This is a genomic window from Pedobacter sp. ok626, from assembly GCF_900100435.1.
Lineage (GTDB): Bacteria > Bacteroidota > Bacteroidia > Sphingobacteriales > Sphingobacteriaceae > Pedobacter.
In genome coordinates, this window is the sequence record NZ_FNEX01000019.1 from 57,226 (window position 1) to 114,896 (window position 57,671).

Consider the following 57,671-nt stretch of genomic DNA (forward strand, 5'->3'; position numbering starts at 1 on the left):
TTACTACTTAATTAATTTTTGTACTTTTAAATTATGTTGGGTGGTGAAATTGGCAGACACGCCTTCTTGTCTCGGTGGTGGGGATAAATGGATAAACGCAGTTTATGGGTTGACCACAAATTAATTTTTGAACTGTAGCTAACTACCCCTTGAAGGTTCGACTCCTTCCCCAACAGCCAGTTTTTTTATGAATAATAAGTTAGTTAAAAACGAGTAATCTTGGATGAGATTACTCTTTTTTTTTACCCTGTTGTTATCTGATCCAAATCTCCAAGTTCTTCTTCAGTAAATAACCTCGATTGGATAATAAAGCCCATATCAAGCGTCGACTCTAGTGAAAAACTTGCGGCCCTGCCTGTTATTACATCCAGGGTGAGATGTGTATGTTTCCAGTATTCAAACTGATCAGCGGCCATATAAAATTTACAATCTTCTATTTCTCCAATACAAATATCGTTGCTACCTACAAGAAAACCGCCCTTTTCAAAGCAATGGGGGTAAGAACCCTCGCAGCAACCGCCGCTCTGATGAAACATTAGCTCACCGTACTCTTGCTTTAGCTGTTGGATGATTTTCCTGGCACTTTCTGTTACCGCTATTCTTTTGACCATCTTATTTCAGTTTAATAAATATTAAAAAGGATTGTTCGCCATGCAGATTGGATTCCACACAGCGATCATTCCCAATTCAGATTACTTGTGAGTATTAAAAGAAACCTAATTTATTTTTATCATACGAGATCAGCATGTTTTTAGTACTGCGATAATGATCAAGCATCATTTTGTGGTTCTCCCTACCGAAGCCTGATTTTTTGTATCCTCCAAACGGTGCATGAGCAGGATAGGCATGGTATTGATTTACCCATATTCGGCCCGCCTGAATCGCACGGGGAACTTGATACAGTTCATGTGCATCACGAGTCCACACACCTGCTCCTAAACCGTAAAGCGTGTCATTCGCAATTTCAATTGCCTCCTCAACAGTTTTGAAGGTTGTTACACAGGCCACGGGACCAAAAATCTCTTCCTGGAAAACACGCATTTTGTTGTGTCCCTTTAAGAGCGTTGGTTCGATGTAATAGCCGCTTTCTAAATCGCCTTCCAGCTTATTGGCCGATCCGCCGGTTAAAACTTCAGCACCTTCTTCTTTTCCGATTTTCAGGTAAGAAAGGATCTTCTGATATTGCTCATTAGAAGTTTGTGCACCCATCATGCCATTTTTATCCAGGGGATGCGCAATTTTTATAGATTTGGTACGCTCAATGACCTTTGCGATAAATTTATCATAAATGCTTTCCTGAATCAAGATTCTTGAAGGACAAGTACAGATCTCTCCCTGGTTTAATGCAAACATTACTGCACCTTCTACGGCCTTGTCAAAAAAGGCATCGTCTTCGGCAGCTACCGATTCGAAGAAAATATTCGGAGATTTACCACCCAGTTCCATCGTTGAAGGGATGATGTTCTCGGCTGCGTATTGCATAATCAATCTGCCCGAAGTTGTACTTCCTGTGAAAGCTACTTTAGAGATCCTGGTGGAGGTGGCCAGTGGCTTACCTACTTCAATCCCGTACCCATTCACTACGTTCAGCACCCCCGGAGGTAAAATATCGCCAATCAACTCCATCAACACCATGATAGAAACCGGAGTCTGCTCTGCAGGCTTAACTACTGTACAACATCCGGCAGCAAGTGCTGGAGCGATTTTCCAGGTGGCCATCAATAAGGGGAAGTTCCATGGAATGATTTGTGCAACTACACCAATAGGTTCATGAAGAACGATGCTTACTGTATTTTCATCATGTTCGGCGATGGAACCTTCGTCTCCCCGGATTACCCCTGCAAAATACCTGAAATGATCTACTACAAGCGGTAAGTCGGCAGCCAGGGTCTCCCGTATAGCTTTACCATTGTCAACCGTCTCAACCGTGGCCAGGAATTCTAAATTGTCTTCTATTCTTTGCGCTATTTTTAAAAGAATGTTACTCCTGTAAGTCGGCGAGCTTTTGCTCCATGTTTTAAATGCTTCGTGTGCAGCATCAAGCGCAAGTTCGACATCTTCTTTGCTGGATCGGGCCGCTTTGGCAAATACTTTTCCATCGATGGGAGAGATGTTGTCAAAATATACTCCCTTCACAGGCGGGACGAATTTGCCGCCGATAAAATTATCATACTGAGCCTTGAAAGTAGGTCTTTCAACTAAATTTTTCATGTTGCCGTTTTTAATTTATAAAACACATTGTTTATGATCTGGTCAATACAAACCTAGTTCTGAATGCAGGGCTTTAGATAGTATAATCGTTTCATTTAGTAGCATTATAGTTTCAGCCAGGGTAACCTTGTTGATATATAATTTATATTTAACTTGTCCGTTTATAACTAACCAAATCCTGTTAATGATGCATTACATTCCCAATGCTGTAGGTCTGAGTAAAAATGAAAGCCTGCAAACCCTTGTCGAGAATAGAACTTCATATACACTGGAGCGGTGCGAGCTGAATATTTTTGAAACCTATACCAAATCGTATCTGGTGCCACTCGCTTTTAATGACTTTGTGATTACCAGTATGCTCCGTGGGAAAAAGGTTATGCATTTGTATGATCAGGATGGGTTTGAATATTTACCTGGGCAGACAGTCATCGTCCCTCCGACTGTGACAATGAAAATTGATTTTCCTGAAGCAGCGGACAACAATCCTACGCAGTGTATTGCATTGGCCATTGATCAGGAACAGATAAAAAAGACCATTAATTACCTGAATGAATTTTTTCCTAAAGAAGGGCTAGGGAAATGGGCGTTAGATTATGATAAATATCATTTTGATAACAATCAGGAAATTGCATACCTGATTAATAAGGTTATCAGAATTTGTTCGGAACAGTCGACGGCGAAAGATGTGCTGGCTGATTTGACACTGAAAGAATTGTTGGTACGCATCATGCAAAGTCAGAATCTGAATGCTTTTGCGGCAGGAGATAACCATAGCAACCACAATCCACTGGCTTATGTTATTGATTATATCAAATCCAATCTAAACGAGAAAATCAGCATCAATGGACTAAGCGACAAAGCCTGTATGAGCAAAGCCACCTTTTACAGATTGTTTAAACGAGAGCTAGGCATTAGTCCGAATGATTTTATTTTGGCCGAAAAGATTGCCAAAGCCAAGCAATTGCTGAGCAATCCATCAGCTAAAGTGGCTGCGGTAAGTTATGAATTAGGTTTTAGTGATGCCAACTATTTTATCCGAACTTTTAAAAAACTGGTTGGGGTCACACCTGGAAATTATCAGTTGCAGTTCAGGCACTAGCTTTTATTGCTTTACCCTTGCGTTTTTTCTCTTCGGCAAGTTCTAAATTTTCCTTTAGCCTGAATTCGGTCATTTCCTTAATAAGTTTTAAAGGTAATTGTTTGTTGAGTGGCAATTGAATGGCAGACTTACTAACCTTGTAAGCGGATAATTCAGCTTTAAATACCTCGTATACCTTAGATGGGGGAATAGAAATCGTGATATGATTTTTATAGGCCGAATAAAAGATGAGCATGCCATGAAATTTAAATGCAGGGATATTATAGCTAATGACCTCTTCGGCATCAGGTGCACTTTCTTTAATGGTTTCCCTGATTACCTCGAGCAGAAACTGAATATTTTCAGGAAACGAATCGATGTATTTCTCAACAGTTGTAAATTTTGTTTTTTCAGCAGGCATGGTCTTTTGTTTTTAGGTTGGTAGCAAATATCGATGACATTTACTAAACCCATAGGGGGCGTTGACGACAATTTAAGGGTAGTATTACGGCAAAATATTTTTAACTTGTGACAACCAAATAAACCAGTTAACGATGAAGATACTAAAGTATAAGCCTTTATTTAAGGAGAGATGCATTGAGATTTTTAAAAGTAACATGCCTAAATTCTTTGCTGCAGAAGAACTGCAGCCCTTTATTGATTTTTTGGATCGTGATATTGAAGACAATTATTATGTGGTCGAAAAGGATGGGGTTATTGTTGCTTGTGGAGGTGTTTTTTTAGAGGAAGATGGTATGGAAGCAGGCCTGTCCTGGGGAATGGTGGATGTTAATCAGCATAAAGCCGGTATTGGCAAAATGCTTACAGAATATAGAATTGACCTGCTAAAGGAAGTTTATCCGGGTAAAATTTATAAAGTAGATACTTCCCAGCATACCGCTGGTTTTTACCTTAAAAGAGGTTTTGAAACCATTGAAGTTATTCCAGATGGTTTTGCAAAAGGAATTGATAAGTATGTCATGAAAATGGGGGCTATTGCGTAATTTATATTAATTCTAAAAAACATTTAGGCTCCGCCTTTTATCCCATTCAAAAAACTAATTAACTAAGTTTGAAAGAAAAAATATTATGTATCAGATTTTAAAAAGCGCACATTCAGGTTGGCGTTACCTGGTTTTAATTTTATTGGTAGTGGCAATTATTCAGGCATTGTCTGGATGGCTTGGCAAAAAACCATATACGGAAGGAAATAGAAAAGTAAACCTTTTCACTTTAATATCTGCACACATTCAACTTTTAATGGGCCTAATTCTGTATTTTATGAATGATTGGTATAAAATAGATAGTTCTGTAGCTGTAGGTCGTTATTGGAAAATGGAGCACATAGGAATGATGATTTTTGCTATTATTTTAATCACTGTTGGAAACGCAAGATCTAAGAAAGGAACCGATGCAACGGTAAAACACCGTTCAGTTGCACTTTATTTTGGCCTTGCCCTGGTCATCATTGTGGCAGCAATTATAGCAATGGTGAATGCAGATCCTTCACGCTCATTCTTTGGTGTTTCATAAAAATTACAATTTTAATTTTGCTTTGTAAGATTTATTTATATTTTTGTGACATATGATTAACAATATACATACTTGGCAATGGCGTAGCACTCTAAAAAAGAGTCTAGTCGTATCCTTGTGTACCTTATAGTTTATCAACCTAAACCAAACCACATTGAAACCCGACGTAGACCACACGTCGGGTTTTTTGTGTTTAAGGTTTTTTGTTCAAGTGTTTTTCGTTCTCCTGAATTCGTCATACCGGCGCAGGCAGGTATCAGGAGCTCAGAAGACAAGGGACAATAAATGCTGAAAATTAGAACGTTAAAAGAATATTAAAGAAAAAGTTAACATGAAGACTAATTATATAATTAACACAACTTCGAAGAAAAGACTTGCAGATACGACCACTCCGGTGAGTATTTATTTGCGGTTGAGAGATGTGTTCCCAAATACGATCTTGTTGGAAAGTTCGGACTATCACAGTCGTTCAAATTCAGTGAGTTATGTTTGTGCCGAGCCAGTAGCCGGTATTTCATTACAGAATGATTTGTTGTCCATTTATTTTCCGGACGGCCGTAAAGAAGAAAAGAAGGATTTTGTACTGGCCGAAGAAATTGATGCTTTTAAAGCAGAGTTTAAACCAGGAGTAGTTGAAGATAACAGATATATTTCAAGCGGATTGTTTGGATATTTCACTTGGAATGCCGTACAGCATTTTGAAGACATTAAGTTCAGTGCGAAAACGCCGAAAGATCAGGAAATTCCAGTAATGCAATACCACATTTACAGGTATATCATTGCTATTGATCACTTTAAAAATGAGATTACCTTGTTTAAGAATACTTTTAATGGGGATGATAACGACGATCTGGAAAAGATCGAATACATTATTCAGAACAAGAACTTCCCTGAGTATAGTTTCAAGATTGATGGCGAAGAACAGTCGAATTTGACTAACGAGGGCTTTATGGACATCGTGGAGAAAATGAAGAAACACATTTTGAGAGGCGATGTATTCCAGATTGTGCCTTCCAGAGCATATAATCAAGGTTTCTTGGGAGATGAATTCAACGTGTATCGTTGTTTGAGGTCGATTAATCCTTCACCTTATCTATTCTATTTTGATTATGGAAGCTTTAAACTATTTGGTTCGTCTCCTGAAGCGCAAATTACGATAAAGGACAATGTGGCTAATATTTTCCCTATTGCAGGTACTTTTAAACGTACTGGAAATGATGAGGAAGACGCTGAATTGGCCAAAAAGCTAGAGCAAGATCCCAAAGAAAGTGCTGAGCATGTAATGCTGGTAGATTTGGCAAGAAACGATTTGAGCAGACATTGTAATGGTGTCGAGGTGAAATCGTTCAAAGAAGTACAGTACTATTCTCACTTGATCCACCTGGTGTCTAAAGTGAGTGGCAACCTGCAGTCTGATGTTTCTGCATTTAAGGTTGTTGCAGATACTTATCCGGCAGGAACGCTAAGTGGAGCACCTAAATATAGGGCTATGCAATTGATTGATGAATACGAAGGTTTGGGCCGTAATTTTTATGCTGGAGCAATAGGTTATATGGGCTTTAACGATCAATTTAATCATGCCATCATGATCAGAACCTTTATGAGTAAGAATAACCAGTTGCATTACAGGGCAGGGGCAGGTATCGTGGCCGATTCTGTTGCCGTAAATGAACTAAATGAAGTAAATAATAAAATTGCCGCCCTGCGTAAAGCAATACAGATGGCTACAGATATTTAAGAAAATGGATAAGAGCATACAAAATAAGGTATTGGTTATCGATAACTACGACTCCTTTACCTATAATTTAGTCCACCTGGTGAATGAATTGGACAGAGAAGTGGTGGTATGGAGAAATGATAAATTTGATTTGGCGGATGTAGATCAATTCGATAAGATTATTTTATCACCAGGCCCCGGAATACCCGAAGAAGCTGGTTTGCTACTGGATGTAATTAAGACTTATGCAGCAACTAAAAGTATTTTTGGTGTTTGCTTAGGGCAGCAAGCTATTGCACAGGCTTTTGGAGGGACTTTGTTAAATCTAGGAAGGCCAATGCATGGAATTGCCACGCCGATTACGGTGTTGGATAAAACGGAATTGCTTTTTAAGGATTGTCCGGAGATTATAAATGTAGGTCGTTACCACTCTTGGGTAGTGAACAACGAGGGCTTGCCTGATTGTCTTACGGTAACAGCAACCGATGCTGATGCGGAGATTATGGCTTTGCGTCATAAGGAATTAGATGTGCGTGGCGTTCAATTTCACCCAGAAAGCGTGCTGACAGAGTATGGAAAACAAATGATGAAAAACTGGTTAGAATTTTAGATATGACTATTTTAGATAAAATTGTACTGCGTAAAAAAGAAGAAGTGGCTGCGGCAAAGCAAGCTGTTTCTGTTAAAAAGTTAGAAGCTAGCTTACATTTTAACCGCAATCCGTATGTGTTTAAGGATTTTTTACTAGATAAAAATCGGACCGGGATTATTGCCGAGTTTAAGCGGAGGTCGCCATCTAAAGGGATCATTAATGATCAGGTAAGGGTAGAAGACGTTACCCAGGCTTATGCTGCTGCGGGCGCTTCAGCGCTTTCAGTACTGACAGATATAGATTTCTTTGGTGGACATACCAATGATTTGCTGGCGGCAAGAGCTGCCAATGAAATCCCAGTTTTGAGAAAGGATTTTATGATTGATGAATACCAGATCCTGGAGGCAAAAGCTTTGGGTGCCGATCTCATTTTATTGATTGCCGCAATTTTGAACCCTTCAGAGATTAAAAATCTATCTGCATTGGCGAAGAGTCTGGGCTTAAATGTACTCCTTGAAGTGCACAATCAAGAAGAATTGCAGCGTAGTATTTGTAAAGATTTGGATGCGATTGGGGTGAATAACCGTAATCTGGCTGATTTTACAGTGAATATTCAAACTTCTTTTGATTTGGTAAATCAGATACCTAATGAGTTTATGAAGATCTCGGAGAGTGCCATCAGTGCCCCAGAAACCATTAAGGAGCTTAGGACCGCCGGGTTTCATGGTTTCCTGATAGGAGAGAACTTTATGAAAACAAGTAATCCAGGTTTGGCTATGCAAGACTTCGCGCGACAGCTGATCTCGGTATAACTTTTGTATCTTTGTACTTTAAGCATGGGAAAACAGAAATATTACGATACAGCACTTAAACAAGAACGAGCCGTACTTGTAGGAGTGATCAGGCCTGGTGAAAAGCCTGAGGAAACAAGAGAGTACCTGGATGAGCTGGCCTTTTTGGTAGATACAGCTGGTGGTGTGGTGGTGCATGAATTTACCCAAAAAATGCTGAAACCAGACCGCGCAACTTTTGTAGGTACGGGTAAGCTAGAGGAAATAGCGGCTTATGTAAAATCAGAAGAAATTGATATGGTTGTGTTTGACGACGAACTTTCGCCATCGCAACTTAAAAATATAGAAAGAGAGCTGCAGGTTAAAGTATTAGACCGAAGCAACCTTATTTTGGATATTTTTGCTGGTAGAGCACAAACTGCTCAGGCGAAAACGCAGGTAGAATTAGCGCAATTACAATATCTATTACCTCGTTTAACCCGGTTATGGACTCACCTTGAGCGCCAAAAGGGTGGTATTGGTATGCGTGGACCGGGTGAAACTCAGATTGAGAGTGACAGAAGGATGATTCTTGAAAAGATCGCCCTTTTGAAAAGTCGCCTGAAGTTGATCGATAAGCAGAACGAAACACAACGTAAAAACCGTACAGAATTGATTCGTGTTGCCTTGGTTGGTTATACCAATGTGGGTAAATCGACCATCATGAATATGCTGTCGAAATCAGAAGTGTTTGCAGAGAATAAGCTTTTTGCTACGCTGGATACAACAGTGCGTAAGGTGGTGATCGAAAACGTGCCATTCTTGTTGTCTGACACCGTTGGATTTATCCGGAAATTACCGCATCACCTTGTGGAGTGTTTTAAATCGACTCTGGATGAAGTTCGCGAAGCGGATATTTTAATTCATGTGGTGGATGTTTCGCATCCCAATTTCGAAGATCAGATCAATGTAGTGAATGAAACATTGAAAGATCTTGGTGCCAGGGATAAGGAAACCATTATGGTATTTAATAAAATTGATGCCTATGTGAGCCCTCAGCCCGATCATGAAGATGAAGAACCGCAGGTGCTTACACTGGAAGATTTTAAAAAGAGCTGGATGGGAGCTGAGAATACACCATCCCTATTTATTTCTGCCCTGCACAAAGAGAATTTAGAAGAATTTAGACAGTTATTGTATGATAAAGTTCGTGTTTTACACACAGAGCGCTATCCTTATGATAAGTTGTTATATTAATAGAAGAAAGGAACCATTATGGAAAGTAAACGTCAACAGAAATTTGCCGGGTTATTACAAGAAGAGTTAGCTGCAATTTTTCAGCGTGAAGGAGCGGCATATTTGCCAAATACATTGGTTACCATTACCAAGGTGCGGGTGTCTCCGGATCTTGCTGTTGCAAAGGTTTATTTAAGCTTTTTAAATACAAATAACACCAGTTTATCTGTCGCTGAAGTTAACTCCCATGCGGGAGAGATCAGGTATAAACTAGGGGGAAGGATTCGTCACCAGGCTCGTGTAATTCCAACGCTTACTTTCTTTGTAGATGATACAAATGAGTACGTTGAACATATGGATAAGTTGTTTGATAAAATCTCCAAAGAACGTAAAGAGAGCGGTAACGAAGAGGAATAATATAATCGTCCCGTTTTAATTTGCTTTGATTAAAAAAGCGTAAATTAGAATATGACAAGGATTCTTTTAGCATTTTTTGTTCTATCAGCGTTTACCTTAAAAGCCCAGCCTGTAATCAAAGGGGGGCTTGAAAAGTTTGTTACGGCCAACAACATCTATCCACGCTATTCCTTACACAACTGTATTCAGGGGACGGTAATCATTAGCTTTAAGGTAAATAAAGGTGGAGAAGTCTATGAATCAAAAGTGAGTTCTGGCATTGGTACTGATCTGGATGACGAAGCCTTAAGGCTGATCAGAATGAGCAGTGGTAAATGGATTGTACCTCAGGATCACGATACAACCGTATCTCTTATTGCACCGATAAAATTTAACCTTTCCGGTTACGATTGCGATCAAAAGAGACCAGAAGATATTAAAAGGGCAATTATTGCCTACAAAACAAGCGAAGATCTTACCAATAGCATCCAGAATTTTTATAAAAACAAAGAAAAGGGAACTTACAGGGAAGATGAAGAACCAAGGTTTGTTGCTTTAAAGGAGGAGCTAGGCTATGACGATGCGTATTTTAAGGAACGGATATCGGATGGACTTAAAAAGATAAAACAGAAAGATAAACAAGGAGCTTGTGAAGATTTTCTTTTTGTAAAGTATATGGGATCGAATCTGGCAAATGAAATGCTGGAAAAGTATTGTAAATGACCGTAATTCCTTTTGTTAGGTAATGATACTGATCGCGTCTTCAATAATATAGGCCTTAACGCCAGTTACTTTTCCAATATATTCTCCGTCTACTTGAAAATGAACCCTGCGTGTTGTTTTAATGGTCAGGCTTTGAGTCTGAAAAGATTCGATGTTTTTTGGATTGAAAGGCAGGTTGGTAAATCTGAGTTTTAAGATTTCCATGACTGAGTATTTCTTAACAAGAATGATTTCGAAAAGATCATCTTCTAGCTTTCCTTCTGGGTTAATTTTCACACCGGTCCCGTACATGGTTGCATTTGCAATTACCACCATTGCTGCTTGCGATCGAATAATTTGATCTCTTATCTTAAACTCCACATACATTTTGTTGTGTCTCCATAGAGCCGTCCAGGCGGCCTTTGCATATCCAAGCATGCCGCGATGCGATATATTGTCGAACTTTTTAACGAGGTATGCATTAAATCCAATATCTGCAAGGTGTATACACAGCTCCCCATTTACCATTGTCGCATGAATCTTTCTGGGCCTGCCGTTCACAGCAACGTTTAATGCTTCATTAATCTCTAATGGTATGCCAAGTTCTCTGGCCATGCCATTGGCAGATCCCGTAGGAATTATTCCAATAGGTGTATCTGTTTGAAGTAAACACTCTGAAACCATTTTCAGGGTCCCATCTCCACCAACAGCAATCACCCGGTCGGCTTTTGATTTATGAATGGCGACCTTAATTTTTTCCAACGAACAGTTTTTAGGCAATTCGTATAACTCAAAATGATGGGGGCTATCTGCAAAGTATGCTGTTACAAGGTCATTGAAATTTATTTCACCAACTCCGGAACCGGGATTTACAATAAATAGTAATTTTAGTTTCGAAGTTTTTTTATCCATCAGTTAAATACTTAATATAACAAACAACTGCTACTGTAACCTGTTTTTAATTAATAATGAATAAATCTGTTAATGTTATAGTATATCACGGTTATGGGCATACGCACAATTTGGTTGTGTACGGACATGTTTTTCGTTTCAAAGCTAAAAACAGGCAAGTTTATAGTGATAACCTATTTACAAACATCATTCATCTGATAAAGCTTTTTATACTTAAACCTTATCCTTTTATAAAAGTTAGGTTACAATTTTACGGCCAAACAGTTTACGGACATACAGAATATGATGGTTTCTTTAGATTTGAGTGGAAGGCGGATAACGAGGTAGCTGCCGGATGGCATGGTGTTAAGGTGGCCGCTCTAGATCAAAATGATGTGGTTCTTGCCGAAGACGATGGACTAGTTTATGTTCCTCATATTACTCAATTTGCCTTTATTTCGGATATCGATGATACAATAATGGTTTCTCATTCTGCTACACTTGGCCGCAGGCTCAGAGAATTGTTTATTAAAAATCCCAGAACCAGAAAAACATTTGCAGATACGCGAACACTTTATAATAAACTAGCTCTATCTCATACAGATCCGGGACACCCCAATCCTTTTTTTTATGTATCGAGTAGTGAATGGAACTTGTACGATTACCTTGTTGAGACTTTTAGATTTAACGGTTTGCCCGAAGGCACTTTTTTGCTAAATCAGATTAAAAGATGGAGAGATTTGGTAAAAACAGGCAAAACCGGACATGAGGGGAAGCTGATAAGGGTTATGCGTATTTTGGATGCTTTTCCCAATCAGAAGTTTGTTTTTTTTGGTGACAATAGCCAACAGGATCCGCACATCTACACTACTATTGCAAGTAAATACCCGGAAAAAATAGTAGCCATATATATTCGGAATATTCGTAAAGAGAAGGAAGTGGAGACTAGAAGTCTCCTGGATGAAATTGAGAAGGCTCAAGGGATTAAAACCTGCTTGTTCGACAATAGTCTTGACGCCATTGAATATGCAGTGAAGACCGGGCTTATTTCGACTTAGCGATTTAACTAATCGATTTGCCAAAAGGCGTAAAAGCAAGGTTCATCAATTTGAAATGTTGTCTGCCAAAAGGTATCCCAATAATTGTGATACAGAAGAGTAATCCGAAAACTAAATGGGTAAGTGCAATCCAGAAGCCACCAAAAACGATCCAGATCAGATTCATAATGGTAGACAGGCAGCCTGTATTTGAGGAGGTGTCGGTTATTTTAACGCCAAAAGGAGCAAGGCCTACAAATGCAAATTTGAAACACTGTATTCCAAAGGGGATACCGATAATCGTTAGACAAAGTATTAAGCCGCCAATTATGTATTCAAAGAATATAAATATGCCGCCAAAAACTATCCAGATAATATTGCCAATTAAGTTCATTTTATTTTTTAAATTAAGATGAAATAGGGTAAAGTTAGTTACAGCGCTTAATATTTTTTTGACTATTATAAATTGGGACTATAGACATCATGTTTTTAGTATGTAATATTGCGTATGGTTTTTAGGTTAGATGATAACGAAATTGTGTTCCCAAGGCCCGAATTGGCAGATCCAGATGGATTATTGGCAATAGGCGGTGATCTAAGGGTTGAAAGACTTGTGCTGGCCTACAAGAATGGGATTTTTCCCTGGTTTAGTGAGGGTGATCCAATTTGTTGGTATGCACCAATGGAGCGCTGTGTTATTTTTCCAGGAAATGTAGTAATTAGCAAAAGCATGTCCAAAGTGCTTAAATCCGATATATTTAAGATTACTTACAATCAATCCTTCAAAGAAGTGATAGAAAATTGTGCTAAAATTGGTAGAAAAGATCAGGATGGCACATGGATAACCCAGCAAATGCAGAAAGCCTATATCGAATTGCACAGACGTGGGCATGCCCATAGTGTAGAGGTATGGCAGAATGAGGTACTGGTAGGGGGCTTATATGGTGTTCAGGTGAATCAGATCTTCTGTGGAGAAAGTATGTTTAGCAAAGTTAGCAACGCCTCCAAATGTGCCCTGATCTGGCTTTGCCAGAGCAAGGATTTTAAGATGATAGATTGTCAGCTGCCCAATGATCATTTGATGAGCCTGGGCGCTGAAATGATTAGCAATGCCGCGTATGCCGATTGCTTAAAAGCTATTTAAGCAGCTCGCTAATGTCATCTTTAGTTAACGACTTGAAGAAGCTTTCTTCTGTGGTAATTAAGGAGCTGGCGAGCCTCTTTTTGCGATTCTGAAGCGCAAGGATCTTTTCTTCTACAGTGTCTTTTGCAATGAACTTATAGATAAATACTTTTTTGTCCTGCCCAATTCTATGTGTACGGTCAATGGCCTGTTGTTCAACCGCAGGATTCCACCAAGGGTCAAGGATAAATACATAATCAGCTTGAGTTAAGTTTAAACCAACCCCGCCTGCTTTTATGGAGATTAGAAATACTTTTAATTCTGTGTTCTGCTGAAATTCAGCTACAATTTCTCCGCGGTTTTTAGTTGCTCCATCAAGGTAAGCAAATGGGATTTTCTCATCCTCAAGGTATTGTTTGAAGATAACTAGGTGCTTTACAAACTGTGAGAAAATGAGGACCTTATGTCCACCTTTAAGCACATTGTCGAGGGTATGTACCACATTTTCGAATTTGCCGGAGTCGGAAGTGTAGTTGTGATCAATCATTACAGGATGATTGGCAAGCTGTCGCAAGGCCGTGAGTCCTTGTAAGAGTTGTACCTGTTTTTTTGCATACGTTCCGTCGTCCATGCTATTCAGCAGGTCGTTTCTATAGGCCGACTTGGTTTTCTCGTAATATGCGGCTTGATCCTCACTCATGTTACAGTAAAAGATCTGTTCGGTTTTTGAAGGCAGCTCGGCAGCCACTTGTTCCTTTGTTCTGCGCAATACAAAAGGCTTAATGATGGCCTGTAGTTTTCGGGCTTTATCCTCGTCTTTTCTCTTTTCAATGGCCTGTACATATTCTTCATTGAAGAAAGCCTGAGTGCCCAATAATCCGGGATTTAAAAATGTTAACTGTGTCCAGAGGTCGCTTACTGAGTTTTCGACAGGTGTACCGCTAAGGATTAATTTATGTCTTGACTTGAGTGCCCTTACCGCCTTGAAAGATTTAGAGGTGGGGTTTTTTATGTTCTGACTCTCATCCAATATGATATAACTGAAATAAAATTCTTTAAGTACGTCTATATCTACCCGCGTAATACCATAGGTGGTAATGATGATATCGAAATCGGAGAAGCGGCCAACATCTTTGTTCCTGGCGGTTCCTATATGCGCATGAATCTTCAGCTTAGGTGTAAATTTCTTTGCCTCATTAAGCCAGTTGTATATCAACGATGTTGGCATAACGATTAAGGAAGTGCTGTGTTTGGATTGCTCCTGATCTTCCTCCTTTAATTTTTGCAACATGGCCAAAGTTTGGATGGTTTTACCCAAACCCATATCGTCGGCCAAACATCCTCCAAAATTATACTCCCTTAAAAAGCTAAACCAATTGTAACCTGCTTTTTGGTAACCGCGCAAATCACCTTTAAAATGAACAGGCATCTGCGTATCAGTTATGTTTTCAAAATCATTTAGTTTTTGAAGCTTCCGACTTAAAGTGATATTCGCTAAACTGTCCTCGGCTAGTTCATTGATCAGGCCGATATGGTGCTTTTTAAGTTTAAGTGCTTTTCCTCCATCAGACAGGCTAAATAGACTGCCATACTGGGTAAACCACTTATCAGGTATGATGGCAATTGATCCATCAGGTAACAAGAACTCTCTTTTTTTATGAAGAATATGTTGTTTTAAGGCAATAAATGGAATGGGGTGACTGCCGAAATAAACAATCGCATTGATGTCAAACCAGTCATTATCCTCTTTGATGTCAAAACTGATCTTATTTGTGGCGAATAAAAAGCGTTTAGTCCCTTTATGCTGTTCTATTTCAAAACCCTCCTGACTGAGCTGCTCCATGTGCTCATTAACCCAATTGATTACGGCATAAGAGGGATCTTCTTCCTGGTCCACGGGAGCTTCCAGATGATGGAATAGTGCGCTTGTTTTCTTTAGACCAAGAGCAAGCAGGAAATTGAATTTTTGCTTTTCCCAGGTCACATCCCTTTTGATACGGGTGAAAATATAGTTGTCGCCATCTTTATGTAGGTGTACAGTTACTTTCTTTTCATTTCCCATGGCGAAGGTATGCTCACCATATTTAAAGTGCAATTGTAATTGAGAAACGCCTGCATCCACATAAATTACTTTAATGATGGGAGTAGGCTCGTATTTTTCTGTTTTAATATCAAAGCCTTCAGCATATACATGATACTTCTCTATTAATGGCGCTACAAATTTACCAAAATAGGCGTCTTCAGTAGATTTTGGAATAGTAATGAATCTTTTATTTAAAAAAGGCATTAATTTCTTGCCTTCAATATCCTGCTCAAAAAAATAAAGCATCTCGTTTAGCAGTAACCAGGAAGGCTGATTGCTAATTACCTGGGCCTCTTTAAACATAAAGTCAATGCGTAAGCCTTGATATTTTATGGTAGGGAAATAACGGGTCTCAACTTCATTTCTTCTGAAGTGAAATAAAACTGTTGCCGGTTCTGTGGCAATTTCGATTTTCCTTTCCGCTGGCCATCCATCTTTATCCATTAGGTATAACGAACCTTCGGACTTTAAGATCTCTAAGACCTCAGATAGCTTTTTTTCAATCTTAGGGCGTACACTCTCGTAAAACTTGTCGTTAAAAAACTTACTAAAGAATTCAACAGGCCTGATGGCTTTCTTGTGAAACTTCTTAATGATGGAGTCCTGTTCAGTTTCATCCAGTATTTTAATCAGCTTAAGGTCTGTATCGGTAAGGTGTTTGATGAATTCTTTCGCTGTGTGCGAAAAAACACGCTGATAGGTTAACGAAAAGTCCCCTTGTGGGTTTAATTGGACAATATGTGGCTCGATTAGATAGCCCAAATACGCATGTTTACATATAGAGTATACAATTTTGCAGGGTTTGGAGCTATCAACACGTAACATTGGCGAAAAATTAAAACAATCAGGAGGTAAGCATTTAAAAATCTCTAAACTTACATCAAATTGAAATGCTTTCAAATAAAAAGACGGAATTATTAGCTGTTTTTTATTTCAGTTCGTCGAAAAAAAAGGGCTGTTGGTCGGGTATTACATTGATGTTGCCTAAAAGCAAAAAAAAGGCTGTAACGTTTCTCCGTTTTGGGAGACTTATATGTAAACAAATTAAAAAAACTTAATAGCCAAAAAATATGAAAACTTTAGCAAAAACATTATTCGCCTCAGCTTTAACACTAATCGTTTTAGCCACATCAGCTTTCAGTTCATCAGCAACTGAAAATAGTATTAATCCTGCAGCATCGATAGACTTCAATAAAGTGATCGTTACCGGGAACGCAAGAGTTGTATTGATTCAGTCAGACAAGCCGCATGTAATGATGCCTGAAAACTACAATAAAGAAAATACCACTATCGTTCAAAAAGCCGACAAGTTGTATATTACTTCAACAGAAAAAGATATGATTGATATTGTAGTTTACGTAAAAGATCTACAACGGATTGATGCCTGCCAAAAAGCAATTGTAAACACCAGAGGTAAATTTACATCTAAGGTGCTTCAGGTATTTTTAAAAGATAAAGCCAGCGCCTATGTAAATGGTAATATCGCGAGCTTGTATACTTCAGTAAAAGATAATTCTTCACTCCGCTTAAAAGGAACATCAAAAAACCACACGCTAACTAAAGGAAACGTAGCTAAATTAAAAATGGATCAATTTGCAGCATTAAAAACTACAGTTACAACAGCGGATGGCGAGGTTTTAGCAACAGACTATTCAATCCAGATTCCAAGAGACACAGTACTTGCTGACAATAAAACGAAATAAAGCCAGACGTAAAAATCATACTATACACAAAACGGCCAGAGGATATATTCTTCTGGCCGTTTTGTGTATATGCCTGATTGTACTACAGATCAAATTTAATTCCCTGAGCCAAAGGCAAAGTATTGGAGTAATTTATGGTATTGGTTTGTCTGCGCATGTAAGCCTTCCATGCATCAGAACCACTTTCTCTACCGCCACCTGTTTCCTTCTCGCCACCAAATGCGCCACCAATTTCCGCTCCCGATGTTCCAATATTTACATTGGCGATTCCGCAATCAGAACCAGCTACAGATAGGAACTGTTCGGCTTCACGCAGGTTTAAGGTCATAATTGCAGACGATAATCCCTGGGGAACACCATTTTGCAAGGCAATGGCCTGATCTAGTGTTTTATATTTGATGAGATAGAGGATCGGCGCAAAGGTTTCTTCCTGAACAATCTCGTAATGGTTTTCTACTTCTGCTACGCAAGGTTTTACATAACAACCCGATTCATATGGGGTGCCAGTCAATACGCCACCTTCTACTATAAATTTAGCACCTTCTTTTTTGCCTTTTTCGATAGCATGGGTATACATGTCTACCGCTGCGGTATCAATTAGCGGCCCCACATGGTTGTGTTGATCTAACGGATCGCCAATGCGTAACTGCCCGTATGCTTTGGTTAGTTTATTTTTAAAGTCTGCATAAATATCCTCATGGATAATCAATCGTCTGGTAGATGTGCAGCGCTGTCCAGCTGTACCTACCGCTCCAAAAACAGCCCCAATGATGGACATGTCTATGTCCGCATCTTTAGAAATGATAATAGCATTGTTGCCACCCAATTCCAGAATACTTCTTCCAAATCTGCCAGCGACTGCTGATGAAACTACACGGCCGATACGGGTAGAGCCAGTAAAAGAAACGAGTGGAACACGTTTATCATTGTTGATCAAGTCTCCAATTGCATTTCCAATCAGCAAATTACTGATGCCTTCCGGCATATCGTTGTTTTTAAGTACAGTTGCGATAATATGTTGACAGGCAACTCCACATAGCGGCGTTTTTGACGAAGGTTTCCAAATGCAAACATTACCACATACCCATGCCAAAGCCGTATTCCAGCTCCATACAGCAACAGGGAAATTAAATGCAGATATAATCCCCACTATTCCCATAGGGTGCCATTGTTCATACATACGGTGGTTAGGTCGCTCGGAATGCATGGTTAAACCATAAAGCTGACGAGAAAGACCAACGGCAAAATCACAGATGTCAATCATTTCCTGAACCTCACCAAAGCCTTCCTGTAAACTTTTCCCCATTTCACAGGATACCAATGTGCCAAGGTCTTGCTTGTGCAAGCGCAATGCGTCACCAAACTGGCGTACAATGTCGCCTCTTTTTGGAGCTGGTAAACCTCGCCAGAAAAGAAATGCTTCCTCTGCCTTTTTTACTACAGTTTCATAATCTTCAGCAGTAGCCAATTGTACGCTGGCGATCTTTTTTCCATCAACAGGAGAAAGGCTATCTATCGTTTTTGCGCTTGCCGAGGCACCCCAGTTGCTGCCAGTGCTAAAGGCCGGATTTAAGTCAAGGACGCCTAAATTTTTTAAAACGGTACTGATATTATTTTGCATATCGTAAATGGTTAGGTATACAAATCAACAAAAAAATAATGGAAGGCTGGTAAGGGGAGCCCCTAAATGAGTTTCGTGACCTGAATTTTACCTGATTTCAGATAATGTTGCGTTCTTTTGTAAAATAATTCTGATCAGGGACCGCTCGCATTATTAATATAATCAGTCACTTAACCATTGGGTTGTGTGTATGTTGAAAATTATTTCGCTTATCCCAGCTATAATAGTTGTAAACTTATGATGTATTTAACAAAAAGGGATCTGTTCTTTAATTATTCAATACATGGAAGAGGAATTTTACTTTGATTTTAGTGATGATGCCCAACGATCAGTTGAGCGTTACGAGGAGATGATACGCAATCAGGATCAGTATTTTTTTGATGCCCAGGCTTTTGAGAATATTATTGATTACTATATTGAGAAGAGCGACCCTGTAAAAGCGTTGCAGGTTATAGAATACGCGGTGAATCAACACCCCTATGCTGCGGTTTTTCTGGTTAAACAAGCACAATTACTGTTTATAACGGATCAAACGGAACGCGCATTTTTATCCCTTCAAAAAGCAGAAATGCTGGAAGCTTCGGAAGCAGAGATCTACATTTTAAGAGGAAACATCTATAACAGCCTGGAAAGATATTCGGAAGCGCTGGAGAACTTTCAGATCGCATTGGGCTTTGCAGAAACAACCGATGAAATTCTTTTGCAGATTGCCTACGTGTATCAAAACATGTTGGACTATGAAAGTGCCATTGTATACATTAAACAAAGCTTAGAGCAAAATATGGAAAACAAGGACGGTTTGTATGAACTGGCTTTTTGTTACGATATTTTGGATAAGCAGGAAGAGAGCATCAAGTTTTATCAGGAATATATCGATAACGACCCATATTCTTATGCGGCATGGTATAACCTTGCTAACTCCTTTCATAAATTAGATTTGTTTGAGAAAGCTATTGATGCTTACGATTATGCCATCTTAATAAAAGATAACTTTGCCTCTGCCTACTACAATAAGGGCAATGCACTGGTTCAGTTGGACCGTTATACAGAAGCCATTGAAGTTTATATACAGACTTTTGAATATGAACCACCTAATGCGGATACGTATTGTGCGATTGGGGAATGCTACGAGAAGTTAGAAAAGATGGACGAAGCCAGGTCATACTATAAGAAATCTGTGAAAATGGATCCTAAGATGGCTGATGCATGGTTTGGAATAGGTGTTACGCTGAATTTTGAGGAACGTTATTTTGAGTCCTTACATTTTTATAGAAAAGCGCTTGAGCTGGATGGCGAAAACCCGGATTTTTGGTTTGCTATGGCTGATGCGCACTATAAACTTGGCCAGATAGATGAATCTGTTGCAGCTTATTACAAAGTACTTGAATATAATCCGGTAGATGTAGAGGCATGGTTGGATTTTTCGACCGTATTGTATGAGCAAGGGAAGTTATTGGAAGCATCTGAAACTATTTTAGATGCCATAAAAAACAATCCTGATGCTGCCGAACTATATTACCGCATGGTGGCCTATTTATTTGCCCTTGGGAAAAAGAATGAAGCGCTATCATACCTCGAAACAGCCTTGATTACCGATCCTGAAAAGCATTATATTTTATTTGAATACTTGCCGCAATTGCAGGATAACAGCTCAATTATCGAGGTTATCAATAGGTATATTAAATAGTACTGTGCCTTTTATTAGATAGTATTGATGAAAACTGTCTATTTTTTTTTCACCTTTGTGACCTATATGAATTACCAATTGAATAACATACCGGAGCGTCCTGTTAAACCACGTAATAAAGGAATTACAATGGTTATGGATAAAGGTTTAAGCTTAAGACAGACAGAAGATTTTATAGAGGTTGCTGGAACACATACTGATATTGTGAAGCTTGGATGGGCTACCTCCTTCGTTACCCCTAATTTAAAAGAGAAACTTCAAATTTATAAAGATGCGGGCATTCCAACCTATTTTGGAGGTACGCTTTTTGAAGCTTTTGTGATACGTGACCAGTTTGATGATTATCGTCGTGTGCTGGATCAATTTGGTATGGAGTACGCCGAGGTTTCGGACGGCTCTATTACGATTGAACATGATTTAAAATGCGAATTTATCCAAAAACTAGCTCAACAGGTTACTGTGATTTCTGAAGTAGGCTCTAAAGATGCAACCAAGATATTTGCTCCATATAAATGGATCAAATTGATGAATGCGGAGATTGAAGCTGGATCATGGAAAGTAATTGCTGAAGCAAGAGAAGGTGGCAACGTTGGCATTTACAGAGGCTCGGGAGAAGTTCGTGAAGGCTTGGTAGATGAGATTTTAACACAAATACCTGAAGAAACGATTATCTGGGAAGCGCCACAAAAAGAACAACAAGTTTGGTTTATCAAATTGCTGGGCGCCAATGTAAATATTGGTAATATTGCACCTGCAGAAGTTATTCCTTTGGAAACAATACGTCTTGGACTAAGAGGTGATACTTTTGATCATTTTTTGAACCTGGGAAAGTAGTTCCCTAAACTCCGCTACAATAATAAATGAGAAAATTTGGTTTAATAGGTTACCCTTTATCACACTCTTTTTCGAAGAAGTTTTTTGGGGATAAATTTAGGGAAGAACAAATCGCAGATTGTGAATATGAACTATACCCTATACCGGAAATCGGACTCTTTTCTAACCTGATCAATGGAGATCAGGCTATTTGTGGCATCAATGTAACCATACCTTATAAGGTCCAGGTATTGCCATTCTTAAATGAAATGGATGAGGCGTCAACCGAAATAGGAGCTGTAAACTGCATTTCAATTCAAAGAACTGAAGATGGGCAATGGCTTAAGGGCTATAATACCGATGCCTATGGTTTTGAAGAATCCCTAAAGCCTTTACTGGAGCCTCATCACCAAAAAGCATTAATCTTTGGCGATGGTGGAGCGGCGAAAGCAGTGAAGTATGTATTAAAAAAATTGAATATTTCCTTTTTGGTTGTGACCAGGAAGCCTGCGGAAGGCTGCATCCTATATGATGCAGTTGATGAAAAACTGCTTCAGGAATATACCGTACTGGTGAATACAACACCACTGGGGATGTCGCCAAATGCAGATACTTATCCGGATATTCCTTATGCTTGTCTAACTGATAAACATGTTGCATACGATCTGGTTTATAATCCTGAAGAAACCTTATTTTTAAAACAAGTAAGGGAACGAGGTGGAAAAACAAAAAACGGCCTTGAAATGTTGCATCTACAGGCGATACGCTCCTGGGAGATTTGGAATCCATAAAATGAAAAAGTATTGTTTTATACTTATGTTCGCTTGTTTAGTGGTGTTTTCTGCTTGTCATAACAACAGCTATACCCCTAAGCCAAGAGGATATTTTAAGATAGATTTTCCGGTTAAGGCTTACCAAAACTACAATAAGGATTGTCCCTTTTCATTTGACTACCCAAAATATGCCAATTTATTTGCGGATAGCAGTACCGATACTCAGCCATGCTGGTATAACCTTAGCTTCCCTCAATTTAATGGTCGGCTACATTTAACCTATTACGATATCTCCTCAAAAAAGGAGTACGAAAATTTAGTAGAAGATGCCCGTACATTTGCTTTTAAGCATACCGTGAAGGCTAATGCCATCGAGCAAAAATTGATTAATTACCCCGAAAGGAAGGTTTATGGCGTCTATTATGCTATAGACGGGAACACCGCTTCCTCGGTGCAGTTCTTTTTAACAGATAGTGTAAAGCACTATTTCAGGGGGGCGTTGTATTTTAATGAAAGACCTCAGTATGATTCAATTCAGCCAGTGGTTAACTTTATTAAAAAAGATATTGATCGGATGATCAGTACATTTAAATGGAAAAATTAATATTAAATAAGCAATAATGATAAGTATTAAACAATTCACCTTTAACCCTGTAAGGGAAAACACATACATCCTGTTTGATGAAACCGGTGAGTGTGCAATCATTGATCCGGGAATGTACGATGCAGAAGAGCAAAATGCAGTGGTGAACTTTATTAAGGAACAGAAACTTAAGCCTGTACTGTTACTAAATACACACTGTCATTATGATCATGTGTTTGGTAATAAGTTTGTTTACGACAACTGGGGTTTAAAGCCGCAATTTCATAGCGGCGAACTATATGTGTTGCATGCCATCCCAGGATATGTGCCTCAGATGGGCCTACATTACGAACTTTCGCCTGAGCCAGAAGTGTTTTTGGGAGAAAGTGGAAAGGTAAACTTTGGCAATAGCCAGCTGGAAATCATCTTTGCACCGGGACATTCTCCCGCGCATTTATGTTTTTATGCCGCTGCTGATAACTTTTTAATTGGTGGAGATGTGTTGTTTTATTCCAGTATTGGTCGAACAGACCTTCCTGGAGGTAACCATTCACAATTAATCAATAGTATCAAAAATAACTTGTTTATATTGCCAGATGATTGCGAGGTTTACCCAGGACATGGTCAATCTACAACTATAGGTTTTGAGAAACGACACAATCCATTTTTGCAATAAGTATTAGCCATTAAGTATTGAATACACCGTTTTACATAGCACGCAGGTATCTTTTTGCAAAAAAATCTACCAATGCCATAAACATCATCTCCGCAATTTCGGCGGTGGGTGTTTTTGTGGGTAGCGCAGCTTTGATCATTATATTGTCGGTGTTTAATGGCTTTGAGCAGGTGGTGTTAAAAATGTTCAATACCATTACGCCGGAGCTTGTTATCTCCCCCGTTCAAGGCAAAACATTTGATCCCAATACGGCGTATTTTAATGAGTTAAAAAAGGAAAAGGAGATTTATTCTTATACTGAAGTATTGTCGGAAAATGCCTTGCTAAGGTATAATGACAAGCAGTCAGTAGGCCTGGTTAAAGGTGTGAGCCCGGATTATTTAAAGAATAAGAGCCTGGACAGCATTACGATTGATGGAGTGTTTAAGTTAGAGAACAAGAGCTTGAATTATGCAGTTATTGGTTCAGCAATTCAGACTTACCTAATGGTAAATACCACTGATCCCTTTAATCCACTTCAGGTGTTTTCTCCCAAAAAGAAAAGCAATCAGAGCGGCTCCATTAATCCTGCTGATGACTTTACCATCCTTTCTATCCCCGTTTCCGGTGTTTTTGAAGTCCAGCAAGATTTCGATAATGTCGCTATTGTTCCCTTAAGGTTTGCAAGAAGGTTGCTTGAAGAGCCTGTGAAAATTTCCTCTATTGAAATTAATTTGCATCAAGGAATCAAGCCAGATGAATTCAAAGCTCACATTGAAGAGAAAATTGGAAAAGACTTTGAAGTAAAAAATAGAATACAACAAAATAAAGTGCTGTATAATATTTTAGGGAGCGAGAAATGGGCTGTTTACATTATCCTGACCTTTATATTGATCATTGCTATATTTAACATCATTGGCTCGTTAACCATGCTTGTTATAGATAAATTAAAGGATATTGCCATCCTGAGTAGTTTGGGAGCAGGAAAGAGCCTAATCAAACGTATTTTCCTTTTTGAAGGAATGATGATTACCATGGCTGGCTGCATCTCCGGCTTAATTGTAGGCTTAATCTTCTGCCTGCTGCAGCAAAAGTTGGGGTTAGTAAAAATGTCCCAAGACAATTTGATTATTACCAGTGCTTACCCAGTTGCTTTAAAATGGAAAGATTTTTTGCTAGTATTTATAACAGTAACTGTTTTTTCTTTTATGGCATCAGCTTTGTCATCTAACTTGAGTGTCAAGAAGGTAAACCATTTAAATCAAGATCTTTAAAATCATGAATATATTTAAACGTCCACTATTTTTATTATTAGCAATTGCCATTGCGATTGTTGCTTGTAATCCTAAGCCTGGCGAGGTTCAAGAGAATGTCACACGTACGATGAAAGGCTTGTATAGTTACGGGCCAGAAATAAAATCTTTCACAAACTGTGAAGACGGCAACGAATACTGGGTTGCCGATAGTTCTAAAACCCTTGAGTTGGCTTATAACAATCTTGGTTTTGAAAAACCTTATGAACCAGTTTATGTAGAAGTAGAGTGCCACGCCATTAAGTCAGACAGCCTGAATATGTCTGCTGATTATGATTCGACCTTGGTGGTGACCAAATTGCTAAAGATTACAAAAGAGATCCCTGACGGCCCTTGTAATTAAGGGATCAGGTAGATGTTTTGTTTGATGGGGGCAATTAAACCTCTGTCCTGAGCCATTGTAAACAATATATCAATGGCTTTACGTCCTTCTTTACCCAATTCAATGCTATATTGATTTACATAGAGCTCGATGTGTTTATACATCACCTCTTCGCTCATTTCTTGCGCGTGTTGCTTGATGAATTCAAGTCCGGATTTTGGATTGGCAAAAGCAAACTCTACCGATTTTTTAATCAATCTGTTTACCTTTTCTTTGGTTTCCTGATCCAGACTTCTGTTCACCACAATTCCGCCTAAAGGGATAGCGCATCCTGTGAGTTGCTCCCAATAGCTGCCCAGGTCGACGATTTTATGTAATCCTTTTTCAGTGTAGGTGAATCGGTTTTCGTGAATAATTAGTCCCAGATCAATCTTGTCTTCCAGCAAAGAAGTTTCTATGTCTGAGAAAACCATTTCCTGTTTATTTGTTAAATGGGGGAATGCAATACCCAATAAGAAATTCGCAGTGGTATATTTACCGGGGATGCCAACTTTATAATTGGGATTTAATTGCTCCTGCTGCGCGACCAGTTTTTCATCATGGCAAATCAGTAGTGGCCCCACACCGAAACCAAGTGCGCTACCCGAATCCAGCAGTGCATATTGCTCATGAACATAAGCAAAAGCATGAAAACTAAGTTTTGTGATATCCAGCTCGCTTTTAAGCGCTTTTTGATTCAATGTTTCCACATCATCAAAAAAGACTTCAAATTCTAAGCCTTCAGTATCAATTTTATGATGGATCAGGGCATCAAAAATAAAAGTATCATTAGGACAGGGGGAAAAGCCTAGACTTAGTTTCATCCTGTAAAGGTAAGGACTAACGGAAAATCATTGGTTATGTATTTGTCAAAAATCCTATAGCCCATTCGTTAAGGTTCTTTATGGCCAGGCCAATCTGCCATTTTTCCTTATTTCGTGGTTCAACATAGTTGGATATGCTGCGGACCTGAAGGCAGGGTAAAGATTCCTTTTCACAAGCATAAATCACAGCGGCACCTTCCATGCTTTCTACGGTAGCTGCGCTTTGCTTCGTCACCTTAAGAATGCTGTTCGCTTCGCCATGTACTTTGTTTACGGTTATGCCATGTACTTTTTGCAGTTTTTCTACACCATCATGCAGCAAATTGTTTATGGCGTTGTACCGGGATTTGCCAAAACCCAATTCGTCGATGCTCAAAAAATCGGCTCCATTTTCGGCGCCCAGTTCCGAAAACTCATCTGTGGTCACATTTACCACGGTTCCTAATGGGATGTTGCGGTCAAAAGCGCCCGCAATACCCAGGTTTACAACTAATTTGTAATGATTCGAAAGGTGCTTGCCCAGCGCAAAAGCAGTTGCGGTCATGCCAACACCTGTAACCAAAATGTCAAAGTCTTTCGTTCGCACAAAATCCTGATCCGGTAAATGGAAGTGTGTGGCTAGTAAAGCTATTTCTGCCCTTGTTGCGGCAACCAAAAGAATCTTCATGATAGCTAAGTTAGATATTTAACCTTTCTACTTTAACCTTTCTGCGTATATTTGTCGATAATACTTAACAGATAATGATTTATATAACCAGAAAAGCATCATTTAACGCAGCACATAAATTATCCAGACCAGATTGGACTGAAGATAAGAATACTGAAGTTTATGGCAAATGTGCCAATCCAAACTGGCATGGTCATAACTACCAATTGTATGTAACCGTTAAAGGTGAAATCAATCCGGAAACAGGTTTTTTGGTAGACTTGAAATGGCTTAAGGACATCACCAACACTTATGTGGTTGATAAAATTGATCATAAAAACCTAAACCTTGATGTTGATTTTATGAAGGACAAATTGGCTTCGACAGAAAATCTGGCTATCGCCATCTGGGAACAATTGGTAGACCTGATCGCTGAATCCGGCGCGCAGTTACATAGCATAAAAATTTACGAGACTGAAAACAACTTTGTTGAATACTTAGGTCAATAACTGCATATAATGAACAATATAAATCGTTTCGAGGAGGAAGAAGAAAGCGGGTACATTAAAATCGACCGTTATAACGAAGGTAAAATAGCTGCAGTTGCAGATCACTATAAGGATATTTTAGGTCAACTGGGTGAAGACCCAAGCCGCGAAGGTTTGGTGAAAACACCTGAGCGTGTAGCTAAGGCCTTACAATTTCTTACCCATGGTTATGACCTTGACCCGGCAGAAATATTGCGCTCAGCAATGTTTAAAGAAGATTACAGTCAAATGGTAGTTGTTAAGGATATAGAGGTTTTCTCTATGTGCGAACACCACATGCTTCCTTTTTTTGGAAAAGCCCATATTGCCTATATTCCAAATGGCCATATTGTTGGCTTAAGCAAAATACCTCGTATTGTTGATGCCTTTGCAAGGCGGTTACAGGTACAGGAGCGTTTAACAAACGAAATCAGAGACTGTATACAAGATACTTTAATGCCTGCAGGTGTTGCAGTTGTTATTGAATGTAAACACCTATGTATGGCAATGAGAGGAATACAGAAACAAAATTCTGTAACCACCACTTCAGCTTTTACCGGTGAATTTGCAAAAGATAAAACCAGAGCAGAGTTTTTGCGATTAATTACTGCTAACCTCCATTAAAAGAGATTAAAACAAACATAAAAAATAAATGAAAGCATATATATTTCCAGGCCAGGGCGCTCAGTTTTCGGGCATGGGTAAAGAACTCTACGAAAACGAAGTTGCAAAAGCCTTATTTGAGCAAGCCAATGAAATTATCGGTTTCCGCATTAGCGATATCATGTTCTCTGGCAGCGATGAAGAGTTGAAGCAAACTAAAGTTACCCAACCTGCGATATTTCTACATTCTGTAATTCTTGCTAAAACATTAGGTGATGCTTTTAAGCCGGATATGGTAGCTGGACATTCATTAGGTGAATTCTCCGCCCTTGTTGCGGCTAACGCACTATCTTTCGAAGATGGACTTAGATTGGTGATCACTCGTGCAAATGCGATGCAAAAAGCTTGTGAATTAGAGCCTTCAACAATGGCGGCTATTCTTGGATTGGCAGATGAGATCGTTGAAAATGTATGTAAAGAGATTCCTGAAGTAGTTGTAGCGGCTAATTATAACTGCCCGGGACAAATCGTTATTTCCGGAAGTATTGAAGGGGTAGATATTGCCTGTCAAAAATTAACTGAAGCAGGAGCAAAACGTGCATTGAAACTTAATGTTGGTGGCGCTTTCCATTCTCCATTAATGGAGCCAGCGCGTCTGGAACTTCAGGAAGCGATAGAAAAAGTAACTGTACTTCCTCCAGTGTGTCCTATTTATCAGAATGTAGATCCGGTTCCAAACGTTGATCCTCAAAAAATAAAAAATAACTTGATTACGCAATTAACTGGCGCAGTGAAGTGGACACAGACGATTGAGCGTATGCTTGCTGATGGTGCTGATGAATTTGTAGAAGTTGGCCCGGGAAATGTATTACAGGGACTAGTTAAAAAAGTAAATAGAGCCGTGCAGACCAGTTCTGCTTCAGCTTAGTGAGCTATGAAGAATCCTTAAATAATATAACAAGCGTGAGTATAAGAGGTAAAATTAGATTTCTTTTATTAATACTGGGCGCTTGTTGTATTGTTACAGCCCTATCTTTAAAGCACTCTATCACCAAAAGGGACCTGCTCAAGTACGATGCCCATCAGCTTCAGGAAAATCTTAAAACTAAAGAGCAAACGGTTTACGATTTCTTGTCAGACTCGCTACAAGTGGAGCGGGCTAAGCAGTTTGATCAGAACGAACGTGCCAGCGCAGATTTTATCAAAAGCTATTCCGATAAGGGCGTTGGTTTATTGGTGTATAAAAATTCTGAACTTAAGTTCTGGAGTTCATTCAATGTGTTTCCTGCCGACCCAAAAACGGTTAAGGAAGGTTCCTCTTTTGAAAGCCTCCGCAATGGCTTCTATGAGTTGATCAAGAAAACTTCGGGCGATTATACCCTTGTTTTTCTAATTGAAGTAAAGAGCCACTTTGATATTCAAAATAATTACCTCGAAAATATCATCTCAAAATACCTTTCTCCTTCTAACTCCTTGTCGCTGGCAACTTATTCGGATCCAGATGTATATGGGATAAAAAACCTTAATGGAGAGCCATTATTTGAAGTCAAATTAAAACAAGGGGCATCTAAAAGTATTTACGGGACTATAGAAGTTTGGTTATGGGTAGTTGGTCTTTTTAGCTTTTGCCTGTTTTTAAACTCTTTATGTGCCTGGTTGGTAAGAAAAGGGTATTTACTAACTGGAACGTTATTGCTGGCGGTCTTCTTTCTAGCTGTTAGGATTACAGACCTGGAATATGGATGGTTTAATCACCAATTCAATCTGCAGATATTTAGTCCAGCTATATTTGGGGAGAGTTTTTTCCTTCCCTCTCTGGGCGACTTTTTACTCAATGTAATTGCCATTACCTGGGTGGTTTTGTTCGCTTATACCTACCGGGATAAATATAAAGTCCCTGATTGGCTGGCAGGAAGTAAAGTAGGGGGAATAGTCCTGCATTTGATTCTATTGCTGGGCTTTTCAGGATTGGCTTTCTTGTTTGATCAGGTCTTTCATGGCTTGATCATGAATTCGAAGATTAATTTTAACATCACCAATATTGTTAACCTGGGCTGGATTAGCTGGATCAGTATTTTCATTTTATGTCTGGTCTGGTTTAATGTTTATCTGATTGGAAACATCGCCATGCAGCAAACACTGCAGCTCAACGTGACCAACAAGGAACGTTTGGCCTTATTCCTTGCAGCATTTTTTGCCTACCTCATTTACAGAATTGAAGACGGATTTAGCATATTTTTTATCGCGTATGCGCTCTTTATTTTTATTATGGGCTGGAATATCTATATACGGAAGAATAAGTTCTCTATAGGGATATTTGCGGCCTTATTTTTCTGTTTGGCTTTCATTACCTCCATTAAATATTTGAGGTTTACAGATGAAAAGGATAAAAGTAAGCGCTACAACATTGCTAAAAAATTGGGCTATGCCGATGATCCAAAGATTATCAGTTCTATCGAAAGTCTGGAAAAAGCTGTTTTTACAGATGCCTTTATTGCGGAGTATTTTAAAAGACCAGTTCTGGATGGCACCTTTGATTTAGAGAAACACGTCAATAAAATATTGCTTGGCGGATATCTTACCCAGTACGAATACAATTTGTACGAATATAATCGGCAGGATTCCGCGATATCAAATAAAGGTGGTGTTCCACTTAGTTATTATAAAGATTTAGTAAAGTCGGGCTCTGTCAAGGTGCCCGAATCCAGATCCTTCTATAGGTTAAACTATACTTTTGGTTATCAGAATTATTTTGGGATCATACCGATATTTGTGGATAACCATAGGTTGGGCACTTTGGTGATAGACCTCAAATCGCCTCAATACAACTATAATAGCCAACTTCCAGAGATATTGGTAGATGGCAAGATTAAAGGAGAGGAAGATTATACCAATTATTCTTTTGCCTTTTACAACTCGGGTAGACTGATCAACCAATCGGGTAAGTTTACTTACAAGCTATCCAATGCTGGGTTTAAAGGAGAAGTAGGGAAAGGCGAAGTTATCCGCGATACACTCGGTTATACCCATTTAGTGTATATGCCAGCCAATTCCAAGATGATTGTGATCAGTAAGGAGCGGGTTTCCTATGTGGTAAGGCTGGCTACGTTGTCATTTTTCTTCCTTGTTTTTATTATTTTTTCAGTTACGCTTTATGCGTTAATCTGGCTCATCAAAAATATTGATGAAAGTTGGGGTGGTTGGTTTAATATCAACCGGTCTTTAATGATTAATGCAAATAAGATCCTTTACAAAACCCGGATTCAGTTCTCCATCGTACTTTCGGTGGTAGCTACCTTATTGATCGTAGGTTGGACAACCTATTTTTATATACGTGATGAGTATCGCAAACAACAGGAAACTCTGATAAAAGAAAAGATCAGGAAGGTTCAGTTAGCTTACGAAAAAGTGGTTTTTAGTTCAGGGGCTATTCCTGATGCAAACGATCAAACCGAGGCTGATTTTAATCAGTTTGCGAATGTTAATGCGGCCTACCTGAATCTTTTTGATACCAACGGAAATGTTCGTTTTACCTCGTTGCCAAAGATATACGACTTTGGGATCATTGGCAAAAAGATGGAGGCTACCGCTTATATCTATCTTAAATTGCAACAGGTATCCGAGTATATTAACCCTTCAGAGCAGATTGGGGATTTTAAGTATGCATCGGCATATGCACCCATAAGAAATGCCGAGAATAAAACGATCGCTTATATTGGCCTACCATATTATGGGAATGAAGCAGATTATCAAAGTAAAATTGGCCTTTTTATCAATACCCTGATTAATATTTATGCACTGGTGTTTGTGGCGATAGGTATCCTTGCAGTTTTCCTGGCCAATCAAATTACCAGTCCACTTACATTTATACAGGACAGTATCCGAAAAACCAAGCTCGGACAAAAGAATCAACCTATTCAATGGTCGCGACATGATGAGATCGGCTCTTTGATAAAAGAGTACAATAAGATGATTGCTGCTTTGGAAGAGAGTGCTACTAAGTTGGCACGATCTGAACGGGAGAGCGCCTGGCGGGAGATGGCCAAACAGGTTGCCCATGAAATTAAAAACCCACTGACGCCATTAAAATTGGGTGTTCAGCTGCTCGAGAAATCCTGGAAAGAGAAAGATCCTAATTTTGAAAAGAAGTTTGAAAGGTTCAATAAATCATTTATTGAGCAAATAGACAGTCTGTCTACCATAGCCTCAGAGTTCTCAAATTTTGCAAAAATGCCTGATACTAAGCTGGAAAAACTAGCGCTATTACCGATCATTGAGCAGGCGAGAAATGTTTTCACGAATACAGAAGATGCAGAGATTTATATCTTTAATCATGCCACTACAGAGCTGGTTGTGCTGGGCGATAAAGATCAATTGCTTCGTACGTTTAATAATCTATTGAAGAATGGAATTGAGGCCGGTAATCTCAGCGATAAATGTGTCATCAAGATTCGTATTGTTCAGGATGAATCGCACGTATTTATAGAAGTGGAGGATAATGGAAAGGGTATAGATACCTATTTGCAGGATAAGATATTTGTGCCGAATTTCACGACTAAATCGTCCGGAACGGGATTAGGATTGGCCTTTGTTAAGCAAGCGGTAGAGAATGCTGGGGGAACGGTTGGTTTTAAATCTGTAACAGATATGGGGACTACTTTTTATATTAGCTTTCCCTTATCTTAAGTTAATTGATGCTTTACCCATGGTAAAACCATCTGCGTATAAAATGATGGAATAGTCGCCTTTGATAAAAGGATTAGGGTTAATCCAGTCCATCACGTAAGAAGTGTCATCGCTGGAGTAAGTTATGGAAGTCGATGAAGTGTATTGCATTTCCTGTCCATCAGCTTCAAACATATTGCGCTCGTTGGCAATCAGGTTACCAACAGGATCAAAAATGCGAAGGTAGATCGTATGGTTGTTTTTCTCGGCAAGCTGATTGGGAACGATAGTGAATTTTACGCTTAGTTTCTTAGCTGTACTTGCACGTGTTACTTCGATGTTTTTACCACTACTTTTAATCTTATAGGCTGTAATCTGAACATTGTTTGCTTTTAAAGCAGCACTTGTTTTAACTTTTGCATTCAGTTCGGCATTCTTTTTCTCTAATTCACCTGTCTTGAATTTTTCTGTGCTCACAGTAGCTCTTAAGCTATCCCGTTGGGTTTTTAAGGATAAATTTTCTTGTTCCAAACGTAGAATCTGTTCGTTATGGATACTCACAAATTGCCTCAGCTCACGAACTTCTTTTTGGGCTGCGATTAAACTGGCCTGAGTTAAGGTGCCTTTTTGTAAGGCGAGCTTCAGTTCTGCTATCTTTTGTCGTGCGGATTGCTGTTCCTCCTGAAGTTTTCCGGTCAAGACTAAATTGAGGTCGTTCGCTTTGTCCAACTCTACTTCAATTTTTTCTACCTCCAGTTTTAACCGGTCTTTTTCGGTATTAATGGACACAAAACGTCCGCTTTGCTGTTCATCTTTAATGTATAAATAAAGGTTTGTGCCAAGTAAAGCCGCGATAACTACAATCAAAAAGTAAATTTTGTTGCGGTCGCCTTGATTGACAGTATCATTTTGGTTTGACATTTTTTAATTCAAATAAGCCGTTAAATAGGGACGGCATTAAAATGCATGATTAGGTAAAAAAACACTCAATTTGTATGAGAGCTAAAAAAAATTCGTTTAATTGCTAGATTCAGAGCTAATACTGTATACTGAACACAACAAAATGAAACCAATTTAAGTCACCACTAATTACAAAAGATGTTTAAAATACTAATTTATGCACTATTATTAGTTATAATCCCAATTTCCCTAATTGCGCAAACCCCATCAAAAATTGCTCCAAAAAGAGAGTTTAGAGGGGTGTGGGTTGCAACTGTTGCTAATATTGACTGGCCATCTAAGCCTGGACTTAGCGTTGACCAACAAAAACAGGAGCTAATTGGCCTGTTGGAACAGCATAAAGCAAATGGTATGAATGCGATTATGTTGCAGGTACGACCTGCTGCAGATGCCTTTTATACTAAATCGAGAGAGCCCTGGAGCCAGTGGCTAATGGGTAAACAAGGTCTGGCACCTGCTCCGGGGTATGACCCCTTGGAGTTTGCCATTAAAGAAGCTCATTTTAGGGGAATGGAGCTCCATGCCTGGTTTAATCCTTACCGGGCAACCACTAGTGCCAATGCTGTGGTTAGCCCTGATCACATGACCAGAAAACGGCCTGATTTGTTTTTCGTGTATGGCGGTAAAAAACAATTCGATCCCGGAATACCCGAAGTAAGAGAATATATTGTTCAGGTGATTTTGGATGTTGTAAAAGGATATGATGTGGATGGTATCCATTTCGACGATTATTTTTATCCTTATAAAATTGCTGGACAAACAATAAATGATGCGGCAACGTTTAACAAATTTCCGAACGGTTTTACTAATGTGAGCGACTGGCGCCGGAACAATGTTAATTTGCTGATTAAACAGTTGGACGACAGTATTCACCATTACAAAAAGTACGTGAAGTTCGGTGTAAGCCCTTTTGGTATCTGGAAAAATCTTTCTGAAGATAGCCTCGGATCTGCAACTAATGGCTTGTCTAATTATTCAGAACTGTATGCAGATTCACGTAAGTGGATTAAAGAAGGTTGGGTAGATTATATTAACCCACAGGTATATTTTAGTTTTACGCGTAAAGCGGCGCCTTTTGCGACCATAGTTGACTGGTGGACGAATAATACCTATGGCAGACATTTGTATATCGGACAGGGCCCTTATTTGATTCATAATGGAACCACAAAAAAGGAGGCTGCCTGGGCTTTATCTAATCAGATTCCTAATCAGATCAGGCACATTAGAAAGAGTAACCTGATACAGGGAAGCGTATTCTTTAGTTCCAAGTCCTTTTCTACTGTTGGCCGTGCTTTTGGCGACTCGCTAAAGAATAACTTTTATAAATATCCAGCGCTGCCTCCGCAAATGCCATGGTTGGATGATGTGGTTCCTAATCAGCCGCTCCACCTTATTGCCGAAGCACATACAGATGGTGTTCACTTGAGTTGGGAAAAGCCATTAAAAGCGCTCGATGGCGAAACGGCTTCGGGTTATGTGGTTTATCGATTTAATGAAGGAGAAAAGGTTGATGTGCTGGATCCGAGGAACATCATTAGGATTAGGTTCGAAGACTTTACTAAGTTTATCGATACGACTGTAGAAAAGGGGAAGCGTTATAATTACCTGGTCACGGCATTAGATAGATTAAAGAATGAAAGTGAGCCAAGTGGGCCAGTAGGTATCCAGACAAAGGAATTGGCTAGCGCGGAATAAATTCAGGATGACGATAGTTCAAAAAAAACGGAGTGTTTAATCATAAACACTCCGTTTTTTTACGCTGATAATTCTTATTTCTGTGGCATCAATACCAAACGGATGTAATTATCTTCGTTTAAGTATTTCTTAGCGGTTGCTTTTGAAGTTTCAACAGTAACGCTGTTTAACCTTTGTTTTACATCCAGGATTTGATCCAAATCATCTCCATATTTTAAACGATTGGTTAGGTAGCTCATCCAAAACTTATTGTCGCGTAAGCTAAGCTCTACTTGACGTTGTTCTTCTGATCTAAATTTACTGATGTCATCAACAGTAGCGCCGTTGTTTTTAATCTGATCAACCTCATCCAAAGCAGCAGCAATTAGCTTTTCAACATTTGCCGTAGCACAGCTGAATGAAATGGTGAAATAATAATGAGCGGTAGGATACTTACTCAGGCTTAAACCTACCCGAGGACTATAAACACCGCTTTCTTTTTCACGTAAGCGCTCTAGAATTTTATTCTCTAGAGCTGCTTTTAAGGCGTCTAATTGAATATTGGTTTGCGCATCATAGTCGTAATCACCATGCAGGTACAATTGTACTTCCGCTTTGTCTTCAAGACCCTTGTATACTGTTTTGCTAACTTTTCCTTTTGGCGAGTATATGCCATTGTCAACAAAGTTTTGTTTTTTATTTAAAGAGGGTAAACTTGCAATGTAAGTTTCAAGAAGCGGTTTTATATTTTCGATATTGAAGTTCCCTACAATTACAAAAGTTTGCTCGCTGTTGTCCGCAAAACGATCTTTATAGAAGTTGTATGCTTCATCCAGTGATATTTTATCCAAATCCGATAGGTTTGTAGGCATCGCACGTTTGTGGTAAGATGACAATACCGCTTGTACTGTATCGGCAAAAACACTTTCCGGGCTCGAATTTTTATTCTCCAGACTCACTTTATAATCGCTAATGCTCTTATTGAAGATCTCTACATCTTTACGTGGGTTGGTTGCATAAGCATAAACCATTTGGAAGGCTGATTCCAGATCTTTTGGAGTAGAACTACCACCATATCCCTGGTATAAATCGCTAATATAACTGCCACCGCTTCCGGTATTTCCGGCCATTAATTTGTTCAATTGTGTTGGGTTAAACTCAGCCACACCACTTTGAGAGATTAGGCTAGCCATTTCTGCAGATCTGAAATTGGCGTCGGTAGCCAATGAAGTACCGCCTTTAGAGAATGAACTGAAAATGATCTGATCATTTTTAAAATCAGTAGGCTTAAGCAATACCTTAATGCCATTGCTTAGCGTAAGCTCAGTAACTCCGATTTTATCAAATTTTTTCTCAGCTACTACTTTTCCAGCTACTGGTTTTTTATCCAATAAAGGTTTGTCTACCGTATTGTCGACATACGCGGTTACATTGTTTCCTGCATTTTTTAATGCAGCAAGCAATTGAGCTTCCGTAGGAAGGTTTGCTTTTTCTTTCTCCGGAGCCTGTACAATGATGATTTGATTTTCTTTAGTGATCAACGTTTTTGCTAATGCATTAACCTGATCAAGAGTGATGCTAGCAAGGGCTTTTTTAGTCAACTCATAAGATACTTCAGTCGAAGGAATGATTGATCCCGTTAGGAAATTGTTCAGGTATCTCTTTACGAGAGCTGAAGACTGTATTTTGTCCTTTTCCTTTAACCTCATTTCGTTACTGGCGGCCATGTTCTTTTTAGCTACATCCAATTCAGATTGCATGAAGCCATATTTGGTCATACGCTCATTCTCTGCAAGTACTGCTGTAAAAGCCTTTTCAAGTGTGGCGCCTGTTTTAGATACTGCGGCAGATTGAAAGGCATTAATGTTCGGTACCAAGCCACCCTGGTAAGCACCAAATCCGCTTTGTCCCTGGATAAATGGTGCATTATCTTTTTGCATGATCTCTTGCATTCTTGCACCAAGCATGCTGTTGATCATACTGTACATCATGCTCTTTTTGTAATCAGCAGTAGTTTTTGTGGTGTTCCCACGTTGTTTGTACATGATCTGTGCTACATTATACTGTTGCTCAGGATCAGTAATGATTTTTACAAGTGCTGCTTTGTTGTCAGGCAAATCGTAGCTTGGACGAGGTCTTGGGCTTGCTGGATTAGTAAGGCCGGAAAAGTTGGCTTTAATCAGTTGCTCAACTTCATTCACATCAAAATCACCAACAGCAATTACAGCCTGTAAGTTTGGTCTATACCAATCTTTATAAAAGTTTCTGATTTTGTCGTGCGTAAAGGTGTTTAAGATGTCTATTTTACCAATAGGCAAACGATCAGCATAGCGTGATCCTTTCAATAATAGCGGCAGTAATTGCTTGCTCATACGATCTTGTGCATTTTTTCCGCGCTCTCGATCCTCTTCTACAATTACACCACGTTCTTTGTCAATTTCATCACCCTCCATTACAATTTTACCAGCCCAGTTGGCTAATATTTTAAAGCCGGTTTTAAATAGGGCTATGCTATCGGTAGGGATAGGCAATTGATAAACGGTATGGTCAAAGCTGGTGTAGGCATTAAGGTCGGCCCCAAAGCGTATCCCGGCTTTCTGTAGATAATTGATCATCTCATTTTTTGGAAAATCTTTTGTTCCATTAAATGCCATGTGCTCTGTAAAGTGGGCTAATCCTTGTTGGTTATCGTCTTCCATTAAGGAACCAATACGTGTAGCTAGATACAGTTCTGCCCTTTTTTTAGGCTCAGTATTTTTTTTGATATAATAGGTAAGGCCATTGGCAAGCTTTCCAATTTTTACATTGGGGTCGTTAGGAATGATATCCCCATCAACCTTTTTAGCTACAGTAGTTGTCGGTTTTTTTACAACAGTAGCTTTTTTCTGGGCGTACCCGGGCGTGTTTACAGCGAAAATAACTGCAAGTCCCATGCAAAGGACGCTATAATTTTTTCTCATGAATAATAAGTTTACCATCAAACCTACTAAGGCCTTAGTATAGATGATAAAAATTTAACATAATTTAACAAATGGAACCAGGTTCCAGGGGATTAAAACTAAACCTTGATGATGATTTTTCTGTTGTACATTACCCAAAGTACCACTAGCCAGAATATAATATAGGTTATGGCCCATGCAAGGGAGGCATTGATCGGGGATAGCCAGCCTGTAAAGCCAGAATATAACCAAGCCTGAAGATTTATTTCTGTTCCATCGCCAGCCTTTACAGTAAACATACCCAAAGTTCTTGGGATTAGTCCTGAAAGGAAGAATACGGTGATTGCATTTACACCATACACCACAAAAGGTTTGGTAAAGCGGTTGTATTTTTGAATGTCGATGATCCAATAGCAGAAAGATAGGATGATTGTGGCCAAACCACCGGTATAAAGCACAAAAGAGCTTGTCCAAAGCGATTTGTTAATTGGAAACTGCAAGTCCCACAGTAAGCCCAGGGCAACAGCTGCTGTTCCTGTGCAAAACAACCAGGCGATCTTCGTTGCTGGCTCAATGTCTTTGCGTTTTAAGTATACGCCTACCAATACACCAAAAAGACCGCTTGCAATTGCGGGAAGGGTACTTAAAATCCCCTCGGGGTCCCATGTTTTAGCTGCCTTCCATAAATGAGCTTCTGAAAGGATGCTACGGTCTAACCAGGCGCCCAGATTGGTTTCTTTCTCCAGGTTGGCATAACCAACACCCGGAACAGGAACGAAGGTCATCAGTACCCAGTAAATAGCGAGTATGGCAATCAGGATTTTGAAAACGTTCTTTTCTGAGCTTTTAAGAAAAATAACGGCCGAGATAAAAAATACAATGGCTATTCGTTGTAATACCCCAGGGATTCGTACATGTTGAAAGGCTTCAATAGGCTCGCTGAAAACTTTAGGGTAGAGTGATAAGAAGAGGCCAAGTCCAAATAAGATAAGCCCTCTTTTAAGTGCCTTTAAGATAGTTTTTCCATGTGTAGCTGGGTCCGCTTTCTTGCTGCCCATCGCATAAGCGATCGATACGCCCACAATAAACAGGAAAAATGGGAAAATCAGGTCTGTAGGTGTACATCCATTCCAGCTGGCGTGTTCTAGTGGTGCATAAATATTACCCCAATCTCCAGGATTATTAACCAGTATCATTGCTGCAACCGTTGCACCCCTGAAAAAATCCAAAGATAGTAACCTGGCAGGCGCTTCCTGCGAAATTTGAGATTGGGCCATATGAATGATTTTAAACAAAAAAAACCGCTATCGTTTAAGGATAGCGGTTATAAATATAATAATTTAACTAGAACTTATAGCGTACAAAAGCTTCCATCGCTTCGTACTCAGCTAAACCTAAACTGTCATAAGCCTGAGCTGTTTCTCTGTTTCTGTCTTCAGCACGTTGCCAGAATTCTCTTGGATCATCTCCCGGGAAAACAGCGGTATCTTTTTGCGACTGATGTTTGAAAATAGCCATTTTTTTACGCTCAACTTCTTGCGGGCTAAGCGGCACAGCCATTTCAATTTCATGCGTCTCAAATTCCTGCCATGCACCACGGTACATCCATAACCAGCAATCTTTAACCCAATCCTCAGTTTTAGCTAAACGTTTTAACGCTTCTAAAATGATGTTGAAGCAAACGATATGCGTTCCATGCGGATCCTCAAAGTCGCCTGCTGCAAATACCTGATGAGGTTTTACCTTTTGTAGCAATTCCATTGTTAGCACCACGTCAGCTTCGGTCACTGGGTTTTTCTGGCTTTTTCCACTTTCATAGAATGGTAAAGCCATAAAGTGAATATGGTCATCTGCTAATCCGCAATAACGTGCACCAGCGATGGCTTCACCTTTTCTGATTAGACCTTTTACGGTTTGAATTTCAGGCGTGTCAATTTGATTAGGTTTCTTTTTCTCCATGAAAGACCGCATGTTCTGATACAAAGATTTTAACTCTGTAGTATCAAGACCCATTTTTTCAGAAAAGTCGATGTTGAATTCAACAAAACGTAATGCGTCATCATCCCATACGGCAGTGTTACCTGAAGTTTGGTAGGCTACGTGAACATCTTGTTTTTGATCAGCAAGGCGGATAAATGTGCCACCCATAGAGATTACATCGTCATCAGGGTGCGGTGAGAAAATGATTGAACGCTTTTTAGCCGGCTCTGCACGCTCCGGTCTTTGCGAATCATCAGCATTAGGTTTACCACCTGGCCAACCTGTAATGGTATGCTGTAGTTTATTAAATATATCGATGTTGATATTGTAAACAGGACCTTTTTCAACAGCCAACTGAGCCATGCCATGGTTGTTGTAATCGTCTTCTGTAAGTTTTAATACTGGTTTTTTAAGTGTATTAGAAAGCCAGATTACAGCTTTTCTAGTGATTTTTTCATCCCATACACAATCCTTAACCAACCAAGGTGTATCGAAACGGGTTAGCATTGAAGCTGCATCCTGATCTAAAATGAACTCAACATGCTGAGATAATTGTAAGTAAGTTGCAGGAACTTCACTTGAAATTTCTCCTTCAACAGTTTTTTTAATGATCGGTGCTTTTTTCTTATTCCAAGCCATTAGGATAATTTCCCTGGCTTTGAAAATAGTACCCACACCCATTGTAATTGCTTTTGTTGGAACAAAAGATTTACCCCCAAAGTCCCTTGCCGCATCTCTTCTGGTCAAGTCGTCTAGTGTAACCAAACGTGTTCCAGAGTTTGGTGCAGAACCTGGCTCATTGAAACCGATGTGACCTGTACGTCCGATACCGAGGATTTGTATATCTAATCCTCCCAGGTCTCCAATCTTTTTCTCATAATTCAGGCAAAATGCAGGAATTTCTTCTAAACTCAATGTACCATCAGGAATGTTCACATTGTTCTTATCGATGTCGATATGATCAAATAAGTTTTCATTCATGAAAGTCACATAACTCTGCGCAGCATTTGGCTGCATAGGGTAATATTCATCAAGGTTAAAAGTAACCACATTTTTAAAACTCAACCCCTCCTCTTTATGCATTCTTACCAGTTCGGCATAAACGGCAATTGGTGTAGCTCCAGTAGCTAAACCTAAAACTGCCTGAGCATTGTTTTTTTGTTTTTCCTTAATCAGTTTCCCGATGCGATGAGCAACGCTAAGTGATGCTGCTTTAGGGTTTTCAAAGACAGAAACAGGCAGTTTTTCAAAGCGTGTTTCTTCTAGAAGATTTAATCTAGCCATTTAGTTTGTTCTTAAAATTTGTACGGAGCAGTAAATATAGGCACTCTTGGGACTTTATCAAATTTTTTAATTACAAGATGTCCTTTTTAAAAAATGTTTTTAGCGAAGCCCTGGCTCCTAGTCGGTTGGTAACATAACAAATCGTATTGCAAAAAAGTTCTCTGGGCTGCTGTAATTGCAGGAATAGGATTAACTTAATGGTTTAGTGGAAGTTGTAATGGTATTTGTTTTATATTTATAACAAGATAACCGTTTGTAGCCAATGACAGAAAACAAGGGTTTAAAGAAAACGCTCACGCCTTTCATGCTCTGGGGGCTTGGGGTGGGGTACGTGATCTCGGGCATGTACTTTGGTTGGAACCTGGGCCTGGAGAAAGGCGGCACCGGGGGGATGGCTATTGCAACCCTCGTGATCATGGTGATGTATATCACTTTCACCTTTAGTTATGCTGAGCTGGCTTGTGCAATTCCAAAAGCCGGCGGGGTGTTCGACTATGCCAATAAGGCAATGGGGAAAAACATTGGGTTTATTGCGGGTATTGCCCAGATCGTCGAATTTATCTTAGCTCCCCCTGCCATTGCTTTTGCAATTGGCGCTTATTTCAATGCCTTTTTTCCGCAAGTGCCCATACTTACCAGTGCCATATCCATCTATTTTGTATTCACCGCGCTAAATGTTTACGGTGTTAAAGCTGCAGCTTCTTTTGAAGTGATCATTACCATCTTTGCTGTCGGCGAGCTGTTGCTTTTCTCGGGATTGGCCGCGCCAAAATTCCAAATCTCTAACCTTACTCATAATGCTTTTCCCAATGGTTGGAGCGGTGTTTTTGGTGCCATTCCTTTCGCCATCTGGTTTTTTCTGGGGATAGAAGGGATTGCCAATGTAGCCGAGGAAACTAAAAATCCGCAGAGAGACATCAGTAAAGGATTTGGCTGGGCTATATTTACACTCGTCATTTTATGTGTGCTGGTCTTTGTAACAGCGACAGGAATTTCAGGTTGGGAAACGATTGTTTATAAAAATGGTATTGCTGGAGAAACCTCAGATTCTCCACTTCCACTTGCTTTGGCTAAAATAACCGGGAGTAGCCATGTGATGTATCATTTACTCATCACCGTAGGCCTGTTTGGTTTGGTCGCTTCCTTTCATGGGTTGATTCTTGCGGCTGGTCGTTCTACTTATGAGATGGGAAGAGTACACAACATCCCTTCTTTTTTAGGTAAAATTTCCCCTCGGTTTCATACTCCCGCCAATGCGTTGATCGGAAATATGGTCATTGGTATTTTGGCGCTATTATCTGGTAAAACATCCGAAATTATTATCATATCTGTTTTTGGTGCGCTTACCTTGTACATCGTTGCTATGGTCTCTGTGATTATTCTCCGGAAAAATGAGCCGGAATTACACCGACCTTTTCGTGTGCGCTTTTTTCCGGCATTTCCTATTGTTTCTTTGCTGATCGCCTCAGTATCCATCGTTGCCATGTTTATTTTTAACCTTACACTGGGGCTCATTTATTTTTCGATCCTGATTATTACTTTTTTACTGTATAAACTTTTTAAACCCGTAGACAGATGACAACAGAAGAGATTTTAGCCTATGTAAAAGAGCATCCTTTAGGCAAAGTAAAAATAGCCGTATCCGATATTGATGGCGTGTTACGGGGTAAGTATATCTCGGCAGAGAAGTTTGCTTCGGTTGTTGCGGGGCGCTTGGGTTTTTGCGATGTAACCTTTGGATGGGATATGGGCGATGTGGCTTACGACAATGTAAAATTTACAGGATGGCATACTGGTTATCCTGACGCACTGGTAAAGTTGGATCTTAGTACCTTTAGGAAAATCCCATGGGAAAATAACATCCCCTTTTTTCTGGGTGATTTTGTAGATGAAAAGCTTGTTCCGGTATATACTTGTCCAAGGCAATTGCTTCGTAAAGTGCTAGCAGATGCTGAAAATTCAGGTTATCAGGCCTATTTTGCGCAGGAATTTGAGTGGTTCAACTTTGCGGAAACACCCGAAACGGCGCATCAAAAGAACTTTAGTGGCCTAACGCCATTAACTCCAGGTATGTTTGGTTATTCTATTTTGCGCAGCACTTTGAAAAATGAGTACATGAGCGACCTTTTCGATCTGTTGAGTAGGTTTGATATTCCAATAGAGGGTTTGCATACCGAAACAGGGCCTGGCGTATATGAAGCGGCTATAAAGTATGCTTCGGTTTTGGTGGCTGCGGACCAGGCGGTATTATTTAAAACTGCTGTAAAGGAAATTGCGTATAAGCATGGGATCATGGCTACTTTTATGGCCAAGATCAGTGAGCATCTCCCTGGATGCAGTGGACATGTGCATCAGAGTTTGTGGGATAAGGACTCTAAACAAAACCTGTTTCATGATGAAAATGATCCGCATCGGATGAGTGGGCTGATGAAAAGCTATATCGCCGGACAGTTGCATTGTATACCTCATATTTTACCCATGATTGCACCAACCATTAATAGTTATAAACGATTGGTAGAGGGAGCCTGGGCGCCAACTACGCTCACCTGGGGTATCGACAACAGGACTGTAGCCTTAAGGGCATTGCCTGGTCATGCGAAGACCTGCCGACTGGAAACCCGTGTCGTAGGTTCTGATAGCAATCCTTATTTGGCCTTGTCAGCCTGTCTGGCTGCGGGATTGTATGGCATCAAAAACAAGATGAAGCTGGATAAAGAAGCGACCAATGGCAATGGTTATAAGGACCTCTCGAATGGTGTTTTGCCTCAAAACCTTTATGAGGCTACCCAGCGAATGAAACAATCCGCTATAGCGGAAGAGCTGTTCGGAGCAGGCTTTGTCGCACATTTTACGCAGACCAGAGAATGGGAGTGGCGTCAATATGCAAAAGCGGTAACCGATTGGGAATTAAAAAGATATTTCGAAATTATTTAACGGCAATTATTTCATTAGTTATGACATTTGATCACATCTATCAGTACAATTTTCCAACTACGATCCGGTTTGGAGCCGGAGCAATTAAAGAATTACCAGAATATCTTAGGCAAAATGGATTGAAGCGGCCATTGATCGTGACAGATCCAATCATTGCTGCGCTTCCTTTTTTTAAAACCATTATGAGTGATCTGCGTATTCATGGTATTGCAGTAGAGGTGTTTAGTGATATTCATAAAAATCCGGTAAAAAGCGATGTGTATAAAGGCACCGAGGCCTGGGACGATACCGCCAGAGATAGCGTAATTGGAATTGGTGGCGGTGCTGCACTGGATGTAGCCAGGGCAATTGTGCTGCGGGTAAATCATCGTGAGGATCTATTTAAGTACGATGATCTGATTGGAGGCGATGTTTACGTGACCAATGAGGTGCCGCATTTTATTACGGTACCAACCACTTCAGGCACGGGCAGTGAGGTAGGTCGGAGCGCAATTATTGCCGATGACGAGACGCACCAGAAAAAGATTTTGTTTTCGCCAAAGCTCATGGCGAAGATTGTATTCGCCGATCCTGTTTTGACAATGGATTTGCCGTCATTTATTACGGCGGCTACGGGTATGGATGCATTAACGCACAATATGGAAGCTTTTTTGGCGAAAAATCCCCATCCACTATGTGATGGGATAGCGCTTGAAGGGATTTCGCTGATTAAGGATGCATTGGAACCTGCGACAAATCGTCCGGATATCGAAAGTCGCAGCAAAATGTTAATGGCCTCAATGATGGGAGCTATCGCTTTTCAAAAGGGGCTTGGTGTGGTACATTCGCTTGCGCATCCACTTTCTTCTTTATTAGATACACATCATGGTTTGGCTAATGCCGTAAATCTTCCTTATGGGATGGCATTCAATATTGAAGGTTTTGAAGATAAATTTCGACGTATTGCGCGAACATTGGAATTGAAGGAGGAAAATGGAAAGGCTGTAGTCGAATACCTATTTAATCTCAATACCAAAATTGGCATCCCACATCACTTGGGCGACATTGGCGTGAAGCAGGAGCATATAGAAACCCTGGCCGATTTGGCCTTTGCCGATTTTGCCCATCCAAATAATCCGAAACCCGTGAGTAGAGCTGACTTTAAGCATTTGTATTTGAGCGCGCTTTAGTTAAATTGCAATTGGAAACAAATTTAGATGGATGAAAAAGAAGCTAGGGATAAGTTATAGTGAAGCCAATTTTCAGAACTATTGGAATTGGTTTACTGCCGAAGATCTTGGAGATGAAATAGAGCTTGTGGAACTTTCCTTTGAAAAAAATAATAAGGCTGACATAGAAAAATGTGATGGTTTTGTGTTGACAGGGGGAATTGATGTGCTGCCGGCTATATATGGCGGAGCAGAAGAATATCCTTATAAACCTGATGTGTTTTTGCCTGAAAGGGATGAGTTTGAACGATTAATTTACGACTATTCACAAAAGGCAAAAGTCCCTGTTTTGGGTATTTGTAGGGGGATGCAATACATCAATATCCTGGAAGGTGGGGCAGTTTTTGAGGATAATGGAGAGCAGGTAAACCAATTGCATAAAAAAGGTTCAGAAGATAAAGTTCATGGTGTAAACATTGATGCAGATAGCTTGTTATATGCTGTAACTGGAAAAGCGGTAGGGCAGGTAAACAGTGCGCACCACCAGGCCGTTAATCCCGGTAAGCTGGGCGACAACCTGATGGCAAATGCCTATTCAGATACACCAGATGCGCTTATAGAAGGATTGGAATTTAAAGATAAAAGGGGAAAGGCTTTTATGCTTGGTGTGCAATGGCACCCGGAAAGGATGAAAGAAAAGGAGCTCAATCCTTTGTCACAAAAAATTAAAGAACAGTTTATTAAGGAAGTCAAAAGTCATAAACGATGAACATTGTTAACCCTGCAACAGAAGAAATCATAACAACAGTAAAGGAAGATGATAGCAAATCACTTGCCCATAAACGGAATTTGCTTAAAATGGGGCAAAAGGATTGGGCATCGAGAAGCCTGGAGCAACGTTTGCTGGTCATAGAAAAGTTTTACGAATTACTGGGATTGGAATTAGAGCGCCTTGCTAGGGTATTGACTTCGGAAGTGGGTAAGCCGCTATCGCAATCCCGTAATGAGATCAACGGTGCAAGGGGGAGGGTTCGATGGATGTTAGATCACGCGCTGCAGTATCTTTCCGATGAAATTGTAACGGATACGCCAGAATTGAAAGAACAGATCTCCTATGATCCTTTGGGTATTGTATGTAACATATCGGCCTGGAATTATCCTTATCTGGTAGGGGTAAATGTTTTGGTGCCTGCGCTAATTGCGGGGAATGCGGTAATGTATAAACCTTCGGAGTATGCAACTTTAACCGGACTGGAAATAGAAAAATTATTAAAGCAAGCGGGATTACCTGATGATGTGTTTAAAGTGGCTATAGGTGCAAGAGAAACTGGCGAACATCTGCTGGATATGAATTTTGACGGTTACTTTTTTACCGGATCTTATAAAACCGGGAAGTATATATATGAGCGGGTGGCTCCGAAAATGGTGGTCTGCCAGCTTGAACTAGGTGGTAAAGATCCGCTATATGTTGCTGGTGATGTAAAAGATGTTGCTGCTGTTGCTGCTGCAACGGCAGATGGGGCTTTTTATAACAATGGGCAGAGTTGTTGTTCAGTAGAACGGATTTTTGTGCACGAAAAAGTTTATGATGATTATGTTGCGGCCTTTGTGAAGGAAGTGCAGTCCTGGAAAGTAGGGGCGCCAACAGAAGCGGACGTTTATCTGGGCGCGTTGACCAGAAAGGAACAAATTACAGTATTGGAGCAACAGGTTAAAGATGCGGTGCAACATGGTGCTTTAGTTTTAACAGGCGGCAAGCGAAAAGAACAAAAAGGCAATTATTTTGAACCTACTGTGTTGGTTAATGTAACCAATCATATGAAGGTAATGCAGGAAGAGAGTTTTGGTCCCATCATTGGCATTATGAAGGTAGATGACGATGCTGAGGCCATCTATTTGATGCAGGATACGGTGTATGGTTTAACTGCTGCCGTTTATTCGGAAAGCATGAATAGAGCAAAGCATATTCTTTCTCAGATAGATTCGGGTACCGGTTACTGGAATTGCTGCGATAGGGTAAGTGCTGGTCTTCCCTGGAGTGGCAGACGACATTCCGGTATTGGGGCAACGCTATCTCATCAAGGTTTGCGCGCTTTTACCAAACCTAAAGCTTGGCACCTTAGAACTTAGCTAAGTTTATTACTACTTTTGAAGTATTCGCCTTATTTAAAACCATGCTTATGAATTCGACCTGGAAAAGAATATTCAACATCATTCAAAAACCTGAGCGTTTAATTATAGGATTGATGTCTGGTACCTCGATGGATGGTCTGGACATTGCCCTTTGTGGAGTTTCGGGTAGTGGAACGGATACCAGTGTTAGGCTAATCGAGTTTAAAACGGCGGATTATACCAATGAATTTAAGGCCGAGATAAAATCGATTTTCTCCAGACGTGATGCTGATTTGCAAATGGTATGCCTGATGAATGAAAAAGTGGCACTTTTGCATGCCGAAATGATATTAGAAGCAATTGCTGAATGGGGACAGCAGCCAGAAGATATTGATGTGATTGCCAGTCATGGGCAAACTATTTTTCATGCGCCGCATTCTCTCCATGGTTTGTCCAATTACCCAAATGCAACTTTGCAGATTGGAGACGGCGATCATATCGCAGTTAAAACGGGGATCGTTACCATAGCAGATTTCAGACAAAAACATATAGCAGCGGGCGGCGAAGGTGCACCCTTGGCTGTCTATGGAGATTACTTGCTTTTTTCAAAAAAAGGTGAAGACCGTATTATGCTCAATATAGGCGGAATTGCCAACTTTACATATCTCCCAGGTAGTAATGATGCAACCAAAGTGTTCTCAACCGATGTTGGCCCGGGGAATACCTTGATGGATCAGTTTGTCCAAAAACATTATGAAGGATTGTATTACGATGAGAATGCGAGTATAGCGAGTGCTGGGGCAGTAAATCCTGCGCTTTTAAAAGAGTTACTACAGTCTGAATTTTTGGAGGCGGACTTTCCTAAGACGACCGGTCCGGAGCTTTTTAATCTCGAATACTTAATCGCGGCTCAAAGCAGATCAGGGACTTTGTTACTTCCTAAAGAGGATGTTATGGCTACGCTTTGCCGTTTTTCTGCTCAGGTAATTGTTGCTGCGGTTGAAAGGTGTTTCGAAAGAGATAAAACGCCATCAATATTTATTAGTGGAGGTGGGATGCATAATCCTTTGCTTTTGAGGCAGCTTAAAGAAAAGTTGAGCAACGCGAGTTTTCACTCGACTGATGATTTAGAAATTAATCCGGATGCGAAAGAAGCGGTTCTATTTGCAATTCTTGCTAATGAGACATTAGTTGGTGAAGATGTTGATTTTGGTAGTCGTGAAGGGGTTCCGTCTGTTCGGATGGGTAAAATTTGCCTGCCTTAAATAACTTTCTGCATGAAATATTTGGTTGTTTGTAAAACAATATTCTTTTAATGTTGTATTACATCAAATAAACCAAATTTATGAAAATACTTTACGCTAATGGCTTGCCTAAAATCCGGCTGGTTTTTTGGGTGCCAATCATTCTGCTGATGCTTACTCAGGTAGCAAATGCGCAGACAAAACGATTTACTTTAACAGGTAGAGTTACGGACGGGACATCTTCAGTGGGGGTCCCGGGAGTAGTTGTTAAAGTGCAGAACACAAATTTCGCAATGGCAACGAATGCCGATGGTCGGTACAGCTTAAATGCTGACTTGACACCAGGGACTTATCAGGTTGTGTTTTCTTCAATTGGCTATAAGTCTCAAACTAAATCTGTTGAGCTGGGTGCCGCTACTCAAGTTACAGTGAACGGAGCACTTATGGCTGATAATATTGGCTTGGACGAGGTTATTGTAACAGGTACTTCACAAGGTACCACGCGTAAGCAAATGGGTAGTTATGTGAGCTCCGTAAAGGGTGATGACTTAGTAAAGGCGCCTAGCGGAAATGTGCTCTCTTCTTTGCAAGGTAAAGCACCTGGTGCGCAGATTAGTCAAAATTCCGGTGATCCAGCTGGAGGAATGTCGGTGAGATTGAGGGGGGTAAGTTCGCTGAATTCAAGTTCAGATCCGCTTTATATTATTGATGGCGTAATCGTGAATAATACGACCACGCGGGTAACCAATACATCAGCCAACTACGATGGTGGTGGCAGCGGTGTTGGGGGTAATGGCAACTTTGTTGGTGCTATTGGTCAGAATAGAATGAGCGATATCAATCCGAATGATATAGAGCGTATAGAAGTTCTAAATGGTGCAGCGGCGGCAGCTATTTATGGGTCTAGGGCAAATGCAGGGGTTATCCAGATCTTTACGAAAAGAGGAGTGAGTGGTAAGCCGGTAATCAGCTTATCTACCAGTTTTACCACTAGCCATCTGCGGAAACAGATCGAAGTAAATCAATCGCCTGTTAAATTTGGAGGGACTGTGGATGAATTGACGCAGGACGTGATATCATTGGTGGGTACGCCAGCCGCATTACCGACCAATACTACAGCTGTAACGAGGTATAATTATCAGGATTATATTTTTCAATCTGCTATAGGAACAGACAATACGGTTTCTGTTGCAGGTGGTAGTGAGAATACTAAGTTTTATACCTCTTTAGGGTATTTTTCTAATCAGGGAATCATCAAGAATACCGATTATAGAAGGATTAATATGCGGGCCAACCTTGATCAGAAAGTTAATGATTGGGCTAAGTTTTCTGCAAACTTTAATTATATCCATAGCGATGCCAACGAAAAGCCTGACGGGAATTCATTCTTTTCACCTATGAATTCTGTGACCATTATAGGGAATTTTCACGATCTCTTTACCCGGGATGCTTTGGGGAATATAAAAGCTGTGGGTGAGCGTGGAAGGGTGAATCCTGTATCAGTAATTGAGGATATCAAACAGCGCCAGGCGGTCAACCGGATTATTTCAAATGCAAAATTAGTATTGAATCCAATTAAAAAAATAACGATAGATTATACCATAGGTGTTGATAATACCATTCAAAATGGAACAACTTTTATTCCTCCCTTTGCTTATAATGTAAGTACTGGCTTTTATGGTGGTGGACTAACCTTAGATCCTAGTCTTAATGGTTACGCAAGTGCTGCAAGTTCTACGACAACCTTGTTCAATCATGAGCTTAACTTTACCTATGACACTAAACTGAGTGATGTATTGCTTTCTACTACGCAATTGGGGGGCTCTTATCAATATGAAAAGACGCATTACCTTTTGTCCAATGGTAGGGGGCTTGCTCCATTTACAGAAAGCGTAGATGGGGCAAGTACGATTTTGGCAAACAGTGACGCTAGATTACAAAGTGATATCAGTGGCGTTTATTTGCAACAAAACTTTAAGTATAAGGACCATTTGTTTGTAACAGGTGCGGCTCGTGTAGATCAGTCGTCTGTTTTTGGTGTGAAAAATAGAACCAAGGCATACTTAAAAGGAAATGTAAGTTATGTGCTTTCATCGGCAGACTATTGGGCTGGGCTGGGGATATCTGAGTGGTGGGATACTTTTAAAGTAAGGGCAGCATATGGACAGTCGGGTAACCTGACCGGAATTGCACCTTATGCGCGATTTAATGAATATTTTGCTTCTCCTTACATCAGCAAAACTTCGTTAGTTTCAAAGACCCAACTCGCCAATGTGGATATCGCTCCGGAAAAGCAAACAGAAATAGAGCTGGGGATGGACCTTTCATTTTTGAAAAATAGATTAGGCCTGGTATTTAACTGGTATGATAAAAAGGTTAGTGGCTTATTGGTGCCGGTTGTGATTGCACCAACCACAGGCTTCTCTACCTTATTGGAAAATAAGGGTTCGTTAAAAAATAGAGGAATAGAATTGATGTTGACCGGAACGCCTGTCGCCAGCAAGGATTTTAAATGGAATACTTCATTTATTTTTAATCGCAATAGAAATAAAGTAGTAGGTATCGGAGCAACGCAATTGCTTTCAACCAATGCAGGTGCTCCTGTGGCTTTCATTGATGGCGCGCCCGCTGGTGTGTTTTATGGTACTTTCTTCGCCCGCAACGCGGATGGGAGTTTGCTAACTAATCCAGCTGGAATTCCTCAGACGGAAAGAGGTATTCAAAACTCTTCATTAAGTTATACTCCTCAGCGTGGTCCGGATGGTTTGCCTCTGGCGACCGGAACTACTACCCTACGTAAAGTAATTGGGGATCCAAATCCTGATTATACCGCCTCCTTTGTGAATGATTTTTCTTATAAGAAATTGACTTTGCATGTCCAGCTGGATGCGTCGCATGGAGCGGATGTATGGAATGCAGATTGGCGGACACGCCAGGGTGTAGGTGGCGGAAAGGTTGCTGAACAAGAACAGATGGGCTTATTGCCAAGAGGGTATGTTAGCGGAGTGTATGCTATCGAAGAGTGGCGGATAGACGATGGTTCTTATGTTAAATTAAGAGAGGTGTCTATAGCTTATAATGTTGGTAAGGTTAAGTTTATACAAGACCTGACCATAAATTTAAGTGGAAGAAATCTTGTTTCATGGGATAATTATAAAGGATATGATCCTGAACTGAATTCGGGTGGGCAATCGACCCAATTAAGGAATATTGATTTCGGCTCAGTGCCTATTCCGCGTTCGTTTAGTTTAGGTGTGCGGGCTAAGTTTTAGTTTAAAAATCAAATTATTTCAATGAAATCATCTTAAAATAAATTATAGACTGATGAAAACTTATATAAGTAAAATAGCATATATCTTTTTGATCCTGATTGTGATATCAGCATGTAAAAAGGAGTACAGAAATCCTTCGGGTGCAAATGCCGAGGAGGTATTGACTACTGCAAAAGGTATGACAGGTGTCGTTGTTGGTTTGCACAAAATATACATAGCGGGAAGGTTGGGTGTTTATTTTAACTCCGTATCCGTTGCTGGATTTTCGACCAACGAAATTCTATTAAGGAATTCAGGTAATATTCCGGAATTGCAGTTGTTTACGGGAGGTGGTGCCGTTGATGGGACCAATAACATTCTGGCAAATTTGTGGACGACCAGTAATAAGATTATTTACGATGCGGATAATGTCATCAACAATGCCCCTAACCTGGGTGATAAGGGGTATGCTTCAGGGTTAATTGTTTATGCAAGTCTCTTTAAAGCGCTTGCATTGGGGAATCTCTCACAGTGTTGGGAAAGTATACCTGCAGGTATCGGGCAAAATGTTGGTTTTATAAGCAGGGTTGATGGTTTTAATAAGGCTATTTCGGTGATTGATAATGCTATTGCAGTTATGGCCGCAACTCCGATCAGTTCAGGTTTTATGAGTAATTTGCCGCCGGGTATTGATATTCCTAATACCTTGAATGCCTTAAAGGCACGTTATGCGCTTTTTGCAGGAAACTATCCTGTGGCGTTGGTTGCCGCTAATGCTGTGGATTTAACAAAGAAATCGACTTTTAACTTCGATGCGCTGACTTTTAATCCCATATTTGAGATTGCTACTTCAACAAATAACGTTTTTCAACCAACTGATGCTAACTTAGGATTGACTGGGACGAATGTGCCTGATCTTGCTGATAAAAGGCTTCCGTTTTATACAGCGGTGGGTGCTAATCCAGTAGTTCGTTTAGCTGGGTTTGGTGCAGCGATTAATACTCAGATTCCACTTTATTTGCCCGGTGAGATCATTTTGATTAAGGCTGAGGTTTATGCGCGTCAGGCAGCCCCGGACCCTGGGAATGCTTTGACTGAGTTGAACAAGGTGGTGACGAAAACGCCTACTGCTGATATTTATGGTGTAGGTGCGGCTTTACCTCCGATTACCGGACCTTTAACTCCGGCCCTATTACTACCGTTAATTTATAAGCATCGTTGTATAGAGCTTTATTTGTCGGGGTTGAAATTGGAGGATATGAGAAGGTTTGGTAGGCCAAATTCCGAGAGAAAGCGGAATTTCTTTCCTTACCCGTTTATTGAGCGTGATAACAATACAAATACACCTGCTGATCCAGCATTTTAGTCTTAAACTTTTTAATTGAAAAAACCGGCACCTTTTAGGAGATGCCGGTTTTTTTATTGGGATTGGATCTTATGATTAACCTTAATTTTTAAAGCGATCTTTTGCAGCCGCTTTGCGGTTTGGATAGTGTCCTAGAAAATTTCAAGTTAAAAAAAATTAAACAGTAATTAAACTCCATGTTTTTATGATAAAAGATGGAGTGTAGTTGCTGTATACTTGGACTATACTTGGAGTTTTACACTGCTCAGACCGATCGCTGTCTTATCCGTATACAGGTTAAGGAGTTACTAAAGAATCTGTAAGGTTTTGACTCTATAGGCATTCAATTCCGGTGACTGAGGATCAAGCTCGGTAATTAAATAATCTATATTCTCTAATGAGGCTACTTTTAGTCTTAATGAAATATCCAGTTTCTCTGATATACAAAGTATTCCTGCTTTTTTTGAAGAATTGAACATTGCTTTTTTCAGCTGATTAATTTCCCAATCAGTATCTGTTAGCCCATTCTGGGGATGAATGGCGCTGGTTCCTAGTAAACAAAGGTCGGCATTGATTTCCGACAATTGATTGATGACATGTCCGCCATATGTTACCTGCGAGTTTTTGGAGAATAGTCCTCCAATCAGAATAACTTCCACTTTGGCATATTTGGCAAGCCCTATGGCTACAAAAGGGCTAACTGTGAAAAAAGTGGCATTTAAATTTTCCGGCAGTTGCTTTGCAAGTTCAATAATTGAAGTCCCTCCACCTGTTAAAACAACCATTCCATCTTTGATTAAAGAAGTGGTCTTTTTAGCAATGCAGACTTTAGCATCCTTGGCGTATACATCGCTATCATCGAATGAAGATTGGTATGATTTTGAGAGTGCGCCTCCGTGTACTTTGGATAGCTGTCCGTTTTCAGCTAATTCCTGAAGATCTCTACGAATAGTGTCTTCTGAAACATTAAGCAATTGAACAAGATCAGAATTGAGTACGCGGTTATGTAAATTGATTTGGCGCATTACAAAGTCGTGCCTTTCTTTTTTAAGCATATTGAAGATTTTGGCTAAATGTAAATAAAAAATGAAGAAACTGAATGCGGGGTCCTGCGTGTTTGTGCATCATTAATCCTGAATAAAACTAAAAATAGTTTGTTAATTATGATTTATTGTGAAAAACTTTTTTGATATTTATTAAAGGGTTGCAATTATGCGGGTTAATGCGTGTTTTGTGATTTCTAAAACCAACGACCAAACCAATAATACCAACAACTAAACGAACACCTTTTAAACAACTTATTTTTTAACCAAAATTGGGATTTTATGAAAAAAAAATTACTCCTATTGACCGTAGGCGTGTTTTTGCTTTTTGCACATGGCTTTGCGCAGCAAAAAACGATTACAGGTAAAGTGACTTCATCAGATGATGGGTCGCCTATCCCTGGTGCTTCTGTTAAGGTGAAAGGGACACCTACTGTTACTCAAACTAATACAAATGGTTTATATTCTATTCAGGCTAAAGCTGGGGATATACTGCAGTTTAGCTACATTGGAATGATTATGCAAGAAAAAGTTGTGGCTGCCGCTGTGCTTAACGTAAGGTTGAATCCGGATAATAAATCATTGAACGAGGTGGTGGTGACTGCATATGGGATTGAGCGAAATGCCAAATCACTTGGGTATTCTACTCCAGTAGTTAGTGGAGATGCTGTTTCTGCAACAGGAAGAGAGAATTTTATCAATGGTTTAGCTGGAAGGGCGCCAGGTGTATTTGTAAACCCAACATCTGGAGATCCTGGAGCCTCATCGCAAATTATTATAAGAGGTATTGTTTCTATGACAGGGGATAATACGCCTTTAATGGTGTTGGACGGCGTGCCTATTGATAATTCAGTCTCAAGTCAAACAAATATGGCTATGGCTGGAAATAATCGAAGTCAGGATTATACAAATAGGGCGTCGGATATCAACCCTGCAGATATAGAGAGTTATGTGGTGCTAAAGGGGCCTGAGGCTACTGCTCTTTATGGTAATCTGGGGGCAAGTGGTGCAATTGTAATTACTACTAAAAAAGCAAAATCAGGTAAAGCCAGTGTGTCTTATAATGGATCGATGAGAATCGAAACCGTTAATAATCCTCCGGAGGTGCAGCTAGTTTATGGACAGGGGGATGCTAATGGTATTTTTAATGGCGGATCTTTTAATTTCTTCGGGCCCAAATATCCAGAAGGACTACCTGTTTATGATAATGTGGGTAGTTTTTTTAAAACGGGAACAGCGCAAAAGAACAATTTGGTAGTTGAAGGGGGAAAAGAAGGGTTGACCTATAGATGGTCTAATGAGTATACTAACAATAAAGGGACGATTCCAAAAACTCAATATGAAAGGTTTGTGTCGTCTGTAGTCGGTGTTTTGCCTGTTTCTGATAAAATCAAGGTTACTACGCGATTTAGCTACACCAACGCTTATAATAGAAAGGCGAATAAAGGTGTTCAGGGTTATTTAATGGGACTTTTGAGGTTCCCATCCCGCTTTGATGTGAACAATTGGATCGATGCGCTTGGGAATAGGGTTACCACTACTGGAACAATTTATACGGAGAGTGATAATCCATTTTGGGATATAAATAAAAACCTGTCCGAAGATAAAACAAACTCGATTCTTGGTAATGCAAATATTTCTTATAGACCAACGAAATGGCTCTCTGTTACGGGGATCTTAGGAACAAATATATCTTCCACCAATGGAATGACAGTTTATCATACTCAATCTTACTCTGGATCGGGCAATGCGGCTACTCCGACCGGAGGTACAGTAAATACTTATCAACAGCTTAATAAAAGGTTAGATGGGTCGGTAACGGCTTCTGCAGTGCATAAATTTGGAAGTTTTAATAATACTTATATTATTGGAGCTAATTTTTCTGATGTAAATAATACCACAAACTCTGCTAAGGGGCAAAATATGATTGATCAGAATTTCTATAGTATAAATAATACATTGCCTTCCACTCAAACTGCAAGGTTGTATGTGGGAAGATACAGAAATGCTGGTGTTTTTGCTCAGGCGATATTGGGATATCAATCCATATTGTTTCTGACCTTATCCGGACGCTTGGATGCTGCTTCGAGGTTGATGCCGACCAATCCTTATTTTGCTTACCCTTCGGCAAGTTTAGCTTTTAATTTTACAGAATTAGAAGCAGTAAAGGAGTTGAAGTGGTTAAGCAACGGGAAGTTAAGGGCATCTTATGGGATAACAGGTAAAGAGCCTTATAAGTTATATGCTTTGGCTACCAGATTACAGTCAGCCGGTTCGACCGGTGGCGGCCTTGCTTATGATTCTGCAAATGGTGAGAATAAGAACTTAGTTCCTGAGCAGACTAGAAGTTTTGAAACGGGTTTTGAAATGAGTTTTTTAACTGAAAGGCTGAGTGTGGACTTTACTTATTTTCGCTTAAACAGCCATAAACAAATTATACAACCAAGGACAAGCTATGGTACTGGTTTTGCTTTAAGGATGATGAATGGTGGAGATGTAGTAAATAGGGGTTTTGAGGTGCAATTAAAAGGTTCGCCATTCAGAGCTAAAGATTTTGGCTGGGATATGGTATTTAATTTTACCAGTTCTAAGGGTAAAGTGTTGTCGATTGCTGAGGAATTACCTGAGTTTTACGATTCTGATACCTGGGTTGCAAATGGAGTGAGAGGAGCTGTTTATCCTGGTTCAAGTACGATGGCGCTTGGTGGTTGGGTTAACTTGAGAAATAATCGTGGTGATCTGCTCATTAATCCGGCAACTGGATTGCCAATATTGGGTAATGATCAGGATTTTCCGGTTATTGGAGATCGGACGCCTAAATTCAATTTGGGTTTTGTGAATAATATAAGGTATAAGAATTTCGATCTATCATTTTTGCTTGATCTGAGGGTTGGTGGAGATGTGTATAATCAAACCCAATACGAATTGTATAGGAGGGGCCTAAGTGTTAAAACATTGGATAGGGATGTTCCTCGCGTGATAACGGGAGTATTAAGAGATGGGTTGGAGAATACAGATAATCCTACGGTAAATACCCTTTTGATAACTCCTTCGGCTAATACAAACTATTATACTTCAACTACAAGTGGCATTTCGCCAGATATGTTTGTCGAAAAAAACATCAAGTCATTACGATTGAGAGATGTGACACTCGCTTATACATTTCCCGCAAAGATGTTTTCAAGCACTAGTTTTATTAAAAATTTGGGAACCTATATAACTTTCACGGATCTTTTTTTAATTACTAATTACTCAGGGATGGATCCTGATACGAATGCAAATAATCCTTCTTTAGGTGGGTCAGGAGGTTATGGCATTGATTACGGTAATATGGGTAGGCCACTTGGTGTAAATATTGGTTTCCGTTTAAAAATATAAGCATACAGACATGAAATATCATAAAATAATAATATTCGCACTAGTTTTGCTTGGCACAACCAGCTGCAAGAAATGGTTAGATGTAAACTCGGATCCGGCTACGCCACAGAAAGCTAAAGCTGAATATCTGCTTTCGCCCATTATCTATCAAATGGCTAACAATACGGCGACTGATAACAGGATTATTTTTAAGTATACTCAAGATATGTTTGGTCAGGATATTACATCTTTTACTA

48 protein-coding genes and 1 tRNA gene (1 of these 49 running past the window's edge) are annotated in these 57,671 nt (G+C 39.8%); 35 read left to right on the forward strand and 14 right to left on the reverse strand.

From position 1 onward, the window contains the following. Positions 1-34 precede the first annotated feature (34 nt). Positions 35-179 (forward strand) — tRNA-Asp (locus tag BLS35_RS27930). 63 nt (positions 180-242) lie between these two features. On the opposite strand, the gene BLS35_RS22720 is transcribed toward BLS35_RS27930, so the two are convergent. After that, entirely contained in the window at positions 243-611 is a 369-nt protein-coding gene (locus tag BLS35_RS22720; protein WP_090785721.1) for a DUF779 domain-containing protein, read from the reverse strand. A gap of 94 nt (positions 612-705) precedes the next feature. Continuing rightward, positions 706-2,211 (reverse strand): aldehyde dehydrogenase family protein, encoded by a 1,506-nt coding sequence (locus BLS35_RS22725; protein WP_090785722.1) that lies wholly within the window; start codon positions 2,209-2,211, stop codon positions 706-708. Between the two features lie 184 nt (positions 2,212-2,395). Here BLS35_RS22725 and BLS35_RS22730 point away from each other — a divergent pair, with 184 nt between their 5' ends. Continuing rightward, on the forward strand, positions 2,396-3,310 hold the full coding sequence (locus BLS35_RS22730) for an AraC family transcriptional regulator (RefSeq protein ID WP_254779063.1): 915 nt from the start codon (positions 2,396-2,398) through the stop codon (positions 3,308-3,310). On the opposite strand, the gene BLS35_RS22735 is transcribed toward BLS35_RS22730, so the two are convergent. Further along, the gene (locus tag BLS35_RS22735; protein ID WP_090785723.1) at positions 3,300-3,710 is read right to left on the reverse strand and encodes an iron chaperone; all 411 of its coding nucleotides are present in this window, start codon (positions 3,708-3,710) and stop codon (positions 3,300-3,302) included. The two genes, BLS35_RS22730 and BLS35_RS22735, sit on opposite strands and share 11 nt — an antisense overlap. Positions 3,711-3,843: 133 nt before the next feature. Here BLS35_RS22735 and BLS35_RS22740 point away from each other — a divergent pair, with 133 nt between their 5' ends. The 8 genes from BLS35_RS22740 to BLS35_RS22775 all read left to right on the forward strand — a co-directional run bounded on the left by BLS35_RS22740 (position 3,844) and on the right by BLS35_RS22775 (position 10,256). Beyond that, a complete protein-coding gene (locus BLS35_RS22740) occupies positions 3,844-4,293 on the forward strand; it encodes a GNAT family N-acetyltransferase (RefSeq protein ID WP_090785724.1) in 450 nt (149 codons plus the stop codon). Between the two features lie 85 nt (positions 4,294-4,378). Next, entirely contained in the window at positions 4,379-4,822 is a 444-nt protein-coding gene (locus BLS35_RS22745) for a cytochrome B (protein ID WP_090785725.1), read from the forward strand. Positions 4,823-5,153: 331 nt separating this feature from the next. Further along, positions 5,154-6,560, forward strand: a complete 1,407-nt coding sequence (locus BLS35_RS22750) for an anthranilate synthase component I family protein (RefSeq protein WP_090785726.1) — start codon at positions 5,154-5,156, stop codon at positions 6,558-6,560. Between the two features lie 4 nt (positions 6,561-6,564). Continuing rightward, positions 6,565-7,149 carry an anthranilate synthase component II gene (locus BLS35_RS22755; protein ID WP_175459626.1) on the forward strand — a complete coding sequence of 195 codons (585 nt, stop codon included), beginning with the start codon at positions 6,565-6,567 and terminating at the stop codon, positions 7,147-7,149. A 2-nt stretch (positions 7,150-7,151) separates the two neighbouring features. Continuing rightward, complete coding sequence (gene trpC, locus BLS35_RS22760; RefSeq protein ID WP_090785727.1) at positions 7,152-7,943, forward strand: indole-3-glycerol phosphate synthase TrpC; 792 nt, start codon at positions 7,152-7,154, stop codon at positions 7,941-7,943. A gap of 24 nt (positions 7,944-7,967) precedes the next feature. Then, positions 7,968-9,158, forward strand: coding sequence for a GTPase HflX (gene hflX / locus BLS35_RS22765; protein ID WP_090785728.1), 1,191 nt, complete (start codon positions 7,968-7,970; stop codon positions 9,156-9,158). Between the two features lie 18 nt (positions 9,159-9,176). Beyond that, the gene (gene rbfA, locus BLS35_RS22770) at positions 9,177-9,554 is read left to right on the forward strand and encodes a 30S ribosome-binding factor RbfA (RefSeq protein ID WP_090785729.1); all 378 of its coding nucleotides are present in this window, start codon (positions 9,177-9,179) and stop codon (positions 9,552-9,554) included. 51 nt (positions 9,555-9,605) lie between these two features. Continuing rightward, on the forward strand, positions 9,606-10,256 hold the full coding sequence (locus BLS35_RS22775; RefSeq protein WP_090785730.1) for a TonB family protein: 651 nt from the start codon (positions 9,606-9,608) through the stop codon (positions 10,254-10,256). A 15-nt stretch (positions 10,257-10,271) separates the two neighbouring features. Here BLS35_RS22775 and BLS35_RS22780 read toward each other — a convergent pair whose 3' ends face one another. Then, positions 10,272-11,147, reverse strand: a complete 876-nt coding sequence (locus BLS35_RS22780; RefSeq protein WP_090785731.1) for a diacylglycerol/lipid kinase family protein — start codon at positions 11,145-11,147, stop codon at positions 10,272-10,274. A 56-nt stretch (positions 11,148-11,203) separates the two neighbouring features. Here BLS35_RS22780 and BLS35_RS22785 point away from each other — a divergent pair, with 56 nt between their 5' ends. Further along, entirely contained in the window at positions 11,204-12,184 is a 981-nt protein-coding gene (locus BLS35_RS22785) for an App1 family protein (RefSeq protein ID WP_090785732.1), read from the forward strand. Positions 12,185-12,188: 4 nt separating this feature from the next. Here the strand turns inward: BLS35_RS22785 and BLS35_RS22790 are convergent, their stop codons facing one another. Next, positions 12,189-12,557, reverse strand: coding sequence for a YccF domain-containing protein (locus BLS35_RS22790; protein ID WP_090785733.1), 369 nt, complete (start codon positions 12,555-12,557; stop codon positions 12,189-12,191). A gap of 114 nt (positions 12,558-12,671) precedes the next feature. On the opposite strand from BLS35_RS22790, the gene aat reads away from it, so the two are divergent. Continuing rightward, a complete protein-coding gene (aat, locus tag BLS35_RS22795) occupies positions 12,672-13,307 on the forward strand; it encodes a leucyl/phenylalanyl-tRNA--protein transferase (RefSeq protein ID WP_090785734.1) in 636 nt (211 codons plus the stop codon). Here aat and BLS35_RS22800 read toward each other — a convergent pair. Beyond that, positions 13,300-16,194 carry a DEAD/DEAH box helicase gene (locus BLS35_RS22800; protein WP_090785798.1) on the reverse strand — a complete coding sequence of 965 codons (2,895 nt, stop codon included), beginning with the start codon at positions 16,192-16,194 and terminating at the stop codon, positions 13,300-13,302. The genes aat and BLS35_RS22800 overlap by 8 nt on opposite strands. Positions 16,195-16,439: 245 nt before the next feature. On the opposite strand from BLS35_RS22800, the gene BLS35_RS22805 reads away from it, so the two are divergent. Beyond that, positions 16,440-17,072 (forward strand): GIN domain-containing protein, encoded by a 633-nt coding sequence (locus BLS35_RS22805; RefSeq protein ID WP_090785735.1) that lies wholly within the window; start codon positions 16,440-16,442, stop codon positions 17,070-17,072. Between the two features lie 82 nt (positions 17,073-17,154). On the opposite strand, the gene BLS35_RS22810 is transcribed toward BLS35_RS22805, so the two are convergent. Further along, entirely contained in the window at positions 17,155-18,693 is a 1,539-nt protein-coding gene (locus BLS35_RS22810) for an L-piperidine-6-carboxylate dehydrogenase (RefSeq protein WP_090785736.1), read from the reverse strand. A gap of 283 nt (positions 18,694-18,976) precedes the next feature. On the opposite strand from BLS35_RS22810, the gene BLS35_RS22815 reads away from it, so the two are divergent. From BLS35_RS22815 to BLS35_RS22845, 7 genes are all read left to right on the forward strand, one after another. Next, positions 18,977-20,380: a tetratricopeptide repeat protein gene (locus tag BLS35_RS22815; protein ID WP_090785737.1), complete on the forward strand. Its 1,404-nt coding sequence runs from the start codon at positions 18,977-18,979 to the stop codon at positions 20,378-20,380. 66 nt (positions 20,381-20,446) lie between these two features. After that, on the forward strand, positions 20,447-21,214 hold the full coding sequence (locus BLS35_RS22820; RefSeq protein WP_090785800.1) for a phosphosulfolactate synthase: 768 nt from the start codon (positions 20,447-20,449) through the stop codon (positions 21,212-21,214). Between the two features lie 26 nt (positions 21,215-21,240). After that, positions 21,241-21,984: a shikimate dehydrogenase family protein gene (locus BLS35_RS22825; RefSeq protein ID WP_090785738.1), complete on the forward strand. Its 744-nt coding sequence runs from the start codon at positions 21,241-21,243 to the stop codon at positions 21,982-21,984. Position 21,985: 1 nt separating this feature from the next. Beyond that, positions 21,986-22,570, forward strand: a complete 585-nt coding sequence (gene gldD / locus BLS35_RS22830; RefSeq protein ID WP_090785739.1) for a gliding motility lipoprotein GldD — start codon at positions 21,986-21,988, stop codon at positions 22,568-22,570. A gap of 16 nt (positions 22,571-22,586) precedes the next feature. Then, a complete protein-coding gene (locus BLS35_RS22835) occupies positions 22,587-23,225 on the forward strand; it encodes an MBL fold metallo-hydrolase (RefSeq protein ID WP_090785740.1) in 639 nt (212 codons plus the stop codon). Positions 23,226-23,242: 17 nt separating this feature from the next. Next, complete coding sequence (locus BLS35_RS22840; RefSeq protein WP_090785741.1) at positions 23,243-24,478, forward strand: ABC transporter permease; 1,236 nt, start codon at positions 23,243-23,245, stop codon at positions 24,476-24,478. 4 nt (positions 24,479-24,482) lie between these two features. Beyond that, a complete protein-coding gene (locus BLS35_RS22845; protein ID WP_090785742.1) occupies positions 24,483-24,860 on the forward strand; it encodes a hypothetical protein in 378 nt (125 codons plus the stop codon). Here BLS35_RS22845 and BLS35_RS22850 read toward each other — a convergent pair. Both BLS35_RS22850 and mqnB read right to left on the reverse strand, forming a co-directional pair. Beyond that, positions 24,857-25,702, reverse strand: a complete 846-nt coding sequence (locus BLS35_RS22850) for a menaquinone biosynthesis family protein (RefSeq protein ID WP_090785743.1) — start codon at positions 25,700-25,702, stop codon at positions 24,857-24,859. The two genes, BLS35_RS22845 and BLS35_RS22850, sit on opposite strands and share 4 nt — an antisense overlap. A gap of 34 nt (positions 25,703-25,736) precedes the next feature. Then, entirely contained in the window at positions 25,737-26,369 is a 633-nt protein-coding gene (mqnB, locus tag BLS35_RS22855; protein WP_090785744.1) for a futalosine hydrolase, read from the reverse strand. 74 nt (positions 26,370-26,443) lie between these two features. On the opposite strand from mqnB, the gene BLS35_RS22860 reads away from it, so the two are divergent. Genes BLS35_RS22860 through BLS35_RS22875 form a run of 4 tightly spaced genes read left to right on the forward strand, consistent with a single transcriptional unit; the run spans position 26,444 to position 32,164 of the window. Further along, positions 26,444-26,857 (forward strand): 6-pyruvoyl trahydropterin synthase family protein, encoded by a 414-nt coding sequence (locus BLS35_RS22860; RefSeq protein ID WP_090785745.1) that lies wholly within the window; start codon positions 26,444-26,446, stop codon positions 26,855-26,857. A gap of 9 nt (positions 26,858-26,866) precedes the next feature. Continuing rightward, complete coding sequence (folE, locus tag BLS35_RS22865; RefSeq protein WP_090785746.1) at positions 26,867-27,499, forward strand: GTP cyclohydrolase I FolE; 633 nt, start codon at positions 26,867-26,869, stop codon at positions 27,497-27,499. 28 nt (positions 27,500-27,527) lie between these two features. Further along, on the forward strand, positions 27,528-28,406 hold the full coding sequence (fabD, locus tag BLS35_RS22870; RefSeq protein ID WP_090785747.1) for an ACP S-malonyltransferase: 879 nt from the start codon (positions 27,528-27,530) through the stop codon (positions 28,404-28,406). A 35-nt stretch (positions 28,407-28,441) separates the two neighbouring features. Beyond that, positions 28,442-32,164, forward strand: coding sequence for a sensor histidine kinase (locus tag BLS35_RS22875; RefSeq protein WP_254779065.1), 3,723 nt, complete (start codon positions 28,442-28,444; stop codon positions 32,162-32,164). Here the strand turns inward: BLS35_RS22875 and BLS35_RS22880 are convergent. Continuing rightward, positions 32,156-33,064, reverse strand: coding sequence for a hypothetical protein (locus BLS35_RS22880; RefSeq protein WP_090785748.1), 909 nt, complete (start codon positions 33,062-33,064; stop codon positions 32,156-32,158). The genes BLS35_RS22875 and BLS35_RS22880 overlap by 9 nt on opposite strands. Before the next feature lie 177 nt (positions 33,065-33,241). Between BLS35_RS22880 and BLS35_RS22885 the strand changes: the two genes are divergently transcribed. Then, positions 33,242-34,798, forward strand: coding sequence for a glycoside hydrolase family 10-like protein (locus tag BLS35_RS22885; protein WP_090785749.1), 1,557 nt, complete (start codon positions 33,242-33,244; stop codon positions 34,796-34,798). A 74-nt stretch (positions 34,799-34,872) separates the two neighbouring features. Here the strand turns inward: BLS35_RS22885 and BLS35_RS22890 are convergent, their stop codons facing one another. The 3 genes from BLS35_RS22890 to nagB all read right to left on the reverse strand — a co-directional run bounded on the left by BLS35_RS22890 (position 34,873) and on the right by nagB (position 40,980). Next, a complete protein-coding gene (locus tag BLS35_RS22890; RefSeq protein WP_090785804.1) occupies positions 34,873-37,737 on the reverse strand; it encodes a M16 family metallopeptidase in 2,865 nt (954 codons plus the stop codon). A 98-nt stretch (positions 37,738-37,835) separates the two neighbouring features. Next, a complete protein-coding gene (locus tag BLS35_RS22895) occupies positions 37,836-38,993 on the reverse strand; it encodes an acyltransferase family protein (protein ID WP_090785750.1) in 1,158 nt (385 codons plus the stop codon). Positions 38,994-39,060: 67 nt separating this feature from the next. Beyond that, positions 39,061-40,980: a glucosamine-6-phosphate deaminase gene (nagB, locus tag BLS35_RS22900; RefSeq protein ID WP_090785751.1), complete on the reverse strand. Its 1,920-nt coding sequence runs from the start codon at positions 40,978-40,980 to the stop codon at positions 39,061-39,063. Positions 40,981-41,242: 262 nt separating this feature from the next. Between nagB and eat the strand changes: the two genes are divergently transcribed. The 8 genes from eat (at position 41,243) to BLS35_RS22940 (ending at position 53,035) form a co-directional block, all read left to right on the forward strand. Continuing rightward, a complete protein-coding gene (gene eat / locus BLS35_RS22905; RefSeq protein ID WP_090785752.1) occupies positions 41,243-42,559 on the forward strand; it encodes an ethanolamine permease in 1,317 nt (438 codons plus the stop codon). Next, positions 42,556-43,914 (forward strand): glutamine synthetase family protein, encoded by a 1,359-nt coding sequence (locus tag BLS35_RS22910; protein ID WP_090785753.1) that lies wholly within the window; start codon positions 42,556-42,558, stop codon positions 43,912-43,914. Before eat ends, BLS35_RS22910 begins: the two co-directional genes overlap by 4 nt. Positions 43,915-43,934: 20 nt before the next feature. Further along, a complete protein-coding gene (locus tag BLS35_RS22915; protein ID WP_090785754.1) occupies positions 43,935-45,083 on the forward strand; it encodes an iron-containing alcohol dehydrogenase in 1,149 nt (382 codons plus the stop codon). Between the two features lie 31 nt (positions 45,084-45,114). Further along, positions 45,115-45,831, forward strand: a complete 717-nt coding sequence (locus BLS35_RS22920; protein ID WP_090785755.1) for a gamma-glutamyl-gamma-aminobutyrate hydrolase family protein — start codon at positions 45,115-45,117, stop codon at positions 45,829-45,831. Then, positions 45,828-47,192: an aldehyde dehydrogenase family protein gene (locus BLS35_RS22925; protein ID WP_090785756.1), complete on the forward strand. Its 1,365-nt coding sequence runs from the start codon at positions 45,828-45,830 to the stop codon at positions 47,190-47,192. Before BLS35_RS22920 ends, BLS35_RS22925 begins: the two co-directional genes overlap by 4 nt. Before the next feature lie 50 nt (positions 47,193-47,242). Next, complete coding sequence (locus BLS35_RS22930) at positions 47,243-48,439, forward strand: anhydro-N-acetylmuramic acid kinase (RefSeq protein WP_090785806.1); 1,197 nt, start codon at positions 47,243-47,245, stop codon at positions 48,437-48,439. Between the two features lie 80 nt (positions 48,440-48,519). After that, positions 48,520-51,690 (forward strand): SusC/RagA family TonB-linked outer membrane protein, encoded by a 3,171-nt coding sequence (locus BLS35_RS22935; RefSeq protein ID WP_090785757.1) that lies wholly within the window; start codon positions 48,520-48,522, stop codon positions 51,688-51,690. Between the two features lie 52 nt (positions 51,691-51,742). Next, complete coding sequence (locus BLS35_RS22940) at positions 51,743-53,035, forward strand: RagB/SusD family nutrient uptake outer membrane protein (RefSeq protein ID WP_090785758.1); 1,293 nt, start codon at positions 51,743-51,745, stop codon at positions 53,033-53,035. 287 nt (positions 53,036-53,322) lie between these two features. Here BLS35_RS22940 and BLS35_RS22945 read toward each other — a convergent pair whose 3' ends face one another. Next, on the reverse strand, positions 53,323-54,069 hold the full coding sequence (locus BLS35_RS22945) for a DeoR/GlpR family DNA-binding transcription regulator (RefSeq protein ID WP_090785759.1): 747 nt from the start codon (positions 54,067-54,069) through the stop codon (positions 53,323-53,325). Between the two features lie 270 nt (positions 54,070-54,339). Here BLS35_RS22945 and BLS35_RS22950 point away from each other — a divergent pair, with 270 nt between their 5' ends. Further along, positions 54,340-57,435 (forward strand): SusC/RagA family TonB-linked outer membrane protein, encoded by a 3,096-nt coding sequence (locus BLS35_RS22950; RefSeq protein ID WP_090785760.1) that lies wholly within the window; start codon positions 54,340-54,342, stop codon positions 57,433-57,435. 10 nt (positions 57,436-57,445) lie between these two features. Continuing rightward, positions 57,446-57,671: the start of a SusD/RagB family nutrient-binding outer membrane lipoprotein gene (locus BLS35_RS22955; RefSeq protein ID WP_090785761.1), read on the forward strand. 1,373 nt of this gene lie beyond the right edge of the window; 226 of the gene's 1,599 nt are visible here — the first part of the coding sequence; its start codon is at positions 57,446-57,448; its stop codon lies beyond the right edge, outside the window.

Bases quoted from the DNA above. Each gene is read 5' to 3' on its own strand.
- BLS35_RS22720 (WP_090785721.1), bottom strand. From the start codon at position 611: ATGGTCAAAAGAATAGCGGTAACAGAAAGTGCCAGGAAAATCATCCAA.
- BLS35_RS22725 (WP_090785722.1), bottom strand. From the start codon at position 2,211: ATGAAAAATTTAGTTGAAAGACCTACTTTCAAGGCTCAGTATGATAAT.
- BLS35_RS22730 (WP_254779063.1), top strand. From the start codon at position 2,396: ATGATGCATTACATTCCCAATGCTGTAGGTCTGAGTAAAAATGAAAGC.
- BLS35_RS22735 (WP_090785723.1), bottom strand. From the start codon at position 3,710: ATGCCTGCTGAAAAAACAAAATTTACAACTGTTGAGAAATACATCGAT.
- BLS35_RS22740 (WP_090785724.1), top strand. From the start codon at position 3,844: ATGAAGATACTAAAGTATAAGCCTTTATTTAAGGAGAGATGCATTGAG.
- BLS35_RS22745 (WP_090785725.1), top strand. From the start codon at position 4,379: ATGTATCAGATTTTAAAAAGCGCACATTCAGGTTGGCGTTACCTGGTT.
- BLS35_RS22750 (WP_090785726.1), top strand. From the start codon at position 5,154: ATGAAGACTAATTATATAATTAACACAACTTCGAAGAAAAGACTTGCA.
- BLS35_RS22755 (WP_175459626.1), top strand. From the start codon at position 6,565: ATGGATAAGAGCATACAAAATAAGGTATTGGTTATCGATAACTACGAC.
- trpC (WP_090785727.1), top strand. From the start codon at position 7,152: ATGACTATTTTAGATAAAATTGTACTGCGTAAAAAAGAAGAAGTGGCT.
- hflX (WP_090785728.1), top strand. From the start codon at position 7,968: ATGGGAAAACAGAAATATTACGATACAGCACTTAAACAAGAACGAGCC.
- rbfA (WP_090785729.1), top strand. From the start codon at position 9,177: ATGGAAAGTAAACGTCAACAGAAATTTGCCGGGTTATTACAAGAAGAG.
- BLS35_RS22775 (WP_090785730.1), top strand. From the start codon at position 9,606: ATGACAAGGATTCTTTTAGCATTTTTTGTTCTATCAGCGTTTACCTTA.
- BLS35_RS22780 (WP_090785731.1), bottom strand. From the start codon at position 11,147: ATGGATAAAAAAACTTCGAAACTAAAATTACTATTTATTGTAAATCCC.
- BLS35_RS22785 (WP_090785732.1), top strand. From the start codon at position 11,204: ATGAATAAATCTGTTAATGTTATAGTATATCACGGTTATGGGCATACG.
- BLS35_RS22790 (WP_090785733.1), bottom strand. From the start codon at position 12,557: ATGAACTTAATTGGCAATATTATCTGGATAGTTTTTGGCGGCATATTT.
- aat (WP_090785734.1), top strand. From the start codon at position 12,672: ATGGTTTTTAGGTTAGATGATAACGAAATTGTGTTCCCAAGGCCCGAA.
- BLS35_RS22800 (WP_090785798.1), bottom strand. From the start codon at position 16,194: ATGTTACGTGTTGATAGCTCCAAACCCTGCAAAATTGTATACTCTATA.
- BLS35_RS22805 (WP_090785735.1), top strand. From the start codon at position 16,440: ATGAAAACTTTAGCAAAAACATTATTCGCCTCAGCTTTAACACTAATC.
- BLS35_RS22810 (WP_090785736.1), bottom strand. From the start codon at position 18,693: ATGCAAAATAATATCAGTACCGTTTTAAAAAATTTAGGCGTCCTTGAC.
- BLS35_RS22815 (WP_090785737.1), top strand. From the start codon at position 18,977: ATGGAAGAGGAATTTTACTTTGATTTTAGTGATGATGCCCAACGATCA.
- BLS35_RS22820 (WP_090785800.1), top strand. From the start codon at position 20,447: ATGAATTACCAATTGAATAACATACCGGAGCGTCCTGTTAAACCACGT.
- BLS35_RS22825 (WP_090785738.1), top strand. From the start codon at position 21,241: ATGAGAAAATTTGGTTTAATAGGTTACCCTTTATCACACTCTTTTTCG.
- gldD (WP_090785739.1), top strand. From the start codon at position 21,986: ATGAAAAAGTATTGTTTTATACTTATGTTCGCTTGTTTAGTGGTGTTT.
- BLS35_RS22835 (WP_090785740.1), top strand. From the start codon at position 22,587: ATGATAAGTATTAAACAATTCACCTTTAACCCTGTAAGGGAAAACACA.
- BLS35_RS22845 (WP_090785742.1), top strand. From the start codon at position 24,483: ATGAATATATTTAAACGTCCACTATTTTTATTATTAGCAATTGCCATT.
- BLS35_RS22850 (WP_090785743.1), bottom strand. From the start codon at position 25,702: ATGAAACTAAGTCTAGGCTTTTCCCCCTGTCCTAATGATACTTTTATT.
- mqnB (WP_090785744.1), bottom strand. From the start codon at position 26,369: ATGAAGATTCTTTTGGTTGCCGCAACAAGGGCAGAAATAGCTTTACTA.
- BLS35_RS22860 (WP_090785745.1), top strand. From the start codon at position 26,444: ATGATTTATATAACCAGAAAAGCATCATTTAACGCAGCACATAAATTA.
- folE (WP_090785746.1), top strand. From the start codon at position 26,867: ATGAACAATATAAATCGTTTCGAGGAGGAAGAAGAAAGCGGGTACATT.
- fabD (WP_090785747.1), top strand. From the start codon at position 27,528: ATGAAAGCATATATATTTCCAGGCCAGGGCGCTCAGTTTTCGGGCATG.
- BLS35_RS22880 (WP_090785748.1), bottom strand. From the start codon at position 33,064: ATGTCAAACCAAAATGATACTGTCAATCAAGGCGACCGCAACAAAATT.
- BLS35_RS22885 (WP_090785749.1), top strand. From the start codon at position 33,242: ATGTTTAAAATACTAATTTATGCACTATTATTAGTTATAATCCCAATT.
- BLS35_RS22890 (WP_090785804.1), bottom strand. From the start codon at position 37,737: ATGAGAAAAAATTATAGCGTCCTTTGCATGGGACTTGCAGTTATTTTC.
- BLS35_RS22895 (WP_090785750.1), bottom strand. From the start codon at position 38,993: ATGGCCCAATCTCAAATTTCGCAGGAAGCGCCTGCCAGGTTACTATCT.
- nagB (WP_090785751.1), bottom strand. From the start codon at position 40,980: ATGGCTAGATTAAATCTTCTAGAAGAAACACGCTTTGAAAAACTGCCT.
- eat (WP_090785752.1), top strand. From the start codon at position 41,243: ATGACAGAAAACAAGGGTTTAAAGAAAACGCTCACGCCTTTCATGCTC.
- BLS35_RS22910 (WP_090785753.1), top strand. From the start codon at position 42,556: ATGACAACAGAAGAGATTTTAGCCTATGTAAAAGAGCATCCTTTAGGC.
- BLS35_RS22915 (WP_090785754.1), top strand. From the start codon at position 43,935: ATGACATTTGATCACATCTATCAGTACAATTTTCCAACTACGATCCGG.
- BLS35_RS22920 (WP_090785755.1), top strand. From the start codon at position 45,115: ATGAAAAAGAAGCTAGGGATAAGTTATAGTGAAGCCAATTTTCAGAAC.
- BLS35_RS22925 (WP_090785756.1), top strand. From the start codon at position 45,828: ATGAACATTGTTAACCCTGCAACAGAAGAAATCATAACAACAGTAAAG.
- BLS35_RS22930 (WP_090785806.1), top strand. From the start codon at position 47,243: ATGAATTCGACCTGGAAAAGAATATTCAACATCATTCAAAAACCTGAG.
- BLS35_RS22935 (WP_090785757.1), top strand. From the start codon at position 48,520: ATGAAAATACTTTACGCTAATGGCTTGCCTAAAATCCGGCTGGTTTTT.
- BLS35_RS22940 (WP_090785758.1), top strand. From the start codon at position 51,743: ATGAAAACTTATATAAGTAAAATAGCATATATCTTTTTGATCCTGATT.
- BLS35_RS22945 (WP_090785759.1), bottom strand. From the start codon at position 54,069: ATGCTTAAAAAAGAAAGGCACGACTTTGTAATGCGCCAAATCAATTTA.
- BLS35_RS22950 (WP_090785760.1), top strand. From the start codon at position 54,340: ATGAAAAAAAAATTACTCCTATTGACCGTAGGCGTGTTTTTGCTTTTT.